At 31.8% G+C, this 57,671-nt stretch carries 64 protein-coding genes and 1 riboswitch (2 of these 65 only partly in view); of the genes, 49 read left to right on the top strand and 15 right to left on the bottom strand.

The window, feature by feature from the left end:
* The 25 genes from FVE72_RS10050 to upp all read left to right on the top strand — a co-directional run.
* A protein-coding gene (locus FVE72_RS10050) for a cysteine desulfurase family protein (RefSeq protein WP_026738223.1) crosses the window boundary here: on the top strand, nucleotides 1–87 show its final stretch. 1,056 nt of this gene lie to the left of the window's left edge; 87 of the gene's 1,143 nt are visible here — the last part of the coding sequence; its start codon lies beyond the left edge, outside the window; it ends in the stop codon at nucleotides 85–87.
* Nucleotides 84–689 (top strand): metallophosphoesterase family protein, encoded by a 606-nt coding sequence (locus FVE72_RS10045; protein WP_309299812.1) that lies wholly within the window; start codon nucleotides 84–86, stop codon nucleotides 687–689. Before FVE72_RS10050 ends, FVE72_RS10045 begins: the two co-directional genes overlap by 4 nt.
* Before the next feature lie 21 nt (nucleotides 690–710).
* Complete coding sequence (locus FVE72_RS10040) at nucleotides 711–2,570, top strand: DUF4032 domain-containing protein (protein ID WP_026738221.1); 1,860 nt, start codon at nucleotides 711–713, stop codon at nucleotides 2,568–2,570.
* A 15-nt stretch (nucleotides 2,571–2,585) separates the two neighbouring features.
* Nucleotides 2,586–3,374, top strand: a complete 789-nt coding sequence (locus FVE72_RS10035; protein ID WP_026738220.1) for a Cof-type HAD-IIB family hydrolase — start codon at nucleotides 2,586–2,588, stop codon at nucleotides 3,372–3,374.
* Nucleotides 3,375–3,407: 33 nt separating this feature from the next.
* Nucleotides 3,408–6,863, top strand: a complete 3,456-nt coding sequence (gene dnaE, locus FVE72_RS10030; RefSeq protein ID WP_026738219.1) for a DNA polymerase III subunit alpha — start codon at nucleotides 3,408–3,410, stop codon at nucleotides 6,861–6,863.
* Nucleotides 6,864–6,930: 67 nt separating this feature from the next.
* Complete coding sequence (locus FVE72_RS10025; protein WP_006806936.1) at nucleotides 6,931–7,332, top strand: biotin/lipoyl-containing protein; 402 nt, start codon at nucleotides 6,931–6,933, stop codon at nucleotides 7,330–7,332.
* Nucleotides 7,333–7,399: 67 nt separating this feature from the next.
* Nucleotides 7,400–8,755: an acetyl-CoA carboxylase biotin carboxylase subunit gene (gene accC / locus FVE72_RS10020; RefSeq protein WP_026738218.1), complete on the top strand. Its 1,356-nt coding sequence runs from the start codon at nucleotides 7,400–7,402 to the stop codon at nucleotides 8,753–8,755.
* A gap of 52 nt (nucleotides 8,756–8,807) precedes the next feature.
* Nucleotides 8,808–9,218 (top strand): Asp23/Gls24 family envelope stress response protein, encoded by a 411-nt coding sequence (locus FVE72_RS10015; RefSeq protein ID WP_006806946.1) that lies wholly within the window; start codon nucleotides 8,808–8,810, stop codon nucleotides 9,216–9,218.
* A gap of 13 nt (nucleotides 9,219–9,231) precedes the next feature.
* A complete protein-coding gene (gene amaP, locus FVE72_RS10010; RefSeq protein ID WP_006806938.1) occupies nucleotides 9,232–9,885 on the top strand; it encodes an alkaline shock response membrane anchor protein AmaP in 654 nt (217 codons plus the stop codon).
* A 37-nt stretch (nucleotides 9,886–9,922) separates the two neighbouring features.
* Nucleotides 9,923–10,330, top strand: a complete 408-nt coding sequence (nusB, locus tag FVE72_RS10005) for a transcription antitermination factor NusB (RefSeq protein WP_026738217.1) — start codon at nucleotides 9,923–9,925, stop codon at nucleotides 10,328–10,330.
* Nucleotides 10,331–10,584: 254 nt separating this feature from the next.
* Nucleotides 10,585–12,105 (top strand): YifB family Mg chelatase-like AAA ATPase, encoded by a 1,521-nt coding sequence (locus FVE72_RS10000; protein ID WP_026738216.1) that lies wholly within the window; start codon nucleotides 10,585–10,587, stop codon nucleotides 12,103–12,105.
* A gap of 183 nt (nucleotides 12,106–12,288) precedes the next feature.
* On the top strand, nucleotides 12,289–13,164 hold the full coding sequence (locus FVE72_RS09995) for an alpha/beta hydrolase fold domain-containing protein (protein WP_026738215.1): 876 nt from the start codon (nucleotides 12,289–12,291) through the stop codon (nucleotides 13,162–13,164).
* 21 nt (nucleotides 13,165–13,185) lie between these two features.
* Nucleotides 13,186–13,863 carry an N-glycosylase/DNA lyase gene (locus FVE72_RS09990; RefSeq protein WP_051411791.1) on the top strand — a complete coding sequence of 226 codons (678 nt, stop codon included), beginning with the start codon at nucleotides 13,186–13,188 and terminating at the stop codon, nucleotides 13,861–13,863.
* Between the two features lie 122 nt (nucleotides 13,864–13,985).
* Nucleotides 13,986–14,303: a thioredoxin gene (gene trxA, locus FVE72_RS09985; protein WP_026738213.1), complete on the top strand. Its 318-nt coding sequence runs from the start codon at nucleotides 13,986–13,988 to the stop codon at nucleotides 14,301–14,303.
* 154 nt (nucleotides 14,304–14,457) lie between these two features.
* On the top strand, nucleotides 14,458–16,623 hold the full coding sequence (locus tag FVE72_RS09980) for a Tex family protein (protein ID WP_026738212.1): 2,166 nt from the start codon (nucleotides 14,458–14,460) through the stop codon (nucleotides 16,621–16,623).
* Between the two features lie 74 nt (nucleotides 16,624–16,697).
* The gene (locus FVE72_RS09975; RefSeq protein ID WP_026738211.1) at nucleotides 16,698–18,272 is read left to right on the top strand and encodes an L-lactate permease; all 1,575 of its coding nucleotides are present in this window, start codon (nucleotides 16,698–16,700) and stop codon (nucleotides 18,270–18,272) included.
* A gap of 53 nt (nucleotides 18,273–18,325) precedes the next feature.
* On the top strand, nucleotides 18,326–21,124 hold the full coding sequence (gene ileS, locus FVE72_RS09970) for an isoleucine--tRNA ligase (RefSeq protein WP_026738210.1): 2,799 nt from the start codon (nucleotides 18,326–18,328) through the stop codon (nucleotides 21,122–21,124).
* A gap of 11 nt (nucleotides 21,125–21,135) precedes the next feature.
* Entirely contained in the window at nucleotides 21,136–21,615 is a 480-nt protein-coding gene (lspA, locus tag FVE72_RS09965; RefSeq protein WP_026738209.1) for a signal peptidase II, read from the top strand.
* 23 nt (nucleotides 21,616–21,638) lie between these two features.
* Complete coding sequence (gene glyQ, locus FVE72_RS09960; protein ID WP_026738208.1) at nucleotides 21,639–22,508, top strand: glycine--tRNA ligase subunit alpha; 870 nt, start codon at nucleotides 21,639–21,641, stop codon at nucleotides 22,506–22,508.
* 51 nt (nucleotides 22,509–22,559) lie between these two features.
* Nucleotides 22,560–24,593: a glycine--tRNA ligase subunit beta gene (gene glyS, locus FVE72_RS09955; RefSeq protein WP_026738207.1), complete on the top strand. Its 2,034-nt coding sequence runs from the start codon at nucleotides 22,560–22,562 to the stop codon at nucleotides 24,591–24,593.
* 303 nt (nucleotides 24,594–24,896) lie between these two features.
* Complete coding sequence (locus tag FVE72_RS09950) at nucleotides 24,897–25,985, top strand: OmpA family protein (protein ID WP_026738206.1); 1,089 nt, start codon at nucleotides 24,897–24,899, stop codon at nucleotides 25,983–25,985.
* Nucleotides 25,986–26,134: 149 nt separating this feature from the next.
* Entirely contained in the window at nucleotides 26,135–26,524 is a 390-nt protein-coding gene (locus tag FVE72_RS09945) for an adhesion protein FadA (protein ID WP_006807624.1), read from the top strand.
* Nucleotides 26,525–26,526: 2 nt separating this feature from the next.
* Entirely contained in the window at nucleotides 26,527–26,922 is a 396-nt protein-coding gene (locus FVE72_RS09940) for an adhesion protein FadA (protein WP_026738205.1), read from the top strand.
* A 187-nt stretch (nucleotides 26,923–27,109) separates the two neighbouring features.
* Nucleotides 27,110–27,349 (top strand): type B 50S ribosomal protein L31, encoded by a 240-nt coding sequence (locus tag FVE72_RS09935; protein WP_006807652.1) that lies wholly within the window; start codon nucleotides 27,110–27,112, stop codon nucleotides 27,347–27,349.
* An 86-nt stretch (nucleotides 27,350–27,435) separates the two neighbouring features.
* Nucleotides 27,436–28,059, top strand: coding sequence for a uracil phosphoribosyltransferase (upp, locus tag FVE72_RS09930; RefSeq protein WP_026738204.1), 624 nt, complete (start codon nucleotides 27,436–27,438; stop codon nucleotides 28,057–28,059).
* Nucleotides 28,060–28,166: 107 nt separating this feature from the next.
* Here the strand turns inward: upp and FVE72_RS09925 are convergent, their stop codons facing one another.
* From FVE72_RS09925 to FVE72_RS09890, 8 genes are all read right to left on the bottom strand, one after another.
* Nucleotides 28,167–29,837: a sensor histidine kinase gene (locus tag FVE72_RS09925; protein WP_026738203.1), complete on the bottom strand. Its 1,671-nt coding sequence runs from the start codon at nucleotides 29,835–29,837 to the stop codon at nucleotides 28,167–28,169.
* Nucleotides 29,838–29,865: 28 nt separating this feature from the next.
* Nucleotides 29,866–30,642: a response regulator transcription factor gene (locus FVE72_RS09920; protein WP_026738202.1), complete on the bottom strand. Its 777-nt coding sequence runs from the start codon at nucleotides 30,640–30,642 to the stop codon at nucleotides 29,866–29,868.
* Nucleotides 30,643–31,116: a redoxin family protein gene (locus FVE72_RS09915; RefSeq protein ID WP_026738201.1), complete on the bottom strand. Its 474-nt coding sequence runs from the start codon at nucleotides 31,114–31,116 to the stop codon at nucleotides 30,643–30,645.
* A gap of 32 nt (nucleotides 31,117–31,148) precedes the next feature.
* A complete protein-coding gene (locus FVE72_RS09910) occupies nucleotides 31,149–31,793 on the bottom strand; it encodes a cytochrome c biogenesis CcdA family protein (RefSeq protein WP_026738200.1) in 645 nt (214 codons plus the stop codon).
* Between the two features lie 36 nt (nucleotides 31,794–31,829).
* Complete coding sequence (gene msrB, locus FVE72_RS09905) at nucleotides 31,830–32,948, bottom strand: peptide-methionine (R)-S-oxide reductase MsrB (RefSeq protein ID WP_026738199.1); 1,119 nt, start codon at nucleotides 32,946–32,948, stop codon at nucleotides 31,830–31,832.
* A gap of 133 nt (nucleotides 32,949–33,081) precedes the next feature.
* The gene (locus FVE72_RS09900; protein ID WP_081724209.1) at nucleotides 33,082–34,086 is read right to left on the bottom strand and encodes an LLM class flavin-dependent oxidoreductase; all 1,005 of its coding nucleotides are present in this window, start codon (nucleotides 34,084–34,086) and stop codon (nucleotides 33,082–33,084) included.
* Between the two features lie 237 nt (nucleotides 34,087–34,323).
* Complete coding sequence (locus FVE72_RS09895) at nucleotides 34,324–35,496, bottom strand: MalY/PatB family protein (protein ID WP_026738197.1); 1,173 nt, start codon at nucleotides 35,494–35,496, stop codon at nucleotides 34,324–34,326.
* Between the two features lie 24 nt (nucleotides 35,497–35,520).
* Entirely contained in the window at nucleotides 35,521–36,480 is a 960-nt protein-coding gene (locus FVE72_RS09890; RefSeq protein WP_036056214.1) for a type I phosphomannose isomerase catalytic subunit, read from the bottom strand.
* 142 nt (nucleotides 36,481–36,622) lie between these two features.
* Here FVE72_RS09890 and FVE72_RS09885 point away from each other — a divergent pair, with 142 nt between their 5' ends.
* The 4 genes from FVE72_RS09885 (at nucleotide 36,623) to FVE72_RS09870 (ending at nucleotide 39,247) form a co-directional block, all read left to right on the top strand.
* Entirely contained in the window at nucleotides 36,623–37,291 is a 669-nt protein-coding gene (locus tag FVE72_RS09885) for a hypothetical protein (RefSeq protein ID WP_026738195.1), read from the top strand.
* Nucleotides 37,292–37,441: 150 nt separating this feature from the next.
* Nucleotides 37,442–38,071, top strand: coding sequence for an adenylate kinase (locus FVE72_RS09880; RefSeq protein WP_026738194.1), 630 nt, complete (start codon nucleotides 37,442–37,444; stop codon nucleotides 38,069–38,071).
* Between the two features lie 20 nt (nucleotides 38,072–38,091).
* Complete coding sequence (gene map, locus FVE72_RS09875; RefSeq protein ID WP_026738193.1) at nucleotides 38,092–38,865, top strand: type I methionyl aminopeptidase; 774 nt, start codon at nucleotides 38,092–38,094, stop codon at nucleotides 38,863–38,865.
* Between the two features lie 19 nt (nucleotides 38,866–38,884).
* Nucleotides 38,885–39,247 (top strand): DUF1304 domain-containing protein, encoded by a 363-nt coding sequence (locus FVE72_RS09870; protein WP_026738192.1) that lies wholly within the window; start codon nucleotides 38,885–38,887, stop codon nucleotides 39,245–39,247.
* 206 nt (nucleotides 39,248–39,453) lie between these two features.
* Here FVE72_RS09870 and FVE72_RS09865 read toward each other — a convergent pair whose 3' ends face one another.
* Genes FVE72_RS09865 through FVE72_RS09855 form a run of 3 tightly spaced genes read right to left on the bottom strand, consistent with a single transcriptional unit; the run spans nucleotide 39,454 to nucleotide 41,248 of the window.
* Nucleotides 39,454–39,828, bottom strand: a complete 375-nt coding sequence (locus FVE72_RS09865) for a pyridoxamine 5'-phosphate oxidase family protein (RefSeq protein ID WP_026738191.1) — start codon at nucleotides 39,826–39,828, stop codon at nucleotides 39,454–39,456.
* Between the two features lie 17 nt (nucleotides 39,829–39,845).
* Nucleotides 39,846–40,802, bottom strand: coding sequence for an alpha/beta hydrolase (locus FVE72_RS09860; protein WP_026738190.1), 957 nt, complete (start codon nucleotides 40,800–40,802; stop codon nucleotides 39,846–39,848).
* A 23-nt stretch (nucleotides 40,803–40,825) separates the two neighbouring features.
* Nucleotides 40,826–41,248 carry a pyridoxamine 5'-phosphate oxidase family protein gene (locus FVE72_RS09855; protein WP_006807642.1) on the bottom strand — a complete coding sequence of 141 codons (423 nt, stop codon included), beginning with the start codon at nucleotides 41,246–41,248 and terminating at the stop codon, nucleotides 40,826–40,828.
* Between the two features lie 97 nt (nucleotides 41,249–41,345).
* Between FVE72_RS09855 and FVE72_RS09850 the strand changes: the two genes are divergently transcribed.
* From FVE72_RS09850 to brnQ, 9 genes are all read left to right on the top strand, one after another.
* Nucleotides 41,346–42,092: a helix-turn-helix transcriptional regulator gene (locus FVE72_RS09850; protein ID WP_051411790.1), complete on the top strand. Its 747-nt coding sequence runs from the start codon at nucleotides 41,346–41,348 to the stop codon at nucleotides 42,090–42,092.
* 146 nt (nucleotides 42,093–42,238) lie between these two features.
* Nucleotides 42,239–42,457 carry a translation initiation factor IF-1 gene (gene infA, locus FVE72_RS09845; protein ID WP_006807623.1) on the top strand — a complete coding sequence of 73 codons (219 nt, stop codon included), beginning with the start codon at nucleotides 42,239–42,241 and terminating at the stop codon, nucleotides 42,455–42,457.
* Nucleotides 42,458–42,477: 20 nt separating this feature from the next.
* Nucleotides 42,478–42,591 carry a 50S ribosomal protein L36 gene (gene rpmJ, locus FVE72_RS09840; protein WP_026738189.1) on the top strand — a complete coding sequence of 38 codons (114 nt, stop codon included), beginning with the start codon at nucleotides 42,478–42,480 and terminating at the stop codon, nucleotides 42,589–42,591.
* 174 nt (nucleotides 42,592–42,765) lie between these two features.
* Nucleotides 42,766–43,131 carry a 30S ribosomal protein S13 gene (gene rpsM, locus FVE72_RS09835; protein WP_006807645.1) on the top strand — a complete coding sequence of 122 codons (366 nt, stop codon included), beginning with the start codon at nucleotides 42,766–42,768 and terminating at the stop codon, nucleotides 43,129–43,131.
* 22 nt (nucleotides 43,132–43,153) lie between these two features.
* Nucleotides 43,154–43,543 carry a 30S ribosomal protein S11 gene (gene rpsK / locus FVE72_RS09830; protein ID WP_006807672.1) on the top strand — a complete coding sequence of 130 codons (390 nt, stop codon included), beginning with the start codon at nucleotides 43,154–43,156 and terminating at the stop codon, nucleotides 43,541–43,543.
* A 28-nt stretch (nucleotides 43,544–43,571) separates the two neighbouring features.
* Entirely contained in the window at nucleotides 43,572–44,159 is a 588-nt protein-coding gene (gene rpsD, locus FVE72_RS09825; protein ID WP_006807660.1) for a 30S ribosomal protein S4, read from the top strand.
* A gap of 33 nt (nucleotides 44,160–44,192) precedes the next feature.
* Nucleotides 44,193–45,161 carry a DNA-directed RNA polymerase subunit alpha gene (locus FVE72_RS09820; protein WP_006807631.1) on the top strand — a complete coding sequence of 323 codons (969 nt, stop codon included), beginning with the start codon at nucleotides 44,193–44,195 and terminating at the stop codon, nucleotides 45,159–45,161.
* 33 nt (nucleotides 45,162–45,194) lie between these two features.
* Nucleotides 45,195–45,584 carry a 50S ribosomal protein L17 gene (gene rplQ, locus FVE72_RS09815; protein ID WP_006807638.1) on the top strand — a complete coding sequence of 130 codons (390 nt, stop codon included), beginning with the start codon at nucleotides 45,195–45,197 and terminating at the stop codon, nucleotides 45,582–45,584.
* Between the two features lie 190 nt (nucleotides 45,585–45,774).
* Nucleotides 45,775–47,088 (top strand): branched-chain amino acid transport system II carrier protein, encoded by a 1,314-nt coding sequence (gene brnQ / locus FVE72_RS09810; protein WP_026738187.1) that lies wholly within the window; start codon nucleotides 45,775–45,777, stop codon nucleotides 47,086–47,088.
* 89 nt (nucleotides 47,089–47,177) lie between these two features.
* On the opposite strand, the gene aphA (FVE72_RS09805) is transcribed toward brnQ, so the two are convergent.
* Together aphA (FVE72_RS09805) and aphA (FVE72_RS09800) are read right to left on the bottom strand one after the other, a co-directional pair.
* Entirely contained in the window at nucleotides 47,178–47,906 is a 729-nt protein-coding gene (gene aphA / locus FVE72_RS09805; protein ID WP_006807643.1) for an acid phosphatase AphA, read from the bottom strand.
* A gap of 122 nt (nucleotides 47,907–48,028) precedes the next feature.
* Nucleotides 48,029–48,757 carry an acid phosphatase AphA gene (gene aphA, locus FVE72_RS09800; protein WP_026738186.1) on the bottom strand — a complete coding sequence of 243 codons (729 nt, stop codon included), beginning with the start codon at nucleotides 48,755–48,757 and terminating at the stop codon, nucleotides 48,029–48,031.
* Nucleotides 48,758–48,914: 157 nt separating this feature from the next.
* Here aphA (FVE72_RS09800) and FVE72_RS09795 point away from each other — a divergent pair, with 157 nt between their 5' ends.
* On the top strand, nucleotides 48,915–49,235 hold the full coding sequence (locus tag FVE72_RS09795) for an MGMT family protein (protein ID WP_026738185.1): 321 nt from the start codon (nucleotides 48,915–48,917) through the stop codon (nucleotides 49,233–49,235).
* Between the two features lie 73 nt (nucleotides 49,236–49,308).
* Here the strand turns inward: FVE72_RS09795 and FVE72_RS09790 are convergent, their stop codons facing one another.
* The gene (locus FVE72_RS09790) at nucleotides 49,309–49,800 is read right to left on the bottom strand and encodes a C-GCAxxG-C-C family protein (protein WP_006807674.1); all 492 of its coding nucleotides are present in this window, start codon (nucleotides 49,798–49,800) and stop codon (nucleotides 49,309–49,311) included.
* Nucleotides 49,801–49,987: 187 nt separating this feature from the next.
* Here FVE72_RS09790 and FVE72_RS09785 point away from each other — a divergent pair, with 187 nt between their 5' ends.
* The 7 genes from FVE72_RS09785 to FVE72_RS09765 all read left to right on the top strand — a co-directional run bounded on the left by FVE72_RS09785 (nucleotide 49,988) and on the right by FVE72_RS09765 (nucleotide 54,476).
* Entirely contained in the window at nucleotides 49,988–50,899 is a 912-nt protein-coding gene (locus FVE72_RS09785) for a TDT family transporter (protein ID WP_026738184.1), read from the top strand.
* Between the two features lie 83 nt (nucleotides 50,900–50,982).
* Complete coding sequence (locus FVE72_RS11520; RefSeq protein ID WP_232049449.1) at nucleotides 50,983–51,129, top strand: hypothetical protein; 147 nt, start codon at nucleotides 50,983–50,985, stop codon at nucleotides 51,127–51,129.
* Between the two features lie 30 nt (nucleotides 51,130–51,159).
* The gene (locus tag FVE72_RS11660; RefSeq protein ID WP_373920385.1) at nucleotides 51,160–51,444 is read left to right on the top strand and encodes a hypothetical protein; all 285 of its coding nucleotides are present in this window, start codon (nucleotides 51,160–51,162) and stop codon (nucleotides 51,442–51,444) included.
* Nucleotides 51,338–52,534: a subtype B tannase gene (locus FVE72_RS09780; RefSeq protein WP_373920384.1), complete on the top strand. Its 1,197-nt coding sequence runs from the start codon at nucleotides 51,338–51,340 to the stop codon at nucleotides 52,532–52,534. The genes FVE72_RS11660 and FVE72_RS09780 overlap by 107 nt, the downstream gene beginning before the upstream one ends.
* A 191-nt stretch (nucleotides 52,535–52,725) precedes the next feature.
* Nucleotides 52,726–53,115: a hypothetical protein gene (locus FVE72_RS11230; RefSeq protein ID WP_154669375.1), complete on the top strand. Its 390-nt coding sequence runs from the start codon at nucleotides 52,726–52,728 to the stop codon at nucleotides 53,113–53,115.
* A gap of 21 nt (nucleotides 53,116–53,136) precedes the next feature.
* Nucleotides 53,137–53,892, top strand: a complete 756-nt coding sequence (locus FVE72_RS09770; protein ID WP_006807634.1) for a hypothetical protein — start codon at nucleotides 53,137–53,139, stop codon at nucleotides 53,890–53,892.
* 14 nt (nucleotides 53,893–53,906) lie between these two features.
* Nucleotides 53,907–54,476 carry a hypothetical protein gene (locus FVE72_RS09765; protein WP_026738183.1) on the top strand — a complete coding sequence of 190 codons (570 nt, stop codon included), beginning with the start codon at nucleotides 53,907–53,909 and terminating at the stop codon, nucleotides 54,474–54,476.
* A 287-nt stretch (nucleotides 54,477–54,763) separates the two neighbouring features.
* Here the strand turns inward: FVE72_RS09765 and FVE72_RS09760 are convergent, their stop codons facing one another.
* A complete protein-coding gene (locus FVE72_RS09760) occupies nucleotides 54,764–55,219 on the bottom strand; it encodes a DIP1984 family protein (RefSeq protein WP_026738182.1) in 456 nt (151 codons plus the stop codon).
* A gap of 340 nt (nucleotides 55,220–55,559) precedes the next feature.
* Here FVE72_RS09760 and FVE72_RS09755 point away from each other — a divergent pair, with 340 nt between their 5' ends.
* The 3 genes from FVE72_RS09755 to ribD all read left to right on the top strand — a co-directional run.
* On the top strand, nucleotides 55,560–56,444 hold the full coding sequence (locus tag FVE72_RS09755) for a M23 family metallopeptidase (protein WP_051411789.1): 885 nt from the start codon (nucleotides 55,560–55,562) through the stop codon (nucleotides 56,442–56,444).
* An 89-nt stretch (nucleotides 56,445–56,533) separates the two neighbouring features.
* A riboswitch (FMN riboswitch) is annotated at nucleotides 56,534–56,650 on the top strand.
* A gap of 274 nt (nucleotides 56,651–56,924) precedes the next feature.
* Nucleotides 56,925–57,389, top strand: coding sequence for a 6,7-dimethyl-8-ribityllumazine synthase (gene ribH / locus FVE72_RS09750; RefSeq protein ID WP_026738181.1), 465 nt, complete (start codon nucleotides 56,925–56,927; stop codon nucleotides 57,387–57,389).
* A gap of 31 nt (nucleotides 57,390–57,420) precedes the next feature.
* Nucleotides 57,421–57,671 carry the 5' portion of a bifunctional diaminohydroxyphosphoribosylaminopyrimidine deaminase/5-amino-6-(5-phosphoribosylamino)uracil reductase RibD gene (gene ribD, locus FVE72_RS09745; RefSeq protein ID WP_232049448.1) on the top strand. Its footprint extends 892 nt past the window's final position, so 251 of the gene's 1,143 nt are visible here — the first part of the coding sequence; its start codon is at nucleotides 57,421–57,423; its stop codon lies off the right edge, out of view.

The following is a 57,671-nucleotide window of genomic DNA, read 5'->3' as shown; positions in this document are numbered from 1 at the left end:
AGTACAGGAAAATATACAACAAAAGAAGAAATAGACTATTTTATAGATAATTTAAAAGAAATTGTAAAAATAGAAAGAGGCGAATAGTTATTAAAAGAAGGTATAAGATTCTATGTATAAGTGATATTGAAATACTCGGCAATATGGAACCAGATTTTTTGAAACAGAGGTTTAAAAGTGTGGATTTTATAATGTCTGCAGGAGATGTTTCCAACAGATATCTGGATTATCTTGTATCGGTACTGGATAAAGATATTATTTGTGTAAACGGAAATCATATTTATCATAAAGATTTTCCTATAACATTTGCCAAAGTTATAGATGGAAAATTTATAAAATATAAAGGCTTGAGAATACTCGGGCTGGATGGCTGCAAGGTTTATTCGTTTAAGGAACATCAATATACCGAAAATCAAATGAAAATAAAAATTTTCAAAAATATTTTTCATCTCTTAAAAGGAGTGGACATTGTTTTAAGTCATGCTTCGCCTGAAGGTATTCACGATGTAGATGACGGAGTGCATAACGGATTTAAGATTTTTAATAAAGTAATAAAATATTTTAAGCCGAAACTTTGGATTCACGGACACATACATTTACCGAATTTTATGGAGCATCAGGATACTCAGGTCGAGAGTACGACAGTGTCCAACACGTTCGGATACAGAATATTCTTTGTTGAAAAGTAGTATTGTAAAAGGAGTAACAGCATGGATAATTCCATTTATTTATTTGAAGCGGAAGGAGCATACAAAAAATTTCTGAAATCATCAAAAGGGTTTTTGGGATTGAAAAAAAGAGAAAATCTCAAATCTTTCGGAGAAGTTCAGAAAAATGAAAATGCTTATAACAGTGTTTATTTGGGGATAAAAGAAGTTCCTTTAAGTAAAATCGTAGGAAGCGTAGAAAAATATACGGATTTTGATAAAAATTTTGTTCCTAAAAATAATATAGTAAAACAGAGATGGATGAATATATATACAGGATATATGGCAGAAAGTATGCTGCCCCCGGTAATTTTATACAAAATAAAAGATGACTATTATGTTTATGACGGGAATCACAGAATATCCGTTGCAAAGTTTTTAAATTTTGTATCTGTGGAAGCTGAAGTGGAAGAGTTTCTTCCTTCAAAAGACGCAGCTGATGAAATAATTTATAGGGAAAGTATGGTTTTTGAAAAAGAAACGGGGATTAAAGATGTTATCTTATCCAATCCTTTAAAATACAAACATTTGAAAAATGAGATCAAAAGTTATGTAAATTTTGTTCATAAAAAGAAAAACGAAGATGCCGATTACAAAACAGCTGCAGAAAATTGGAATAAAAATATATTTATTCCTGTAAAAATATTAATTGAAAAAAATGATATACTTAAAAATTTTCCGGATAACAATATTAATGATATTTTTTTGTTTCTTCTGGATCATAAATATTTTATGAGTGAAAAAATAGGAAAAAATATCGGGTATTTTTTAAGTACAGTCGATTTTATAAATAGAGTCAAGACTAATGAAAAAAGAAATTTAACAAATGAGTGCAGATTTGAAGACAAGGAAACTTTGGCAGCTTGTGAAAAATTAAGAAAAATTGATAATGAACTTATACATTCTTCTGAAGAAACGGAAATAAACGAAAAACTGTTTAAACTCACAGGAATAGATTTTCGATATGATAGAGTTCTGCTTGAAGAAGTTGAGAAAATCGGAACACCTGAAAAATGGTATGAAGAAAATTATAAAAAAATAACGGAATATTTTTACAATAAAGCCGATAAGCTCCCTGAAAAATATAGCAGATATTTACAATATTTTGAGGAAAATAGAATATTCGGATATATTTTTGAATATAAATGCTGTAAAAATTTTTTTGAAAATGAGAATCCTGAAATATCGGTTTTAAACTATATTATAGAGGTTTTTTTGCCCATTATTTCAAGTTTTGATGATACTGTCAGTGAGAAAGAAAAAATTATCTATTTATATGAAAAGATACAAAATCAGTATTTTTACCTGTTCAGGATTGAAAAAAGGCTTGTCGAAGAAGGTAAAACAACAAAATATGAAAAAATTATAGCTGATAATCTCCTGAATATAATGTCTTTTAAAAATGAACAGGGATATTACGATATAAAAGGAATTTTGATTAATCGAAAATACGAAGAATTTTTGGACAATCTTAAAAAGCCCGAGGAATTTTTAAATATATACAAAAAATACGGAGAATCGGGAAAATACGAAACATTTACCAAGTTGTTTGAAATGCTTGATATTTTAGGAGAAAAAAAATTTTTAAAAAAAATAAAAAATGACTTGAAAAAAATGTTCTTATCGGATGATATTTTGGCGGATTATAAAATGAAAGATATTTTGACCGAATTTAACAATAATTTGGGCAAAGAAAAAGATTTTTATAATAGAGAGAAATATTCTTTTATTGATTTTTATGCGGATATACTCTCTTTTACGAAAGAAACTGCAAAAGATGAAGATAACGGAAATATAGATTTGGATATAGATATTCTCGATATGGAGATGTATTATCGGGAAAAAGAGAAAATATATATTTAGATAACAGGAGGATTAATGAAAATAAAAGCAATATTTACTGATTTGGACGGTACACTTTTAAAAAATGATCATACTGTGCCGGAAAATGTGAAAGAAAAATTTAAAGAACTCGAAGAAAAAGGAGTAAAAATATTTATTTCTACAGGGAGAAGTTTCAAATCTTCTTATCCTTTTGTAAAAGAGCTCGATATAAAAACACCTGTAATCACTTATAACGGAGGTCGTATTGCAGATCCAGTTACTGAAGAAGTGATTTATGAAAAGCCTGTAAGTAAGGAAAATGTTGAAAAAATAATAGATATATCAAGGAAAAAAGGAATACACCTGAATCTTTATAATGACGATGAATTATACATTGAGGAAGAAGATGAAGAAGGAACAGGTTATGCGAAAAGAGTTGGGATACCTTATTTTTTGATTAATTTTGACGAATTTCGGGGGAAAACTTCGACAAAAGGGCTTTTTTTGGGAGATGCCGAAATATTGACAGAACTCAAAAAAGAATTGGAAAAAGAGCTTTCCGATGTGAATTTTGTGTTTTCACAGCCTACATATTTGGAAGTGCTGAATAAAGATGTAAATAAAGGCTTGGCAGTAACCGAAATGTTGAAGAAATATGATATTTCCCCTGATGAAGCGATGGCTTTCGGAGATCAGTGGAATGACCTGGAAATGCTAAAGGCTGTAAAATACGGTTATCTTATGGGAAACGCTGTAGAGGAACTGAAAAACATATTTCCTGAGGACAGGATAACATCGTCCAATGAAGAGGACGGAATATACAATATACTGAAAGATATTTAAGAAAGCTATAAATAGTCAATTACAGGTGATATAATGGGAAATGAAATAGTACATTTAAAAGTACATACTGAATATTCTCTTCTGGAGGGAGTCGGTAAAATAGAAGAATACGTTGAAAAAGCAAAGTTTATGGGAATAAAAACTCTTGCCGTTACTGATACTTCCATGTTCGGAGTAATCGAATTTTATAAAAAGTGTATAAAATCCGGAATAAAGCCTGTAATAGGACTGGAGGTATTTCTGGACGGTATTGTATCCGAAGGGGAATATTCGCTGACACTTTTAGCAAAAAATAAAAAAGGCTACAGAAATTTGTCAAAACTGTCTTCGCTTTCATACAGCAGATTTAACAGAAGAAGAAATAAAATAAAATATGAGGAATTATTGGAATATTCTTCGGATCTTTATATTTTGTCGGGAGGAATACACAGTGAAATAATAAAAGGAATAAGTGAGTATAAGTATCCTGAAGCCAAAAAAGTCGCAGTAAAATTGGAAAAAGATTTTAAAGAAAACTTTTTTTTGGAAGTTCCAGCAGTGAAAAGACTGGAAAGTGTAAGAAAATCTCTTAAAGAAATGATAAAGGAAACTTCCGTAGGATATGTAATAACTAACGATGTTTATTATCCGAATAAGGGAGAAGCGGTGCTTCAGAAAATTATGTCGTCAATAAAAGAAGGAAATAAAATAGAAGCTGTTCAGAGTGATATATTTTATGATGACTTGTATTTGAAGTCTTTTGACGAGATAAAAGAAAGTTTTTTGCAAGACGAGGATTTTTTTAACGAGGGAATGAAAAATACTGTAATTTTGGCTGAAAACTGTAACACGGATTTTGAATTTGATGTGTTTAAATTTCCCGAATATGAATTGCCTGAAGGAATTACCGAAAGTTTCTATATAAGAAAGCTTGTGTATGAAGGAATTGCAAAAAAATATCTGAATGAAAATGTCGAAATAACAATAAAAGAGCAGGAAAACGGGGTAAAAGAAAAACTGACTGCGAAAGGTAGAAAAGATGTTTTTGAAAGAGCTGATTATGAGCTTGAAGTAATAAACAGTATGGGATATAACGGATATTTCATAATTGTGTGGGATTTTATAAAGTTTGCCAAAGAAGCGGGAGTGTACGTCGGTCCTGGAAGAGGATCTGCTGCAGGAAGCCTTGTTTCTTATGCTCTCAATATAACAGAAATAGATCCTTTGAAATACAATCTCATTTTTGAGAGATTTTTAAATCCTGAGAGAATTTCCATGCCAGATATTGATATAGATTTCGATCAGGAACAAAGAGAAATCGTAATAGATTATGTGTTGAATAAATACGGAAATAAATATGTAGCTCACATAATCACGTTCGGAACACTTAAGGCAAGAGCAGCCATAAGAGATGTAGGACGTGTGCTGAATGTAAGTCTGAAAAAAGTCGATAAAGCGGCAAAGCTGATACCTTTTAATATGGATTTGGAGAAAGCGTTAAATTCTGTCGGAAGTTTAAGGGAAATGTATAACAGCGACAACGAAATAAAAACGATGATAGATTACTCGCTGAAAATAGAAGGAAGGGTGAGACACGCATCGGTACATGCTGCGGGAGTAGTAATATCCAAAGATGTGCTTGACGAAGAAATACCTACTTATTCGGACGGGAAAACGCCTATACTTTCCACACAGTATCAAATGAAAGAACTGGAAGAATTGGGTATTCTTAAAATGGACTTTTTGGGATTGAAAAACCTCACAATTTTAAGAAAAACGATAGAAAATATAGAAAAAAACAAAGGAGAAATATTAAGAACCGAAAATATAAGCCTTGAAAATGAAAAAGCTTATAAACTTATGACAGAAGCTGATACTTTGGGAATATTTCAATGTGAATCTCCCGGAATAAGAAAACTTATGAAAAAACTTAAAATCGAAAAATTTGAGGATATAACGGCATTACTTGCTTTGTATCGACCGGGACCTTTGCAAAGCGGAATGGTTGAGGATTTTATAGCGGCTAAAAACGCTGAAGCGAAAATAAAATATCCCGATGAGTCTTTAAAGGAAATACTTGAGGAAACATACGGAGTTATACTTTATCAGGAACAGGTAATGAAAATAGTCAGTGAAATGGCTAAATATTCTTTGGGAGAAGCGGATCAGTTAAGAAGAGCTATAGGGAAAAAAATACCTGCGATAATAGAGGAAAACAGAGAAAAATTTGTAAAGAAAGCTCAGGAAAATAATGTTTCTCGTGAAAAAGCCGACAGGATATACAATCTGATAGACAAATTCGGGGGATACGGATTTAACAAATCCCACTCGGCTGCTTATGCACTCATTGTTTACTGGACTGCTTATTTTAAAGCAAATTATCCGCTTGAATTTTTTGCGGCGATAATGACTACAGAAATGTATAATATTGAAAGGCTGTCTTTATTTATAAACGAGGCAAGAGGAAAAGGTATAGAAATACTCGTTCCCGATGTAAATCTGTCCGATTATGACTTTAAAGTGGAAGAAAGCGGAATAAGATTCGGTTTGGTTGCCATAAAAGGTGTAGGCGGAAACTTTGTCCGGGAAATAATGGAAGAAAGAGAAAGCGGGATTTTTGTATCCTATGAAGATTTTGTTTACAGGATGAAACAGAGAGGACTTAATAAAAAACAACTGGAATCTCTTATTTTGTCAGGAAGTCTGGATAATCTTGACGGAAACAGAAAAGAAAAAACAGAGTCGATAAATAAAGTAATGGAATGGAGCCAGAAAAAATATGAATCCGAAGAAGATCTGCAAATGATACTTTTCGGAGGAAAAAGCAAAAAAATCGGTGATTTTCAAATGGATAAAACAGAAGAATATTCTCAAAGCATTCTACTCAAAAATGAAAGAGAATATTTGGGAATATATGTGTCGAGTCATCCTTTAGACGAGAAAAAAGATTATTTTGAGATGATAGAGCATACAAAAATCTCCGAAACAGAAGTCCGAAATAAATCAGGTAAATTTGATAAAATAAGAATAATGGGAGTTATAAAAAATCTGAATAAGATTGTAACAAAATTATCGGGAGAACCGATGGCAAAATTTGAACTGGAAGATGCTACAGGAGCAATGGAAGTTATATGTTTTCCTAAAGATTTTATAAAATTCGGATATAAAATAATCGAAGATGCTGCCGTTATGATAGAAGGACATGTCCGCAGCGAAGGAAATAAACTGTCTTTAGTAGCGGGAATGATTAACGGGCTTGACGACCTTGAGGAAAATAAATTTTTAAATTTATATATTTTGATTGACGATGAAAGCAAAGAAAAAGTGTCGGAATTAAAAAAAATTATTTTAAAAAATAAAGGAAATAATCAAATTTTTCTTGCGATGAATACGGGCGAAAGTAAAAAAGAAGTAATAAAATTAGGCAGTAAATACGATGTGAGTTTATCAAAAAAAATTATGACCGAACTTATAAAACTTGTAGGAACAAAAAAAATAAAAATTCGTTAGATTGAAAAAAAAACGTCTATGTGCTAAAATTGTAAAAAGATTTTAGACAAACTTCATAGGAGGAGAGATGGAGCTCAGAGATATAAAAGAGTTGATGAAGATATTGAAAAAAGAGGAAATGGCTGAAATGAAAGTCAAATACGGAAAAATAAAACTTGTTTTGACAAATTCCGAAGTTTCTTCAAAAGAAATACCGCAAAATGAAACTAAAAAAATTGAAGTAATTGAAAAACTAGAAAATTCAGCAAAAGAAGAAGTTATAAAATCAAAAAATGTCGGACAGATATTGTTGGAAAAACTTGAAAAAGGAATGGAAGTTTATAAAGGAATGAAACTTGCAAGAATAAGAACTATCGGGATAGACACGGATATTAAATCTCAGCATAACGGTATACTGAAAGAAATATTGATTTCCGATCAGTCCAATGTTGATTATGCGAAACCTTTATTCGTAATAGAATTATTATAAAAATTCTCGGGATGTTATATCAATCTCTGAACGGGATTTTGAAAGCAAACAAATTTTGGGAGGAGCAATGTTTAAGAAAATATTAATAGCAAATAGAGGAGAAATTGCAGTAAGAATTATAAGAGCAGCGAGAGAATTGGGGATAAAAACAGTTGCAGTGTACTCAGAAGCGGATGCCGATTCGTTACATGTAAAACTGGCAGATGAGGTAGTATGTATAGGACCTGCAAGCAGTGCGGACTCGTATTTGAAAATACCTAATATAATATCTGCAGCACAAATAACAGGAAGTGAGGCTATCCATCCCGGATACGGATTTTTAGCGGAAAATGCTTCTTTTGCAAAAATTTGTGCACAGAATAATATAGTATTTATAGGACCTAAGCCTGAGCTTATAAATATGATGGGAGATAAAGCTACTGCAAGGGAAACGGCTATAAAAAATAAAGTACCTATAACTAAAGGTTCGGACGGAATAGTTCCCGACTTGGACGAAGCTAAAAAAGTCGCCGAATGGATAACTTATCCGGTTATGATAAAAGCTACAGCCGGAGGGGGCGGAAAAGGGATGAGAATAGCTCATGACGAAAAAGAGCTCAGTGAGAACTTTATAGCTGCACAAAATGAAGCAAAAGCGGCTTTCGGGAATCCCGATGTTTATATAGAAAAATATGTTGAAGAGCCGAGACATGTGGAAATACAGGTTATAGGAGATAAGTTCGGAAATGTAGTTCATTTGGGAGAAAGAGACTGCTCGATTCAAAGAAGACACCAAAAACTCATAGAAGAAGCTCCTTCGGCAGGAATTGATGCTAAAACAAGAGAAAAAATGGGGAAATTTGCAGCAAAACTGGCTAAAGGAATAGGATATGACAGTGTAGGAACGTTGGAATTTCTTGTAGATAAAAATATGAATTTCTATTTTATGGAAATGAATACGAGAATACAGGTAGAGCATACAATAAGTGAGGAAATAACAGGAGTAGACCTGATAAAAGAGCAGATTAAAGTTGCTGCAGGAGAAAAATTAAGCTTTAGTCAAAAAGATATAGAAATAAGCGGTCACGCAATAGAATGCAGAATAAATGCCGAAGATTCGGAAAACGGATTTTTACCTTCGTCGGGAACTTTGGAAAAATATATTCCTGCGGGAGGAATAGGAGTAAGAGTGGATTCTCATTCTTATCAGGATTACGAAATCCCTCCTTATTATGATTCCATGATTGCAAAACTTGTAGTTAAAGGAAAAACAAGAGAAGAAGCTATAAAAAGAATGAAAAGGGCCTTGAAAGAATTTATAATTGAAGGAGTAGACACGACAATACCTTTTCACTTGAAAGTTCTTGATAACAAAGAATTTAATAAAGGAACAATATATACAAACTTTATAGAAACTCATTTTAAAGATTCGTTAGGAAAATAATTAACAAATTTAATTATATATCAGAATTAATGAAAAAACAGGAGGTAATAAAATGAATGAATTAGGAAATATAAGTATATCATCGGATGTAGTGGCGACTATTGCTGAATCTGTGATAACTGAAATTGACGGAATATACAGCTTGGCAGGAAATGCTCCGAAAAACGAAATAACAAAATTTTTTCAAAGTGTTTCTTCAGGTGTAAATAAAGGTATCGATGTGGAAGTAGGAGAAACAGAATGTACTTTGGATTTGTATATTATTGCAAAATTGGGGTATCAGCTTCCGGCATTGGCAGGAGAAATACAGACAAAAGTAGTAAAAGCGATAACTGAAATGACAGGACTGAAAGTACAGGAAGTTAATGTTTATATACAGAAAGTAGTCAAAGATACTAATGAAGAAGATGTTCCGAAAATATCTGCATCTGTGGAAACTGCGACAGAGGATAGCGAACAGTAAAAGGAGTTAAATTATGATAGGAATATTAGCGTTTTTAGCAAGATTATCAATAATAATCGGACTTGCAGGAGCAGCTTTTGCGGGAATATCCGACTTGATAATGAAAACCGATTATCTGGTTACAGTTGATAATACGGTAAATTTGGGAAGTGTCAGAGTTCAGATAGTATTAGTATTACTGGCTATTCTTTATTTGGTTATATTTTTACTTTCGTATATAAATAAATTTACAAAATATTCCCAAAATAAAAAAGTTAAGACGAAAACGGGAGAAATAGAAGTAAGTATAAAAACAATAAATGAAGTAGCTAAAGATTTTTTGAGTTCTCAGGAAATAATAAAAAATTCCAAAGTGAAATCGCATCCGAAAGGACGTGCTGTAGTTATAGAAGCAGTTGTCGACACTTATAATGTAAATAATTTGAGCGACAAACTTCTTAAAATACAGGAAAAACTTTCGGAATATGTTTCAAATTCTACAGGAATTACTGTGAAGAAAAGTAAAGTAAAATTGAAAAAAGTTTTAGGTGAAACGATAGTCGAAAAGAAAATAATAGAAGCACCTAAGGAAGAAATAAAAGTTGTAAAAGCCGATATTGAAAAACCGACGGAAGAAGTAAAGGAAACGGTTGTTTCAGAAGTTACAGCAGCTGAAGATAAAGAATAACTGATTGGAATAAGTCCTATTCGGAAAGGGTAATTTAATGACACGTAGGGAGATTAGAGAAGAAATATTTAAACTTCTTTTTGAAAAAGAGTTGATTGATAATGATATTGATAAGAGAATTAATGAAGTAATAGAAGAAAATAAAATAAAAAAAGAAGAACAGATAGATTTTTTAAAATCTTATGTCACGGAAATAGTCGAAAAAGAAGAAATTCTGGTGGAAGAAATAAAAAGTATACTGGAAGGCTGGACTTATGAAAGGTTGGGTACTCTTGAAAAAGCTTTGCTGAAAATAGCTTTTTATGAAATTACTATAAAAAATATCGGATACGAGATAGCGATAAATGAAGTTCTGGAAATTGCAAAAAAATATTCTTATGACGATACGAAAGAATTTCTAAACGGTATATTGGCACAGTTGGTTAAAAAGAATAGCGAAAAATGAAAAAATATCGTATAGACAGGAATAGGTTTCAGAAAAATTTGTTATGTTGGAGATAATGAAAAATGAATAAATATAAAAATGAGTCGGATTTATAATGCCGACTTATTTTTATGAGGGATGATTTAATAAGTTCATATAAAAAACAATACAAAATTTAATGCAGTGTATTTTCATAAAAAAATATCTTGCAAAAAAGTTCGAAAAATGATAAATTATATACATTAAATAAAAATTAAAATGAAAAAGGGGGAAATGTGGCTATAAGTGTTCTTAGTTGCAGTTATTTGGGGATTGAGTCTTATATTGTGGAAGCGGAAGTCGATATATCCAACGGACTTCCTATTTTTAATATTGTAGGAATGGGAGATCTGGCAATAATTGAAAGTAAAGAGAGAATAAGAAGCTGTTTTAAAAATATAGGGCTTGAATTTCCTGTGAAAAGAGTGCTGGTAAATTTGTCACCGGCTGACATAAGGAAAAAAGGAAGTCACTTTGATTTGCCTATATTTTTAGGTATACTTGCAAATACAGGAAAAATAACGAATATAGAAAATTTTAAAAATTATCTTATTTTGGGAGAAATATCTCTTAACGGAAATATAAAGCCTATAAGAGGAGCTATAAATGCTGCGATTCTGGCAAAAGAAAAAGAAATGAAAGGAGTTATAATTCCTGTAGAAAACTATAATGAGGCAAAGCTTATTTCAGGAGTGGAAATAATCCCTGTAAAAACGATAAAAGAAGCTGTTGGCTTTATTAACGGGAAAATCGGTAGAGAAGAACTGTATGAAAATGTAGAGAAGTCAGGTAAAAATAGTGCCGAAGATAAAGAAAATCAGAAAGAAATTGTGGATTTTTCCGATGTAAAGGGACAGTTTTTGGCTAAAAGAGCACTGGAAATAGCTGCTGCAGGAGGACACAATATATTTTTAATGGGAGATCCCGGTTCGGGGAAATCTATGCTTGCAAAGAGATTTATAACGATTTTGCCTGACATGATCGAAAAAGAAATAATAGAAACTACGAAAATATACAGTGTATCGGGAATGCTTTCAGCGATGGAGCCTGTCATTATGAAAAGACCATTCAGAGCTCCTCATCACTCGGCAACTCAGACTGCCCTTGTAGGCGGATCGACAAGAGTGGGAGAAATAACATTGGCTTTAAACGGAGTTTTTTTCATGGACGAGTTGGGAGAATTCGGGATAAAAACTCTTGAGGCTTTAAGACAACCTCTTGAAGACGGGAGCATTACAATATCGAGAGCAAATCTTATTGTGACTTACCCTGTGAATAATATAATGATAGCCGCATCAAATCCGACACCCGGGGGATTCTTTCCCGACGATCCTCAATGTAAAGACAGTTTGAGAGATATAAAAAATTATCAGAAAAAGTTTTCGGGACCTCTTTTGGATAGGATAGATTTATATGTGGAAATGAGAAGACTGAAAAAGGAGGAGCTGTTTAGCGATACTTTATCAGAGCCGTCAGAAAAAATAAAAGAAAGAGTTATAAAAGCAAGAAATATTCAGAAGAAAAGATTTAGCTCGGAACTCTTAAATGCTAAAATGAGCAGAAAGCAGATTTCCGAATACTGTAAAATAAATGATGCCACAAAAGAAGTATTTGAAAAGGCGGTTGATGAACTGAAACTGTCGGTGAGAATGTATGATAAAATATTAAAAATATCGAGAACTATAGCCGATTTGGAAGATTCGGAAAGTATAGAAACGGAGCATCTTTTGGAGGCTTTGAATTACAGGAAGAAATAATTTGTCTTATTTTTGAAGAGATAGAAAAAACCTATCGAACAAAATTTTATCAGCTTGAAATAACTTTATTTTACTGTAAAACATTAGACTTTAATATGAGTTTATAAATTATTGAATTGAAGTTTTTTCTGAAAAATAGTATAATAATAAAAAGAAATACTATTTTGAGGTGAAATATAAGGAATGAGTTTGTTGTCAGATATAGCAGTGCCCGTAGCAAAGCTTGTGAATGCAAAAAGAGGTAATGAAAAGGCTATGGAAAATCCGAGGAGAGATACGGATTTTTTTAACAGAAATAATTTTGATAAAAGTTTTCAGACAGATGAAGAGTTTATTGACGGATTTCAGGTGATAACTGTAAAAACTGAAAAGTCTCTAAACAGACATGTCATATTTCTTCACGGAGGAGGATATGTACTGAGAGCGGTGAGAAGCCATAAAAATATTGTGGAAAGAATGGTAAAAAAATATAATCTGAAAGTTACTTTTGTAGATTATCCTCTGGCACCTGAAGATACTGCCGATAAAGCTCATGATGTTTTGATGAAAGCATATAGAAGTGTTGCGGAGAAGAACAGAGAAGACGATTTTTATTTTTTCGGTGATTCGGCAGGCGGAGGATTGGCATTGGCATTTTTACAGGTGGCAAGAGATGAGAAAATAGTTCCGTTTCCTAAAAAAACCGTGCTGATGTCGCCGTGGCTTGATGTTTCCATGACTAATGAAGAAATAAAAGACTTTGAAGAAAAGGATCCTTTATTGCCTGTGCACAGCTTGATAAAGGCGGGAAAACAGTTTGCTGGGAATATGGATGTAAAATCGCCTCTTGTATCGCCTATTTACGGTAATATGGATAATCTGGGAGGAATAATGCTGCTTTTCGGAACTAATGAAGTTCTTTATCCTGACTGTATGAAATTAAGCGATATGCTTGATACTGCTTTCGGCACGACAGTTGAACTGTATGTAGGAGAAAATCTTTGTCATGACTGGATTCTTGCTCCTTTAAAAGAAACCGACGAGGCTCTTGATGCTATAGGGAAATTTTATTTGGAATAACTGAAATTTAAGGAGAATATTTTGACAAAAAAAGATAAATTTGAAAAAAAACTGAATAAGGAACTTCACGAAGAAATAGTGAAGATATATAAAAAGATAAAAAAGGATATTGATAAGGCGATAAAAGGATACAAAAAAGCATGGAACGGAAGTGAAAAGGAAGTTTTTGCGGAAGTGGCATTTTGTATATTGACACCTCAGTCTAAAGCGAAAAATGCCTGGCAGGCAATTACAAATCTTGTAAATAACGGATTGCTTTTTGAGGGTCAGCCTGAAGAAATTGCGGAATATTTGAATATTGTAAGGTTTAAAAATAACAAATCACGATATTTAGCCGAGCTTAGAGAGCTTATGACTGTAGACGGGAAACTTCAGCCGAAGAAAATCCTTTCGGACAAAGGGAATACCCTTGAAAAAAGAGAATGGATATTTAAAAATATAAAAGGAATGGGCATGAAGGAAGCGAATCATGTTTTACGAAATCTCGGTTTCGGAGATGAAATAGCCATATTGGACAGACATATTTTGAGAAATCTTGTTCAGTTAAATATAATTGATGAAATTCCCAAATCCATAACTGAAAAGAAATATTATGAGATAGAAGAAAAAATGAAAGAATATTCCGAATATTCAGAAATTACAATGGGAGAACTGGACCTTGTATTATGGTACAAAGAAGCAGGAGAAGTTTTTAAATAAGATTTTATTAAGAAAAATTGTGTTTAAAATTATTTTGTCTAAAAAAACGTTTGCATATACATATAAAAAGTGTTATAATAAATTCAGTAAAAAATTTATAATTTATATAGGAGGAAATAAATATGAGTAAAGTAGTACATTACGCAGGAGAAGATTTTCAGACAGAAACATTGGTGCAAAACGGAGTTACATTGGTAGACTTTTTTGCAACATGGTGTGGACCTTGCCAAATGTTGGGACCTGTATTGGATGAGTTGTCGAACAGTGCTGATTATAAAATAGTGAAAGTGGATGTAGATCAGGCAAATGAACTGGCCGCTCAATTCGGAGTAAGAAGTGTGCCTACAATGGTAATATTTAAAGATGGACAACCTGTAGAAACTCTTGTAGGATTTACGACACAGGATGAAATTGATAAAAAAGTTCAGTCACATAAATAAAAATAAAAACCTGTTCTAATCTCTGTTTGGGATTGGAGCGGGTTTTTTATTTTAAAAAAATTCTTGGAAAAACTGGTCATTTTATGTAAATTATGCTAAAATATTTAATAGTTTAAAAATTGAAAACTGAAAACAGGTATATGGAGGATAAGTTTTGGATATATTGAAAAATGTTGCAACGGAGCTTAATTTAAAAGTTTCTCAAATAGAAAATACGATGAATCTTTTTGATGAAGGAGCGACAGTTCCGTTTATCGCCCGTTACAGAAAAGAAGTTACGGGAAATCTGGATGAAGAGCAGATAAGAGAAGTAATTGAAAAAGTTACATATTACAGAAATTTGGAAAAAAGAAAAGAAGAAGTCTTAAGATTGATAGAAGAACAGGGGAAATTAACCGAAGAATTGAAAACGAGTATAGTCAATGCCGTGAAGTTACAGGAAGTCGAGGATTTATATCTTCCTTATAAAAAGAAGAAAAAAACAAAAGCGGATATTGCGAAAGATCAGGGATTGGAGCCTTTGTCCATATTTGCACTGCTTCCTGACACGACTTTCGATTCACTTAAAGTGGAGGCTGAAAAATATATTACAGAAGAAGTTCCGAGTGTGGAAGCTGCCATTGAGGGAGTTCATCTGATAATTGCACAGAATATATCCGAAGATCCGAAAATAAGGGAATTTTTGAGAGAAAGAATAGCTAAATACGGAATTTTGACTTCAAAAGTTATAGAAAAAAACAAAGCCGAAGATGTAAAAGGTGTTTATCAGGATTATTACGATCATTCGGAACTTATAGAAAAAATGGCATCAAACAGGGTTTTGGCATCAAATAGAGGAGAAAAAGAGAAAATCTTAAAAGTCGATATTGATATAGATGAAAAAACCGAAGAATTTATAATGAATTTTATTTTAAAATCTTTCGGGAATAAAAATTTGACTGATTTTTATAAAGAAATTATAAGAGATTCGTTGGACAGGCTTGCTTATCCGTCTATTAAAAATGAAGTGAGAAATATTTATACGGAAAAGGCTGAAGAAGAAGCGATAAATATATTCTCTGAAAATTTGGAAAAATTACTGTTGCAGCCTCCTTTAGCGAAAAAAACATTGATGGGACTGGATCCGGGATACAGAACAGGCTGTAAAATGGTCATAATAAATAAAGACGGATTTTACGAAACAAATGATGTACTTTATTTAGTCGAAGAAATGCACAATTCCAGACAGTTGAGAGAAGCAAAAGAAAAAATATTGAACTATATTGATAAATATGATGTGGATATAATAGCCATAGGAAACGGAACAGCTTCCAGAGAAACAGAAAGTTTTGTAGCGAAAATAATAAAAGAAGCAGAGAAGAAAGTTTCCTATCTGATAGTAAGTGAAGCAGGAGCTTCGGTTTACTCAGCATCAAAACTTGCCATAGAAGAATTTCCGGATTTGGACGTTACAGCAAGGGGGGCTATCTCCATTGCAAGAAGAATACAGGATCCTATGGCGGAACTTGTAAAAATAGATCCGAAGTCCATAGGTGTGGGAATGTATCAGCATGATGTAAATCAAAAAAAACTGAACGAAACATTGGAACAGACAATAGAACACGTGGTTAATAACGTGGGAGTTAATATAAATACGGCTTCGTGGGCCTTACTAAGTTTTGTGTCGGGAATTAAGAAAAATGTAGCTAAAAATCTGGTAGATTATAGACATGAAAATGGTGATTTTAAAGACAGAAAACAGCTTAAAAAAGTGAAAGGATTGGGAGATAAGGCTTTTGAGCAAATGGCAGGGTTTATAGTAGTACCTGACAGTGACAATCCTCTTGATAATACGATCATTCACCCTGAATCTTATCATATTGCCGAAACTGTCCTGAAAGAAGCAGGTTGTAAAGTTTCGGATTTGAAAGAAAACCTGAATGAAGTAAGACAAAAGCTGAAAACGATAAATCTGGATAAAATTATAAAAGAAAATGATTTCGGAACTCAAACTGCAAAAGATGTGTATGATGCTCTGTTAAAAGACAGAAGAGATCCGAGAGATGAATTTGAAAAACCTTTATTGAGATCGGATATACTTAATATGGACGATTTGAAAGAAGGAATGATACTTGAGGGAACGGTAAGAAACGTAGCGAAATTCGGAGTTTTTGTGGATATAGGGCTTAAAAATGACGCACTAATACATATATCCCAGTTATCTGATAAGTTTGTAGCGGATCCTACGAAAATAATGTCTGTAGGGAAAATAATAAAAGCAAAAATTTTATCCGTTGATAAGGAAAGAGCAAGAGTATCGTTGACAATAAAAGGGATATAAAAAAAATAGTGCAGGAAAGAAGTAACGCGGGGTTTAAAGGAATAAAAAATATGTAGAGAAAGAAGGTAAAAAAGATGAGTTTATTTTTAATAGGATTGGTACCTATAGTATTGTTTCTGGTTTTACTTGCAGTTTTAAAAAAATCTGCAATGTTCAGTGCTTATGCGAGTTTGGTGACGGCGATTGTTCTGACATTTCTCGTGCCGGCATGGAGAATGCCGATACAGGGGATATTGGCATCGATAATAGAAGGATTTGCGGTGGCGTGGATGCCGATAGGATTTGTAGTAATAGCAGCCTTGTTTGCTTATGATTTGTCTGTAAAAACAGGAAAAATAGAAACTGTAAAAAAAATGTTAGGAAATATTACGACTGATAAAAGAGCACAGGCTTTGGTACTGGCTTGGGGATTCGGAGGATTTATAGAAGGTATTGCGGGATATGGAACGGCAGTTGCAATTCCTGCTGCAATAATGGTATCTTTAGGATTTAACCCTTTAAATGCTGCGTTGATATGTCTTATAGCCAACTCCACTCCGACAGCTTTCGGAACGGTAGGGTTGCCTGTTACAACGATGGTTTCCAAATTGGGTCTTGATAAAGCGGGTAACTTTACTCCTTTGTTTACATCATTGTTATTATTGATATTGACTTGCATTATTCCGTTTATTATAGTGAAAATGGCAAATAAAGAAATAGAAAACGGGAAAAATCCGGCTTTCGGAAAAGGAATTATTTTTGTAATTCTTGCTTCGATTTTGGGATATTTGATACAACCTTTTATAGCTTTCAATATGGGAGCTGAATTGACTACGATATTATCAAGCCTTGTTGCTATGATATTAATGATAATATCTATAAAAATATTTATTAAAAATGATGAAGAATTTGTAAAAGCCGATGTTACAGGAAAAGATGCTCTTCTGGCATGGCTGCCTTATATTCTGATGATAGTGCTAATAGTAGGGACAAGTCCTGTTGTTGCACATATTCATGAGTTGCTTGAGCCTACTACTACAAAATTTAACTTTGCATTGGGAAATCAGGTTGCGTGGTTTAGAGACGGAGGAGATCCGAGTGTAACGTTCAAATGGTTACTTGCCCCTGCTGCACCTTTATTTTTAGCAACAGTTTTGGCGGGATTTGTCCAAAGAGCGAAAATAAAAGATATGGGCTCGGTATTATGGCATACGACTGTTCATAAAATACCTTCTCTGACTGTAATAATGGGGATAGTGGCACTGTCGGTAGTTATGAAACACAGCGGAATGATACAAAGTATAGCTGACGGATTTGTAAACCTTACAGGAAAAGGATTTCCTCTAATTTCTCCGTTTTTGGGAACGATAGGAACATTCGTTACGGGAAGTGATTTGTCGTCAAATCTGCTCTTCGGAGATTTGCAGCACAGTGTGGCTGAAGGGCTGAAACCGGGAAGCGATATGCTGAAATCGTTATTTATCGCATCAAACACTGCAGGAGCTACAGGAGGAAAAATGATTTCTCCTCAAAATATAGCGATAGCAGCTTCTACAGTGGGACTTGTAGGACAGGAAGGAGATATGCTTAAATTCACTATCAAATATTCCGTAGTATATGCGATAATCTTGGGAATACTCGTATTTGCAGGAAGCGGAATGATAGCATAAAATAATATTAAAATATAAAAAAATACTATAAAGAAAAAGATTTTGGAGGAAAAATGTCGGAAGAAAAGAATGTTGAAAAACCGGATTATGCGGGAACGCTTAATCTGCCGAAAACAAGTTTCAAAATGAAAGCGAATCTTGCTCAAAAAGAGCCGCTTACATTGAGAGATTGGAAAAAAACAAATATTTATGAAAAATCATTAAAAGATGAAGGACAATATTTTGTACTGCATGATGGACCGCCTTATGCAAACGGCGATATCCATATCGGACATGCGTTGAATAAAGTTTTGAAAGATATAATTTTAAAATATAAAAGACTTAGAGGATACAATGCTCCTTATATTCCGGGTTGGGATACTCACGGATTGCCTATCGAGTGGAAAATCATGGAAGAATATGGAGAAAAAGCAAGAAATATGACTCCCCTTCAAATAAGACAGGAATGTAAAAAATACGCTTTAAAATGGGTGGAAAAACAGAAAGCCGAGTTTATAAGACTTGGAATATTAGGAAACTGGGACGATCCTTATATTACTTTAAAGCCTGAATATGAAGCGGAACAACTGAAAGTGTTTAAAGAAATATACGAAAACGGATATGTTTACAAAGGGCTAAAGCCTGTGTACTGGTCGCCTACTACGGAAACGGCACTTGCTGAAGCGGAAATCGAATATAAAGATGTAGTTTCTCCTTCGATTTATGTAAAAATGGAGGCTTCCAAAGATTTACTTGATAAATTGGGGACAGATGAAGCGAGTATCGTAATATGGACAACAACTCCGTGGACATTGCCTGCCAACTTGGGGATTGCTTTAAATAAAGATTTTGATTACGGATTATATAAAACTGAAAAAGGAAATCTGGTTTTAGCAAAAGAATTGGCTGAAAAAGCATTCGGTGAAATGAAACTGAGTTATGAACTGATAAAAGAGTTTAAAGGAAATGAACTTGAAAGAACTCATTACAAACATCCGTTTTTGGACAGAGAAGGTCTCGTAATAATGGGAGAACATGTAACTCTTGATGCAGGAACGGGAGCTGTACATACTGCACCGGGACACGGGGTAGATGACTATGTTGTAGGTCAGTCATACGGAATAGGCATTTTATCGCCTGTGGACGATCAGGGGCATATGACAAAAGAAGCCGGGAAATATGAAGGGTTATTTTATAAAAAAGCAAGTAAAGTAATAGTGGAAGATATAGAAGCTTCGGGACATTTAATGGCTTACAGCGAATTTACCCACTCTTATCCTCATGATTGGAGAAGTAAAAAGCCTGTTATTTACAGAGCGACTGAACAGTGGTTTATAAGCGTGGACGAAAGCGATGTCAGACAAAATGCATTGAAAGCATTGAAAGACGTAGAGTTTGTGCCTGAATGGGGAAAAAACAGAATCAATGCCATGCTTGAAACAAGACCGGACTGGACTATTTCAAGACAGAGAGTCTGGGGGGTACCTATACCTTTATTTTACAATGCTGAAACTAATGAAGTAATATACGAGCCTGAAATAATGGATAAAGTAATCGAAGCTGTGAAAAAAGAAGGAACAGACATCTGGTGGAAATATGAAGCTGAAGAGATTATCGGAGAGGAACTGCTTGAAAAATATAATCTGAAAGGTGTAAAATTAAGAAAAGAAAGAAGTATAATGGATGTCTGGTTCGATTCGGGAGCTTCTCACAGGGGAGTTTTGGTGCCGAGAGGATTGCCGAGACCTGCGGATCTTTATCTTGAAGGAAGCGATCAGCACAGAGGATGGTTCCAGTCATCTTTACTTACATCGATAGCGAGTACAAAAGATGCTCCTTATAAAAGAATATTGACACACGGATTCGTTATGGACGGGCAGGGAAGAAAAATGTCCAAATCATTGGGAAATACTATCGTTCCTAAAGATATAATCGAAAAATACGGTGCAGATATATTAAGACTTTGGGTATCTTCGGTAGATTACAGAGAAGATGTGAGAATTTCCGAAAATATATTGCAGCAGATGTCGGACGCTTATAGAAGAATAAGAAATACTGCGAGATTTTTAATGGGAAATCTGAATGACTTTGACTATGAAAATAAAAAAGTAAACTACGAGGATATGTATGAAATCGACAAATGGGCATTACATAAACTTGAAGAATTGAAAGAAAAAACTACTGAATATTACGATAAATACGAATTTTACAGTTTGTTCCAGGAAATAACATATTTCTGCTCTATAGATATGTCGGCATTTTATCTGGATATAGTAAAAGACAGACTTTACTGTGAAGAAAAAGATTCGATTGAAAGAAGAAGTGCACAGACTGTGTTGACGGAAGTGTTGAAAGTATTGGTAAGAGTGATTTCTCCTGTGCTTTCATTTACTGCGGAAGAAATTTGGGAAAGAATACCTGAAAGCCTTAAAAAAGAAGAAAGTGTTCATTTATCCGAATGGGTGGAATTGGAGCCTAAGTATAAAAATAACGAGCTTGCAAAAAAATGGGATAAAATTCAGAATTTGAGAAAAGAAGTAAATAAAAAACTTGAAGCTGCAAGACAGGAAGGATTAATAGGGCATTCTCTAGATGGGAGAGTTTTACTGAATGTTACTAATGAAGATTACTCGTTCTTAAAAGATTACACTGAAGATGAAATATCCGACTTATTCATAGTATCACAAACAAAATTTGTAAATGATGAATTGGGAGAAAGTGAAATCAAAGGGATTTCCATAGGTGTAATAAAAGCACTAGGGAAAAAATGTGAAAGATGCTGGAAATATCATGAAGAAGTAGGAAACGACCCTGAATATCCGGATGTATGTCCGAGATGTGCAAAAGTTCTTAAATTCGTGGGGAACAAATAAAGGAAGGAAATATGCTTTATATTATAATTATCATTGTTTTAACGGGAATAGATCAGTTTACAAAATATGAAATGTTCAGAATAGCTCAGGGACAGCAGGGCTATTCGATTCCCGTTATAAAAAATTTCTTTAATTTTACTTATGTGGAAAATCATGGAGGAATATTCGGTCTTTTTCAAGGGAAAATAAATTTGTTCACTATTGCAAGTATAATTTTAATAGCTTATGTAGTATTTACAGAGTTTAAAAATTTTAAAAATTATACAAAATGGACAAGAACAGGTATTTCCATAATAGCTGCAGGTGCTTTGGGAAATATGGCTGACAGAATATTCAGAGGGTTTGTTATAGATATGATTGATTTTAGAGGGATCTGGAGTTTTGTATTCAATGTTGCGGATATGTATGTTCATATCGGAATATATATTATTGTGATTGACTATCTTTTGAGAAAGAGAAAAAGAAAAAACGGTTTGCAAAAAATTAAATAAAATTGGAAAGGAGATGTGTGAATATGACTTTTCAGGAAATAATATTAACTCTCCAGAAATTCTGGGGAGAAAAAGGATGTATAATCAGCAATCCTTATGATGTGGAAACAGGTGCAGGAACTTTTAATCCGGACACATTCTTAATGTCTTTGGGACCTGAGCCTTGGAATGTAGCTTATGTTGAGCCTTCGAGAAGACCTAAGGACGGAAGGTACGGAGAAAATCCCAACAGAGTTTATCAGCATCATCAGTTTCAGGTAATAATGAAGCCCTCGCCTGAAAACATACAGGAACTTTATCTGGAAAGCATGGTGGCTTTAGGGATAGATCCTAAAAAACACGATATAAGATTTGTAGAGGATAACTGGGAAAGTCCTACACTCGGAGCGTGGGGATTAGGCTGGGAAGTATGGCTTGACGGAATGGAAATAACACAGTTTACTTATTTTCAGCAGGTAGGAGGGTTGGAAGTCGAAATAACTCCGGCAGAACTTACTTACGGACTGGAAAGGATAGCACTTTATTTGCAGGATAAAGAAAATGTTTATGATTTGGAATGGACAAAAGGCGTAAAATACGGAGAAAGACGTTTTCAGTATGAATATGAAATGTCCAAATACAGTTTTGAAGTAGCCGATGTATCAATGAACTTTCAGTTATTTGATATGTATGAAAAGGAAGCGTTGAACTGTCTGGAACATAAACTTGTATTGCCTGCTTACGACTATGTTTTGAAATGTTCTCACACATTTAATAATCTCGATGCAAGAGGTGCTATCAGTACGACTGAAAGAATGTCGTATATTTTGAGAGTAAGAGATTTGGCAAAAAAATGTGCTGAACAGTTTGTAGAAGTGAGAAAAGGATTGGGATTCCCGTTATTGAAGAAGTAATGGGAAATATTCCAGAAATATAATTATTTTAATAAAGAAAGGAGTAAAAAAATGGATTTTCTTTTTGAAATAGGATTGGAAGAGCTTCCTTCAAGATACGTTGATGAAGCCGAGTCGAATTTAAAGAAATTGACTGAAAATGAGTTGAAAGACGAGAGGATAAATTTTTCCGAAGTCGAATCTTTCAGCACACCGAGAAGAATTGCGGTTATAGTAAAAGATATATCCGAAAAACAGGAAGATTTGGATAAAAAAAGTGTCGGACCGTCTGTGGATATTGCATTTAAAGACGGAGAGCTTACTAAAGCGGGAGAAGGATTTGTAAAATCTCAAGGTGCCGAAAAAGAAGATATTAAAATAATAGAAAATGAAAAAGGAAAATATATTTCTGTTGAGAAATTCATTAAAGGAAAAGAAACTAAGGAAATATTGCCTGATATTTTGAGTAATATAGTTAAAAAAATAGAATTTGAAAAATCAATGAAATGGGGAGAAAAATCATTCAGATTTGCTCGACCGATAAAATGGTTTGTAACATTACTCGGAAATGAAATTTTGGATTTTGAATTTGAAGGAATAAAAGGTTCAAATAAATCAAGGGGAATGAGATATTTTGCATCTCAGGATGTATTGATTTCAAATCCTTCTGAATATGAAAAAGTATTAAAAGAAAATTTTGTAATTGCGAAAAAAGATAAAAGAAAAGAAGAAATTTTAAAAAGCATAAAAGAAAATTGCGAAAATGACGGTGAAAAGGCCATAATAAACAATTATCTTCTTGAAGAAGTAATAAATCTTGTGGAATATCCTTACGCTATAAAAGGAGAGTACAATAAGGATTACTTGAAACTTCCTGAGGATATTACAACAATTACTATGGAAACCCACCAAAGATATTTTCCTGTAAGAGATAAAGACGGGAAGCTGACTAATAAGTTTATACTAATAAGAAACGCTCCTGAATATTCTGAAACAGTGAAAAAAGGTAATGAGAAAGTTATCGAGCCGAGACTTGCCGATGCGAAGTTTTTCTTTGACGAAGATCTGAAACATAAGTTTTCGGATAATATTGAAAAGCTTAAAGAAGTAACATTCCAGAAAGATATGGGAACTATATACGACAAAATAAAAAGAAGTCAAAAAATTGCCGAATATCTTATAAATGAAACAGGACTGCAGTCTGAAAAAGAAAACATTCTGAGAACTGTGGAACTTGCTAAAGCCGATTTAGTTACAAATGTAATAGCGGAAAAAGAATTTACAAAGTTACAGGGATTTATGGGTTCTGTTTACGCTGAAAAACAGGGAGAAAATAAAAATGTTGCTCTGGGGATTTTTGAGCATTATTTGCCGAGATATCAGGGAGACAGTCTGCCGACAACGATAGAAGGTGCTTTAGCAGGGATTGCCGATAAAATAGATACTGTAGCAGGATGTTTTTCTGTAGGCTTAAAACCGACGAGTTCCAAAGATCCTTATGCTTTAAGACGTGCTGTTCAGGGAATAATATATGTTACTCTGAATTCAAAATTGAGATATGATTATAAAAAACTTATAGAAAAAGCGTACGAAATATTTGCTGCTGATAAAAAAGTGTTAGAGAAAAATGTTGTTGAAGATGTTACGGAATTTTTCAAACAGAGAATAATCAATGTTTTATCGGAAAAATACAGTAAAGAACTGATTAATTATGAGGTTAATCTTGAGAGTAATGTTGTAAATTTAGATGAAAAACTGGAAGTGCTGTTAAAATTATCAAAAACCGAAAAATTTGAAAAACTTATTAATCTTTTGAAAAGAATAAAAAACATTTTAAAAGAGGAAAAAGGAAATGCAGTTTCGATAAATGAGAATTTATTCAGTACTGAAGAAGAAAAGAAACTTTATTCTTTTGCAGAGGAACTTGAAAATATTGAAAATAAAGGATTTTCCATATGTACAGAAACACTTATAGAAAATGAAGAAATTATAAATAATTTCTTCGATAAAGTAAAAATAAATGATGAAAATCCGGAAATTAAAAATAACAGAATTTCTTTATTGAAAAAGTTGGAAAAAATTTCCGATAAAATAATAAATTTATAAAATTTAACCAAAAAATAATTTTTATTTTTATAAAATTAATTTTATAAAAAAGAGAAAAATATAAAAAAAACCGATTTTTCAAGTTTAGTATGAAATGAATTAAATTCAGAAATGATAGTTGCTGAAATAAGATTTTATTTGAGAAAAAAGTTGCTGAATTAAAGAAAATAAAAATAAAAAAAGTAAAAAATAAAAAATAAAAAAAAAAGGTTGATTTTTTTGACGAGTTATAGTATAATCTTAGAAGAAGATTAGGGAGAGTATTTAGAAATCAAACGATTGAAATATTAAGGAGGAAATTAAATGAAAAAGTTAGTTATTTTAGGAACAGCTTTATTGGCTTTAAATGCTGTAGCATCTGAGTTCCAAATAAAAGGTGGATATGACTTTAACAGAAAATTTAAAGGAGGAGCATCTACTGAAGATTTAAAACTTAAAGCAGGACCTGCATTAGGGTTGGAATATATCTTTGATAATCAGGGAGAATTTGAATGGGGATTAGGAGCAGAATATAAATTGTCTCCAAAATCAGGTAAATTAGTAGCAAGACATGATAAAAATGATAAATTGGCAAGAGTAGCTCCTGTTTACGCGTTAGGTAAATTCAACTTGATTACAACAGATTCAGGAAATGATGTTTTATATGTATTAGGAAGAGCGGGATATGCATTTGCTAATGAATCAAAAGAATTAGGAAGAGAAGGAGTTAATGTTTCTGGTGGATTATATACTGCAGCAGGAATAGGAACTGAATTCGGACCTGTTTCATTGGAAGCTATATATGAAAGAGCAAATATAAAATCTAATGTTGTAGGATCTTCTGATAAAGAAAGAGGTAGAATAGATTCATTCGGGTTAAGATTAGGATATAGATTCGGAAAATTACAAAATGACAGATCACCTAAAGTAGTTACTCAAAGAGTAGTTGAAGAAGTAGTTGTTCAACCTAAACAACCTGAAGTAAGAGAAATAAATACAAGAACAGCAGTATTCCCATTCAATTGTTCAGTTGATGAGAAAAAATGTGTAATTAAAGGATTTAAAGTTGACGGAAGAGTACCTAACCAAGCAGAAGCTAAAGACTTAGGAACTATTGCAAATGTAATTAATCAATTTGCTGACGGTGGAACAATTGATTTTGTTGGACATACAGATTCTACAGGTTCTGATGCTTATAACCAAAAATTATCAGTAGCAAGAGCACAAAATGTTGCAAGATTGTTAAGAGAATACGGATTGAAAAATTCAATTTCTTACGGAACAATAACAGGTAAAGGTGAGTCACAACCTGCAGATACTAACAAAACAGTTCAAGGAAGATACAATAACAGAAGAGTTGAATTATTCTTCCAAAACGTTGACTTCCAAAACGTAAGATTAATTAATCAATAATCAAAATAAAGTCAAATAATTATAATAAAAAGAGCTACTTAGTCTAGCTCTTTTTCTTAAAAAAGATTGACAAGACAAGGTAAATAATATATAATATGTAAAAGATTTGTTTTGAAATACAATTAATTAAATATCTTTAGGAGGATGTTATGAAAAAATTAGGAATTTTATTCGTATTGTTAAGTGCAGTTTCATTTGCAGCAGAACGTCAAGTAGCAACAGTAGATGCCAAATTTAACAAATTGGAAGCAGAATATAATCAACTTGTTAATATGGAAAATCAACAATATTCAAAATTGAGAGCAAATGCTGAAAACGCTTCACAACAATTACAAGAAAAACAAGCTTTAAAAGCAGCTATTGAAGAAAAAATGTCTAAATTGGAACAAACAAGAAACACAAAATACTTCAAAGGTGAATATGAAAATCTTGTAAAAGAATATAAAAATGTAGTAAAAGCATTGGATGCTGATATAGCAGGATTATCTAAAGTAGTAGATAACTTCAATAAAGTAGAAGAATTAAAAGGAGGAAATTAAAAATGAAAAAGAAATTAGCAATTTTAGCAGGAGTATTAGTATTAAGCAGTATGTCTTTCGGTGCAGCTGCACCGGCAAAAAAAGCTTCTTTGGAAGATAGCTTGAACAATTTGGAAAAACAATTACAAAGATTGGACCAAATGGAACAACAAAAATTTAACGAACAGGCAGCTTTAGCTCAAGCAGCTCAACAAAGATTGGATAAATACTTGGCAATGCAAGCAACTATCGATCAAAGAATAGCTGATATCGAAGCAAATGCTGATAAAAGTATTTTCGGAAAAGAATTCAAACAAAAAATGTCTGAATTCAAATCATTAAGATCTGAATTGGATAAAGAAATCAAAAAAGAACAAAAAGTATTGGAAGATTTCGAATTATTAAAATCTTTAAGATAAGTAATTGATAAGTAATATTGCTTAAAGAACTATTTAATTAATAAAAATGGGCTGAGGATGCATTTTGTATCTGAAGCTTATTTTTTTGTAATAAAAAATTACTTGAAAATAAAGTGAAAATGTGATATTATTATTTGAAATAGCGAAAATGATGTCGTGTAAATTAATAGATAGAAAGGAGTCAAGCATGAGAAAAGATATACATCCTGACTATAGATTGGTTGTATTTGAAGATACAAGTAATGGAGATAGATTTTTAGGAAAATCTACAAAAAGTTCAAAAGAAACAGTTACTTTTGAAGGTCAAGAATACCCTGTAATTAAAGTTGCTACAAGTTCAACTTCGCATCCTTTTTATACAGGTAAATCTAAATTTGTCGATGAAACAGGAAGAGTTGATAAATTTAAGAAAAAATATAATTTATAATATAAACAGAGTTACTATTTTAAATAGTAGTTTCTCTGTTTTTTTTTAGGAATTTATAAAAAAATAATAGAATGGAGTGATTTTTGATGGCAGTTTATGAATTAAAACACCCTTTAATTGAGCACAAGCTGACAAACCTGAGAAATAAGAATACGGATACGAAGCTTTTTAGAGAAAGTTTAAATGAAATAGCCGGACTTATGGTGTACGAAGCTACAAAACATTTGAATCTGAAGGAAATTGAAATTGAGACACCGATACAGAAAACTAAAACGAAAGTTTTGGAAGAGCCTGTTACTCTAGTGCCTATTTTAAGGGCAGGATTAGGAATGGTGGAAGGAATACTGCAGTTACTTCCCAATGCTAAAGTGGGACATCTGGGAGTGTATAGAAATGAAGAAACTCTTGAGCCGGTATATTATTATGCAAAAATGCCTGTTAATGTAGCTGAAAGTCAGGTATTTATCACAGATCCGATGTTGGCTACAGGAGGATCAATGATTTACACTATTGATTATTTAAAAGAAAAAGGAGTAAAGAATATAACAATGCTGTGCATTATTGGAGCTCCTGAAGGAATAAAAAAGGTTATAGAAAAACATCCGGATGTAGATCTATATATAGCAGCTATAGATAAAGGATTAAATGATAAGGCGTATATTTATCCGGGATTGGGAGATGCAGGAGATAGAATTTTTGGTACAAAATAGTTTTCATGAGGGCTCATTGCTGCCCTCATACTCCCACTGCCTACGTTCTTCGTGACTTTACCGATTACGAAAATGTGGGAAGGGGATTTATTTTGTTGGAATATTTTCTATTTCAATCTCGGGAGTTTTAATATAACGCAAGATCCTTCTGATATTTCTTTTATTTCGATTCCGTATTCATTTCCGTAATAAAATTTTATTCTTTTATCGACATTTTTTATACCGACACCGCCGATTTTACTTTTTTTAAACTTTTCTGATTTTTTAAAGCCGATTCCATTGTCTTTTACAGCTATGTATATATCGTTATTGTTTTCATAGACATTAATATCTATTATCCCTGTTCCCTGAATATTTTTAATACCGTGATATATAGAGTTTTCTACAATAGGCTGAATGATTATTTTCGGAACTTCGGAAGACAACAGGTTTGAATCTATATTAAAGTTATATGTAAGTTTATCTTCATATCTCTGTTTCTGAATAAACAAATATTCTTTCACATGAGTAATCTCATCTTTTAGAGATATTTTTTCATTTCCGTTACTTAAAGAAAGTCTGAAGAAATTTGCAAGAGATTTAGTAATAGTTATAACTTGTTCACTATCCCCAAATTCAGTCATCCAGATAATCGTGTCCAGTGTATTATATAAAAAATGAGGATTAATCTGGCTGTGCAGAGCTTTTATTTCGTACTCTCTTAAATATTTTATTCTGCTTATCATATTATTAAAATGTTTTACAAGAACTTCTATTTCATAGCTCGTATTTTTTTCAGTATTAAATTCACTAAGAGAATTTTCGAATTTCTGTATATGATTTTCAAGTTTTCTTAGGGGATTAATAAATTTTCTGATTATCAGAAATGTTACAACAGTAGTAAATCCAAGAGAAATCAAAAATATAGCTATAATAACATCAAAAAAGCTCTTTTTGAGTAAAACAAGATCGTTCATTTCGGAAAAACTTATAAGTTGCCAATCTGTGTTTCCTATGTTGACTTTTGTTAAAGCAATATTCTTATTTTTGTAATATTCTTTATTTTGTGACAGGAATTTGTCCAGACATTTTTTATTTATAAAACAATTTACGTCTTTATAGTAGATAATGTTGTTTTTATTGTCAATTATAAGGTTATCGTTCTGCTCTCCCATTGAAATATCTTTTAAATATTCATTGAGAGCCTGATATTTTATATCAAAAACTATGACTCCCAGATTTTCTCCGTTTTTGTCTTTTATATCCTTGCTTATAGATAAAACCCAACTTGTTATATCCATTGAAGTCTGTTTTTTTCTTATGGGATTTAAAACAGGTTTGTCTGTATTGTTAATAGCACTTATATACCAGTTTTCTTTCATCATATCTGCCGAAATATCCATATTGACATTTTTTTCGTTGGAAATAATATTCCCGTTTTTTCCGATAACAGTTATACTTTTTATATTACCTTTATTTTCGGTGATAATCATTTGAATCAGTTTTTCAACATTAACCTTTGAGTTTTCACTGTTATTTATTAGAGTATTTTCAATATCAGTATTAACAGATAAGAGATTTATAAGGTTTTTCAGCTTATCTACATATAAAGAAACATATTCGGCACTTTTTTCGGCATTTTTTCGGGTAGCTTCGATTTCTTTTTTCATTATAATATATTTGGAACTGTAATAAAATATGCTGCTCAAAAAAAGTATAAATAAAAAATTACCTGTCAAATAGTAAATTATTATTTTGAATGTCATTGATTTTCTGATGGATTTTTTGAATAATTTCATAATTCTCCCTATAATATTTAAATAAATCTTATTTTGTTATATTTTTTTTAAATTCTTTCGGCGTAACTCCGAAAGTTTTTTTAAATTTGGAATTAAAGTAATACACATTATCAAATCCGATTTGATCACTTATCTCGTAATTTTTTAAGTCAGTTGTAAGTAAGAGTAACTTAGCTTTTTCCATTCTGACGTTATTCAAATAATCCTGAAAAGGAATTCCGAACAGATTTTTGAAAAGAGAACTTAAATACCCTGAAGATAAATTCATAGCATCTGCAAGAGAATTTAAATTAAAAGAAACATCATTATAATTTTCTTCAAATTTTTTCAGAATAATATCTTTATATTTACTGTTTGAAACCTGATTATTCGGATTTTCACTGTGGTTGATCTTATTTATAATTTTTTCGGCTTCAATATGCTTTTTTTCCTGATTCAGTTCATATATAAGTTTTGTTATAATTTCATTTATATCTTTTTTTGAAACAGGTTTTAAAATATAGTCCTCAACACCTGTTTTTAATGCTTTTTGAGCATATTCAAAATAGTCATATCCTGTAATAATCGCAATTTTAGTTTCTTTTTTTTTATTTTTAAATTCTTCGGCAAGTGTAAGTCCGTCTTTAAAAGGCATATTTATATCAAGCAGTACAAGATCGGGCAAAACTTCAGAAAACACTTTAGAGGCGGAGTTTCCGTCTTCCGCCTCGTATACATTACTTATCCCGTATTTGTTAAAATCAATAAATGTTTTTATTCCCCTTCTTATTATAGGTTCATCGTCAACTATTAAAATAGAATACATTTAATTTACAGCTCCTTTTATCTGTCCTATATTTAAGTGTCCCGGTAATACTTTGGAAATATTTCCGTTAGCATCAAGAATTATATTTGAAGGGTAACCTCTAACTTGAGCCTTTTTAAGAACTTCTCCTTTTTCATCTATCAATACTGTAATATTTTTGTAATTTAATCCTTTATACCATTGTATAAATTTATCTTTCGGTTTTTCTCCTCTTTGTCCCGGAGAAACTATTGTCACAACTTCAAAATTTTTATTTTTTTCTCCGCTTAAAGTATTTATTTCCTGTAATCCAGAAAGACATATAGGGCACCATGAAGCCCACATTTTTATGTAAACTTTTTTTCCTTTATATTTACTAAGTGAAACAGTATTGTTGTTTAAATCTTTTAATTGAATTCCGTTCAATGAAGCACCTCCGGCAGCTAAAATATTGTAGCCCAATATCATTAATAGTAATGCAGTAATCTTTTTCATAAAATTTTGTTCCTTTCTATAATTATATCATATTATAAATAAAATCTGTTAGATATAAGTAAAATTCCCATTAAAATAATAAGTATTCCGCCAATGATTTTAAATTTATCTAAGTGTTTATTTAAAGATTTCGTTCTTTTTAATAATTCTTTGGAAAAAAATGAAAATAGTATAAATGGTGTTGCAAGACCGATAACATAAATAAACATCATCATTCCTCCGTATATTGCCGAACCTTTATCTCCCGAAAGAGCAAGTACTGAGGCTAAGATAGGTCCTACACATGGAGTCCAACCTAAACTGAAAGTCAATCCTAATATTAATGCTTCCAATGATGAACTCTTTCCTTCAGTATTAATTTCTACTAACTTTGTTTTTTCCAATTGTTTAAATTTGAATATTCCTGTTTGATGTAATCCTAAGATTATAACAATTATTCCCGCTACAATTCTTATAGTATCATTGAAAAAAATATTTCCGAGAAAACCGAAACTGAATCCTAAACTTACAAATGTGAGAGACAGTCCTAATATAAATAAAAATGTATTTATCACTGTCCTTTTTCCTTTACTTAAAATTCCCAAATATATGGGAACAATAGGAAAGATACAAGGCGAGAAGAATGAAGCAAGTCCCGCCAGAAACACACTTCCTATTAATAATTGTTGTCCAAACATATTTTTTAAAGCTCCTTGTATAAAATAATCTGTTTTTTATTTAACTAAGTTAATCAAATATCCGTAACCTTCTTTTTCCATATTTTTTAAAGGTATGAATTTTATGGATGCACTGTTTATACAGTATCTCAGCCCGCCTTTGTCCTTAGGTCCGTCGTTGAAGACGTGTCCCAAGTGTGCTTTTCCGCTTCTGCTTAAAACTTCGGTTCTTACCATATTGAAACTTGTGTCTTCGGCATAAGTGACAACTTCTTTCACGATAGGCTTTGTAAAGCTCGGCCATCCGCAACCTGAGTCATATTTATCCTTCGAGGAAAATAGCGGTTCGCCTGTAGTTATGTCCACGTATAATCCGGCTTCATGATTATCCCAGTATTCGTTGCTGAAAGAGTGTTCGGTATTTTTCTTTTGAGTAACACTGTATTGTAACGGAGTTAATTTTGCCTGTAATTCTTTATCGCTCGGCTTCGGATAGTCATTAGGATCTATAATAATTTTATTTGCCTGTTCCAAGTCTATATGACAGTATCCGTTAGGATTTTTTTTCAAATAGTCCTGATGATATTCTTCGGCTAATATATAATTTCTTAAAGGCTCCACTTCAACCTGAATTTTATCTGAATATTTACGTTGCTGTTCCTGAATTTCTTTTACAATGGCTGCTTTATCCTTAACATTTGTGTAATAAATACCTGTTCTGTATTGTCTTCCTCTGTCATTTCCCTGTTTATTTATGCTTGTAGGATCTATAACCTGAAAATAATATTTCAATAATTTTTCAAGAGAAATTTTATTCGCATCATATTTTACGTGTACAGTTTCGGCATGGTCTGTACCATGTATCATTTGATAATTAGTTTCAGTAGTTTTTCCGTTGGCATAGCCGGAAGTGGCATCTTTTACACCGTATATTCTTTCCATGTAAGCTTCTATTCCCCAGAAGCAGCCTCCTGCGAGATATATTTCTCTAATATCTTCTTTTGCATCGTTATTTGTCATTTTTTTGTCGTCCATCATCATTCCGTCCTTTTTATTCATATTTTTTGTTTCCGTATTTTTCACGGATTTTGATACAGTGCTGTTTTTCATTACCATAGCTGCAGAAAAAAGTGTCGCAGATACGGCAAACAGCAATAGTAAACTTCGATGTTTCATAATTTCCTCCTGTGAATTTGAATTTCTTTTTCCTTACCCTGTGAAGAAATTATATATCATAAAAAACAAAAATATAATAAATTATTATAATTTATTTTTATAATTTTATCATATTTATAAAAAAATTATTTTTCTATTTTTCTTTTACAACTTGAGCCAAAATTTCATAAGAAGTTCTGAGTTGCTCAATTTCGGACATATAGCTGACTGCCATTATTTCGTCAGGGTTATATTTTCTTTTTATTTCATCCCATTTTTTCTTCATGGTTCCTTTTGTTCCCATAAGGTTTATACCCATTTTTGACTGTAAAATAATCTTTTCGGCTGAAGTCAGTTTATCGGAAAAGTTTTCGTCGGGCAAAGGATAAAGACCTTTTTCTCCTCTTATTATTTTGAGCATTCCTTGCTGAGTTGCCGTGTAAAGTCTTTCGGCTTCTTCATCGGAATCTGCTCCGTGTACAAGAAGTCCCAAAATCACATAAGGTTCTTTTAAATATTTTGACGGCACGAAAGTATTTCTGTATATCTGAATAGCTTCTTCCGCAGCATCGGGAGAAAAATGCCCTGCAAATGAATAAGGCAATCCGAGTTCTCCTGCTACGTGAGCTGAATTTACAGAGCTTCCGAGAATATAAATCGGCACATTTGTATTTATCCCGGGATAAGCGGATACTATGCTTTGCTCTGCTTCAGCTCCCATAAATCTTTGTAAATCTCCAATAGCTTCTATAAACTTAGCAGTCCGTACGTATTGAACTCTGTAAATGAGTGCAGCAGTATCGGAATCGGTTCCGGGAGCTCTTCCCAATCCCAAATCCACTCTGTCAGAATAAAGAGTCGCTAAAGTACCGTATGTTTCAGCTACTTGTAAAGGTGTGTGATTAGGCAGCATAACGCCTCCTGCCCCTACTCTTATTTTTTCCGAATTTGCGAGTAAATGTTGGATAATAATTGCAGTTGCGGAACTTAGAACGCCTTTAAAATTATGATGTTCCGCTACCCAATAACGATAATATCCCAATTTTTCGACGATTTTTATCAAATCTACGGCTCTCTGTATAGCCTGAATATCAGTATCTCCCTCAAATTTAGGAATAAGATTAAGTACAGACAGTTTTATATTTTTGTTTTCAGACATTTTATTCCTCCTTAAAATATAATTTTATATACAAATATAATATCTTTTTTGTTTTATTTTGTCAATAAAGAACGAATTGTTTTAAACTTTTAATTACAGAAATACGTAATTGGAAAATAATGTTCTTTATGTAAAATATATTAAAAATTACCCGCAATTATACTCAACTTCGTTATATAAATTACGGGTAAAAAGTATCAGGTTAATATAGACAGGATAAAAGTCGAATAACAGTTATTATAATTCTTCTATAGCTTTTTTCAACTGATCCAGTGCTTTTTCCAGAACGGATCTCGGACATGCGGCATTCAGTCGCATAAATCCTTCCAGGTCTTTTTGGAAAGCTCTTCCCGAATTAAGTCCGAGTTTAGCTTTTTTCAGCATAAATTCTTCAAGATCTTCCTGTTTTAATCCTAAATTTCTGCAATCGAGCCATATTAAATAAGTAGCCTGAGGAATATTCGGTTTTATTTGAGGAATATTTTTCTCAAAATAATCATGAGCAAACATGATATTGTCTTCAAGGTATTTTTTCAGCTGTTCAAGATATTCTTCTCCTTCGTTGTATGCAGCAATAGTAGCTACAAGATTGAAAGGATTGTTTCTGTGGACTTCAAGGTCTTTCCAAAATCTATCGAATTTATTTTTCTCCTGTAGATTATTAAAGATTACAGTTGCACATTGTAATCCCGCGAGATTAAAGGCTTTTCCTGTAGCTGTGCATGTAATAGTGTTTCCTGCAATTTCCCTTGAAACACTTGCAAAAGGAATGTGTTTATTGTCCCACAAAGTAAGATCCGCATGAATTTCGTCGGAAATAACGGGAACATTGTATTTAACACATAAATCTCCCATAGCTTTCAATTCGTCGTAGCTCCATACACGACCGATGGGATTTTGGGGATTGCAGCAAATGAAAAGTTTAGGCTGTTCTTTCAGTTTGTTTTCAAAGTCTTTCAAATCCAAAGAATATTCGCCGTCTTTTTCAATAAACTTATTTTCGATGACAACTCTTTCATTATCGTGATTAATATCGTAAAATTCCGAATAAACGGGAGTTTGAATAAGTATTTTGTCACCTTTTTCGGAAAACTGTTTAACGAGAGCTGCAAGAGCAGGAACGACACCTATGCTGAAACTCAGAAGTTCTTTATCTACATTCCAGTTATGATGTCTTTTTTGCCAGTTTATAAATGCTTCAAAATATTCATCAGGTCTGTAAACATAGCCGAAAAGTCCATGTTCGGCTTTTTCTTTCAGAGCTTTTACTACGGGTTCTGCGGTTCTGAAATCCATGTCGGCAATCCACAGAGGAATAACATCTTCTGTGCCGAATTTTTTCATAAGTTCGTTATACTTTGTAGAATGATTGTTTTTTCTGTCGATTATTTCATCAAAATTATATTTCATGGCTTTTTCCTTTCATATTTCAATTTATTCGATAATGGTTCTTAATATTTCAAAGTTTCCTTTTAATGTTACATTCATACGAGGAGGAACAAGTACCGATTCTCCTTTTTGAATTTTCAATGAGTAATCTTTCTGCGTTATCGTACCTTTTCCTTCTAAAATAGAGTAAATAATCATACTTTCATCATTTTTGTCATCAAAAGTATTGCTTATTTTTATTTTATCAATAGAATAATATTTTTTTCTGATTAAATTTTTCCTTGTTTCATTTTCTTTGAAGTCGGTATTTACAATATCTACTTTTTTATCAAAATCTATAGTATCTGCAGACTCTTTAATGTGCAGTTTTCTTTTTACACCGTTTTCTGTTCTGTCAAAATCATAAATTCTGTAAGTAATATCCGAATTTTCCTGTATTTCTGCAAAAAGCACACTTCCTTTCAGTGAAGCGTGTACCGTTCCCGGCACAATATCAATGAAATCTCCTTTTTTAACTGTCTTTTCTTCAAATAATCCTTCAAAATCATTATTTTCGGCTTTTGTTAAAAACTGTTCTTTCGTAATTCCCGGTTTCATTCCCATTATAAGAACAGCATCGGGACTTGCTTCCATAATATACCACGATTCACTTTTTCCCAATTCGTTATGATTTTTCAAAGCCGTTTCATCATCGGGATGAACCTGTATGGACAGTCTGTCATTTACATCAAGATATTTAATAAGTAAAGGAAATCTGTCTTTGTATTCATTGTAAACTTTATTTCCTACAAGTTTTTCTTTATACTCATCGTAAACTTCCTGTAAAGTTTTACCTGCAAGTTCTCCGTTTTCAACGATACTCATTCCGTTGGGATGAGCGGATATTTCCCAGGATTCTCCTATTTTTCTGTTTTCGGGAAGTTTCATATCCAGTTTTGTTTCAAATTCACGTCCTCCCCAGACTTTTTCGATAAATACTTTTTTAAATTTTAACGGATACAGCATAATTAACTTTCTCCTTTTACATTTGATTATATTAAAATAATAACACTTTCAGGATAAAAAGACAATAGTTTGGAGAAATTTCAGATTGTAAAAATTTTGAAATATGGTAAAATAAATATTATTGTAGAAAAGGGGATAAATAATGTACGAATATGATGAAGAAAAGCTGAAAAAAGAAAGAATGAAAAAAAGAATAGAAAAAATTTTAAGTATAGTTTTATTTTGTGTTCCGTTGCTGATTAGAAATTTTTTAATAACTTTGCCTATTCAGCTTTCTATACTGGGATACTGGTTATATAAAGCATTTGTAGAAATTAGATTAAAAAGAATGGCGAAGAAAAATATTGAAAAAAAAGAGGAAAGCTGGATTAAAAAAAGTTTCATAGCAGAAAAAATAATATCTACATTATTTGTAATATTGGCGACATATTTTGTATTTTTATCCTTAGAAATTCCGAGAAAAATAAGAGCAGTTACTGAAACGGAAAAAATAATAAAGAATACTGAAATTTTTTATGTTAAGGGGGAAAAAATCGATAATAGCAAAGAAATAAAAAAATGGTTATTAAAGGAAATAAATATATGGAAAGCCATAGAAAATAAAAAAGTAGGGAAATTAAGTGGAAATTGGGAAGAAGATTACACTTTAGTAAATCAGGATAATCAAAGAATAGGTATAAATGCAGTTAGCTGCTCATATATGTTAATAAAACTTGATAACGGAGTTCCTCCTATGGTTATACCCTTAAAATTATATGGAAAACCCGAGGAAAAGAAGTTGTGTAAAGTAATAACAGGAATGAAAGAATAATTTTTAAAGAAGAAAATAAAGTAAATCGAAAGAAATGTTTCAATGAAAAGATTTAGAATATTCAAATTTATTTGGAAATGTGATAAAATAAATTTAAAACATATATAGAAAGGAGTACACGATTTATCTGGATTCGTGTAAATTAAAATTATGAATATAGTATTATTTGGAGCTCCGGGAGCGGGAAAAGGTACTCAGGCGAAAGAATTGATAAAAAAATATGAAATACCTCAAATTTCTACAGGAGATATTTTAAGAGAAGCTATTGCAAAGAAAACTCCGTTAGGATTGGAAGCTAAAAAACTTATGGACGGTGGAAATCTTGTGTCCGATGATATAGTAAACGGGCTTGTAGAAGCGAGATTACAGGAAGCGGACTGTAAAAAAGGATTTATACTTGACGGTTTTCCACGAACTGTGGCTCAAGCGGAGGCATTGGACAAAATACTTGAAAAATTTAATAAGAAGATAGAAAAAGTAATAGCTCTTGATGTGAGTGATGACGAGATTATAGAAAGAATCACAGGAAGAAGAGTTTCCAAAAAAACAGGAAAAATCTATCATATTAAATACAATCCGCCTGTTGATGAAAAAGAAGAAGATTTGGAACAGAGAGCAGACGATAATAAAGAAACTGTAATGAAAAGACTTGAAGTTTACAATAAACAGACAGCTCCCGTACTTGAATATTATAAAAAGCAAAATAAAGTATATTCTGTAGACGGAGCGAAAAAACTGGAAGAAATTACAAAAGACATAATTGACATATTGGAAAAATAAAATAGAAAGAAGCAAATAAAATGATAATTTATAAAACATTGGACGAAATAAAAAAAATAAAAAAGGCAAATGAAATAATCGCAAGACTTTTTGAAGATATATTGCCGAAATATATAAAAGCCGGAATAAGCACACATGAATTGGATCAAATATCCGAAGATTATATAAAATCTCAGGGAGCAATACCGGGGACGAAAGATTATGATATAGGCAGACCTTATCCGCCTTATCCTGCATCTACATGTATTTCCGTAAATGACACTGTTGTACACGGTATTCCTGATAAAAAGATAATTTTGAAAGAGGGAGACATTGTAAGTGTAGACACTGTTACGGTGCTGGACGGATATTTCGGAGATGCAGCGATTACTTATGCTGTGGGGGAAATAGACGAGGAGTCGAAAAAATTACTTGAAGTTACTGAAAAATCAAGAGATTTGGGTATAACTTATGCCAAAGAAGGAAACAGAATAGGAGATGTGAGTCACGCAATTCAGGAATATGTGGAAAGCTTCGGCTTTTCTTTAGTCAGAGATTTTGCGGGACATGGTGTAGGGAAAGAAATGCACGAAGATCCTATGGTTCCCAATTACGGTAAGCCGGGAACGGGAGCAAAAATAGAAGACGGAATGGTTATCGCAATAGAGCCTATGGTAAATGTAGGAAAGTATCCTGTCAAAATAATGAAAGATATGTGGACTGTAAAAACTAAAGATGGCTCACGTTCGGCACATTTTGAACACAGTGTGGCGATAGTTGACGGGAAACCTCTTATATTAAGTGTGAAAGATTAGGAACATAAGGAGGAGAAAATTGAGCGGTTTAACAAAGATTCTTGTATTATTAGTAGCTTTTGAGCATTTGTATATAATGGTGCTTGAAATGTATTTTAATGAAAGTCGGTCGGCACAAAAAAGTTTTAATTTGGAAGTCGACTTTTTGAAAGACGAAAGAGTTAAAAAAATGATGATGAATCAAGGGCTTTATAACGGGTTTTTAGCAATGGGACTCGTTTGGAGCCTTTTGGAAACAGGTATATTTCAAATTGAAATAGTCCTGTTTTTTCTGCTATGTGTTATATGTGCAGCAATATACGGAGCGATAACAGTTTCCCCGAAAATATTTTTGCTGCAGGGATTGCCGGGAGTAGTGGCAATAGTTTCGTTGTTTATTTGAAAATTTTCTTTACTTTTTTAAAAAATAGCAAAAAATATCCGACTAAAATTTTACTAAATTGAAATAAATCACTTTAATATAAAAGTAAAAGACTCACTATGCTCAAACAGCTGTTTTTATAAAGTTTCGATTTGTATTTCTTGAAGTAAAATTTTAGTCAGATACAGTAAAGACAATAGAAATTCAGTTTTAGTGTGAAATTTTCTTTACAACAACTGCTTAGCAGAAGTTACAGTTATTTCAAAAACTCTTGTTAAAAAAGGAAATTTCCCAATCATAAAATCAAAATCCTCACCCAAAGTTAAAAATTTTCCTGTTCCTTCAAGTGCAAATCCTGTTCCCTGATAATTGTTATTTCCCATAACTTCCTTACTGCCTAAAGTGACTTTAACTTTATTATTTACATTAATGTCTTTTTCAGCCCTTGTAAATCCTGCGACAGGAATAAGTATTCTATTTCCGTCTTTTATTTGAAGATAGGAATTCCAAGTGTTAGTAATGTTCGGCTCTTCATTTCCCCAGGTTACTATTGAAACAACACCGTCATGTTTCAGAACTTCAAAAAATTTTTCATTAAACATGCCAGACCTCCTGTATTTTATTTATTTTTTAAATTTTTATCAAAAAAGTTTATTATAATTTCAATTATTTCAGGTTGTGTCCAATATTCATCTCCGTGACCTGCATTTTTCACAACATATTTTGTAACAGGAACTCCTTTTTCCTTTAATGCTTTATACAGAATTTCAGTTTGACTCGGAGAAACCAGATTATCTTTATCTCCATACATAAGCAGAAACGGAGGAGTATTTTTAGAAATATAATTTATAGGGTTGGCAGCCTTTGCTTTTTCAGGTCGGCTGTTGACCGAACCGCCGACATTATAAAGAGGGAGCCCGTTAATTAACAATGCTTCAGGAATAGCAGGAGAGTTATGGGCTTCTTTTACTTTTTCAGAAAAATCCGCACCGATTTTAGTCAAATCGGAAGCTCCGTAAAGATCTGCAACTGCAAGAATATTGCTGTTTTCATTCAGATTATCTCCTTTATCAAACTGTTTCATAGTATTTGTAGTTCCTGTAAGTGCTGCCAAATATCCACCTGCAGAATCTCCCATTACAGCAACTCTGGTTTTATCTATTCCGTATTTATCGGCATTGGCTTTTAAGTATCTTATTGCAGATTTTACATCTTCTAAAGGTTCGGGAAAAACTCCGTTGGGAGCAGCTCTGTATTCTATACTTGCAACTATATATCCTGCTTCGGCTATTGCCAATCTTTGCTGAATATAGTTCTCTTTAGGAGCCCCTATAAAACCTCCTCCTGTTATAAAAACGACTAAAGGTAAAGGTTTAGTCTGTTTTGCTCTCGGTTTCAGTATATCCATTTCAAGTTTGAAAGTCCCGATTCCTGTAGAGTTTGTACCTTGAGAATAAGTTATTCCCGACAGCATTTTTATGGACGGTTTTGTCAGTTTTACTTCGAGAGTTTTATTGTCTTCTGCACTTATTATTGTGATAATAGCAGTAAATAATAATATTAATATTTTTTTCATAATTCCTCCTGTGGCTTAAATATTTATATAATTTCTATATTTTCAACATGTTTTTGGTCTAAAGTGACAGTTACTTTTGAAAAAGATATTTCATATAAGTCCATAAAAGCTTCTCCCTGCTCAATATTCATTTTTATTGAAGGTATTTTTTCAATAAAAGTCTCTTTTAAATCCTGAACGGATTTCTTGCTTTTTGTAACAATTCCTTTAGCTTTAACATGCTGCAAACTGTTTTTAGGAACAGTAGTAAAAGCTACTTTGTTATTTTCTTCAAATTCCGATGTTTTTTGACTGTTTTTTAGAGTCAGAAAATATAAAAGGTTATCCTTCTCGTCATAATAAAATCTTACAATTCTCACGTTAGGCTGATTATCCGAGCTCGAAGAAGCCAGTGCAATGTCATTACTTACTTTCATTAATTCCCTAAATTTATCTTTTACATCCATTTTTAAATTCATCTCCTTTAAAATTATTTTCTGAAAATATTATACTATAAAACAGTCTCAAAATATGGTACTATTAAAATAAAAATTTAGGAGAAAAATGAATAAGTCCGAAAGAATAAATGATATGATAATGTACCTTAATGATAAAGAGTTTTTTAACTTAAAAGATATTATGCAGAAATACAGTATCTCAAGAAATACAGCATTAAGGGATATCCGTTCACTTGAAGAGATAGGTATGCCTGTTTATTCTACTACAGGAAGAAACGGTAAATACGGGATTCTTAAAAATAAGCTGCTTTCTCCGGTTATGTTCAATATTGATGAAATGTATGCACTGTATTTTACAATGATTACATTGAAAGGTTATAAAACGACACCTTTTCATTTGGATATTGAAAAACTGAAAGAAAAATTTAAAGCCTGTCTACCCCGAAAACAGATAGAAGAAATAAGTAAAATGGAAACGGTTCTCAGTTTTGAATCTTCTGTTCATTATAAAGAAAGTCCTTATCTGAAGGATATATTGAAGTTTGCCATAAAAGAAAAAGTGTGTAAAATTTTATATAAAGAAGAAAAGGCTGAAAAAGCATATTTTATTCAGTTTTTTAAAATAACTTCCGCATACGGTCAATGGTTTACAATAGGATATGATTTTAAAAACAGTGAAATTAAAAATTTTCAGTGTGATAAAATAATAAAATTAAGTGAAAATGATAAGTTTAAGTCAGTGTCTTTGAAAAAATTGTCCTCTTTAAATCCTAAAGTATATAAAATTTTTGATTATAGTATGGCAGATTTTGAAATAGAGATAGAAAAAAATAAAACAATAGACAAATTATAAAAAATAAAGTATAATACCAACGAAAATCCAAAAGGGTATTTTAAAAAACAAAAAAATAATTAATCAAATTATATAAAAATCAGTTCAAAAATACTGGACATTTTTTTTATTTTTTGATATAATTGAAAGGATCCGAGGTGATTTTTATGGCAAAACAAGATGTTCTGGAATTGGAAGGCGAAATTTTAGAAGCCTTGCCTAATGCGATGTTTCAAGTAAGACTTGAAAACGGGCATGAAGTTTTAGGGCATATCTCAGGTAAAATGAGAATGAACTATATAAAAATCTTGCCAGGCGACAAAGTAACGGTTGAAGTATCTCCGTATGATTTGTCAAGAGGCAGAATTGTATATAGGAAAAAATAGTTTAGGAAGGAGGGTTTTTAATGAAAGTGAAAGCTTCAATAAAACCTATTTGTGACAAATGTAAAGTTATCAAACGTCACGGAAAAGTAAGAATAATATGCGAAAACCCTAAACATAAGCAAATACAAGGATAAGATAACAAAAAAGCAATCTTGAAAAAATTTTTATTTAATTATATACGAAATAACAGATATAAATAATAAAAATTGTAAAGATATGTTTGGCTGTAGGGCTTATTCCTTATATTTTATTATGTGAGGGCATATTGAAGAAGGTTTAAAAAATATCAAAAACAAGGAGGAAAAGATTTGGCTAGAATAGCGGGAGTTGACATTCCAAGAAATAAAAGAGTGGAAATTTCATTAACTTATATTTTTGGAATCGGTAGAAGTACTTCAAACGAGATTTTAGAAAAAGCAGGTGTTGACAAAGACATCAAAGTAAAAGATTTAACTGAAGAACAAGTAGGTAAAATCAGAACTATAGTTGAAGAATACAAAATCGAAGGGGAACTTAGAAAAGAAATCAGACTTAATATTAAAAGATTACTTGATATTAAGAGTTACAGAGGATTAAGACACAGAAACGGGTTGCCTGTAAGAGGACAAAAAACTAAAACAAATGCGAGAACTAGAAAAGGGCCTGTAAAAATGGCGATAGCTAAGAAAAAATAATAAGTTAAGGAGGAAACCATAAGTGGCTAAAAAACCAGCAGTTTCAAAAAAGAAAAAATTAAAAAATATTCCTAACGGGATAGCATATATACATTCTACTTTCAACAATACTGTTGTAACTATTACAGATTCTGAAGGTAAGGTCGTAATCTGGAAATCGGGAGGAACTTCAGGGTTCAAAGGAACTAAAAAAGGAACTCCGTTTGCAGCACAAATAGCAGCTGAACAGGCAGCACAAGTGGCTATTGAAAACGGAATGAAACAAATAGAAATTAAAATAAAAGGACCGGGATCGGGAAGAGAAGCTTCTATAAGATCGATACAGGCTACCGGCTTGGAAGTAACAAGAATAGTTGATATAACTCCGGTACCTCATAACGGTGCAAGACCGCCGAAAAAGAGAAGACCGTAAATTTATTAAATAAGGAGGAAATAGATAAATGGCAAGAGATAGACAGCCGGTGTTAAAAAAATGTAGAAATCTTGGTTTGGATCCAAGTGTTTTAGGCGTAAATAAAAAGTCAAACAGAAATATAAGACCGAATGCAAATAGAAAATTAACTGAATACGGAACACAAATGAGAGAAAAACAAAAAGCCAGATTTGTGTACGGAGTAATGGAAAAACAATTCTATAAATTATATGAAGAAGCAACTAGAAAAGAAGGAGTAACAGGGGAATTATTACTTCAATATTTAGAAAGAAGATTAGATAATGTTGTTTACAGATTAGGATTCGGTGCAACAAGAAGACAGGCTAGACAAATAGTAAGTCATGGTCATATATTAATAAATGGGAAAAGAGTGAACATCGCATCATACAGAGTAAAACAGGGAGATGTAATTTCTATAAAAGAAAATTCAAGAGAGTTGGCTTTAATTAAGGAATCAGTAGGGCAAAAAACTGTTCCGGGATGGTTGGAACTTGACGAAGCTGCATTGACAGCTAAAGTATTGGAAAATCCTGGAAGAGACTCAGTTGACTTTGAAATTAATGAAGCAATGATTATCGAGTTTTACTCCAGATAATAATAATCTAATAATCCAAGGAGTTGATTTAGCTTGTTAAATATTGAAAAAATAGCTAAAAATATAAAATTGACAGAAGAGAAAGAGAGCAGATATACAGCTAAATATACGTTAGAGCCTTTGTACAGAGGATACGGAAACACTATTGGAAATGCATTAAGAAGAATATTGTTATCGTCAATACCGGGATCGGCTATAAAAGGTCTTAGAATAGACGGTGTATTAAATGAATTTTCTACAATACCCGGAGTAAAAGAAGCTGTTACGGACATAATATTAAATGTAAAAGAAATAGTTGTCGAGTTGGATGAACCGGGAGAGAAAAAAATGGTATTATCCGTAAAGGGACCTAAAGTAATAACTGCAGCGGACATTAAGCCTGATCCTGGAATTAAAATTATTAATCCTGAACAGGTCATTGCAACTGTAACAACTGATAAAGAAATTAATATGGAATTTTTAGTTGATTCGGGAGAAGGATTTGTAGTTTCCGATGAGATAGATACTGAAGGTTGGCCTATAGGATATTTGGCAGTAGATGCAATTTATACACCTATTAAAAGGGTTACATACAGTGTAGAAGATACAATGGTAGGAAGAGTAACAAACTATGATAAACTTATATTGGAAATTTCTACTGACGGAAGTATTGAAATACATGATGCTTTATCTTATGCTGTCGAATTGTTAATATTGCATGTAAAACCTTTTACAAATATAGGAAACAGCATGAGTAAATTCAGAGGAAATGAAGATGAAAATTCTTCATTAAATTCTGAAACTGAAAGCAATATAGAAGATATGAAAATTGAGGAACTTGATTTTACTGTAAGATCTTACAACTGCTTGAAAAAAGCAGGAGTAAATACAATATCTGATTTAACTTCAATGACATATGTAGAATTATTGAAAATTAAAAATTTAGGGAGAAAATCTCTAAATGAAATAATCGATAAAATGAAAGAGCTTGGTTACGATTTAAGTGAAGAAGCCGGAAATTAATAAAAAAATTGTATCAAGGAGGGAAGAAAGTAAATGAATCATAATAAATCATATAGAAAATTAGGTAGAAGAAGTGATCATAGATTGGCTATGCTTAAAAATATGACGATTTCTTTGGTAAAGGCTGAAAGAATTGAAACAACTGTTACCAGAGCAAAAGAATTAAGAAAATTCGTTGAAAAAGTTATAACATTAGGGAAAAAGTATAATAATTTTGACTTGGAAAACAAAGAAGAAAGAGTAAAAGCTATCCATTTGAGAAGACAGGCATTTTCATTTTTAAGAAATGAAGAAGCAGTTGCTAAAGTTTTCAAAGAAATAGCACCTAAGTATATGGATAGAAACGGTGGTTATACAAGAATAATTAAAACCGATGTAAGAAGAGGAGATTCTGCTGAATTGGCAATAATCGAATTAGTGTAATTAAATAAAAGCTTTTTAAAGATAAAATAGCAAATTACAGATTGTATATTTGAATACTTTATAAATAAAGTTGTTTTTGAGTAAGTAAAATGCTTGGTCGGAACAACTTTATTTTCATATAAAAACTGATTTGTATTCATTTCAAAAAACGATAATAAACTTTTAAAAAAACAATAAGGAAGTAAATAATATGGAGAAATTAAAGAAAAAAGAATTGGTTATGATAGGAATAATGATATTTTCTTTATTTTTTGGAGCAGGTAATCTTATATTTCCTCCAATTATAGGAAAACAGTCAGGAACAAACATGTTTACAGTAATGCTGTTTTTCAGTATAACGGCGATAATTTTTCCTGTTTTGGGAATAATAGCGGTCGCTAAATCCGACGGGCTTAAAAAACTTTCAAATAGAGTGGATCCCGTATTTTCTATAATTTTTACTACAGCTGTATATTTGGCAATAGGACCTGCACTTGCTATGCCCAGAGCCGGAACTGTGCCTTTTGAAATAGCTATAAGTCCTTACTTGCCTGAAGGAATGGGAGTAAAGCCTGTGCTGTTTATTTATACAACAGTATTTTTTGGAATTGTATACTGGCTGAGTTTAAGTCCTCATAAGTTGCTTGACAGAATAAGCAAAATAACTTCTCCTGCGTTTTTGGTATTAGTTTTTATGCTTTTTATAGGTACTTTTATCAAACCTATGGGAGGATATATACAGCCTGAAGAATTATATGCCAAAAATTTCGGATTACAGGGATTTTTGGACGGGTATCTGACTCTTGACGCTTTAGCAGGTCTTAATTACGGTCTTGTAGTGGTGTATGTAATAAAATCAAAAATCGGCAGTGAAGATAAAAAATTGACAAAAACAGTTGCAATAACGGGAATAATAGCAGGAGTTATGCTTTTTGCAGTGTATATGATGCTTGCCCATGTGGGTGCCGCAAGTGCATCAATGTTTCCTCAAACAAAAAACGGAGCTGAGATATTGACTCGAGCTATAAGATATTCATACGGTAATTTTGGAGCAGTATTACTTGCGTTTATGTTTATAATAGCCTGTCTTAATATCGGAGTGGGTTTGACAATATCTTTAAGTCAGTATTTTAACTCATTGATAAAAAAAGTGCCTTATAAAGTATGGGCAACAATTTGGGTCTTTTGGAGTTATGTTCTCGCAAATCTGGGATTTCAGAAAATAATGGAATACAGTATTCCCGTGCTATTAGCGATTTATCCGGCTTCATTGGTATTAATTATACTGGCATTATTAGATAAACAGATAAAAAGTAACAAAATAATTTATAGAGCTACAGTGTATCCTACAGTAATAATAAGTATAATAAATACTTTGGAAAAAATTAATATAAAAATACCGATCCTGACGGAATTTACTCAGAAGTTACCCTTACAAAGTGCTGACTTGGGATGGGTTTCAGTTGCTTTAATTTTCTTTATTATAAGTTTCGGACTTGTAAAATTGCGAAAAGTCGAAAATTAATAAATATAATTTTTAAAATAAAAAAGAGCTTGAAAAAATGGACTTAAATTGTCAAAATTTTTTAAAAGCTCTTTATTTTTTGTTTTATATTACCATGCAGAGTTAATTAATACTTCTTCTCCGTATCCTCCGTTAAGTTTTTGAGGGTTAGTCGAATTGTAAGCTCTTTGAACACGGATTCCTCTAATTCCCAATTCTCTTGCAGCTAAAATATCATCGTCACTGTCTCCGTAGTGAATAGATACATTATGTTTTTTGATGTAGAATGATTTATCGTATTTGAATCCTCCTGTAGGAGTATCGGCTGTATATTCTACATAAACTTCTTTCGGCAAATCAAAATATCTTTGTAATGTTTTTGAAAGTTTTGTGGAAGTATAATTTTTATCTTTAGAATGTTTAGTTCTTCCTGTTATAAAGAATACATTATCTCCTCTTTCCAAGTGCATTTTTATAAGATCTTTTGCAGACTGCTTAGGGATAGAATGTTCATCACCGTTTTCAGCAACATAATCCCAGAATTTTTGATTGTAAAGGTAGCTTATTGCCCCTCTTTTATCTCCCGGAATTTGGAAATAATGTTGCCCGTAAATGAAGTAACCGCTTGAGTGTAGTAATGTATCATCAATATCAAAACTTACATTAATAGGCCCTTTTCCTTCCAAACTTTTTTTAATATCTTCTACAGATATAAAGTGAACAGCTTTCTGAACTTTGTCAGTTGAGTAAAATCCTTCATGAGTATAAGGTACTTTAGGACCTGCTGCAAATAATGTGCTTGATGACAAAATTGCCAAAGCTAATAATAATTTTTTCATAAATCCTCCTAAAAAATTTGTATATAATATATTATAACCCGATTTTTAAAAATTACTATTATTTTAAAATTAATTTATAATTAATTTTATCGAAATGATATAAAAATTTTGTTATTTATAAATTACCATGCAGAGTTAATTAACACTTCTTCTCCATATCCTCCGTTAAGATTCTGTCTATTTGTGGAATTATAGGCTCTCTCTACACGTATACCTCTGATTCCTACTTCTCTTGCAGCTAAAATATCGTCATCACTGTCTCCGTAGTGAATAGATATATTATGTTTTTTGATATAGAATGATTTATCGTATTTGAACCCTCCTGTAGGAGTAGCAGCAGTATATTCTACGTAAACTTCTTTCGGCAAATCGAAAAATCTCTGTAATGTTTTTGAAAGTTTTGTGGAAGTATAATTTTTGTCTTTGGAATGTTTGGTTCTTCCTGTTATAAAGAAAACGTGATCTCCTCTTTCCAAGTGCATTTTTATAAGATCTTTTGCAGATTGTTTCGGAATAGAATGTTCATCGCCGTTTTCAGCAACATAATCCCAGAATTTCTGATTTTTTAAATAACTTCTTTCTCCTCTTTCGTCACCCGGAATCTGAAAATGATATTGACCGTATATGAAATAACCGCTTGAATGAACAAGAGTGTCGTCTATATCGAAACTTACATTAATAGGTCCTTTTCCTTCCAGACTCTTTTTAATATCTTCTACAGATATAAAATGAACGGCTTTCTGAACATTCTCGGTTGAGTAAAATCCTTCATGAGTATAAGGTACTTTAGGTCCTGCAGCAAATAATGTACTTGATGATAAAATCGCCAAAACTAATAATAATTTTTTCATAGATCCTCCTAATAAATTTTGTATATAATATATTATAGCCTGATTTTGATATTTTTCATTAATTATAAACTGTTTAAAAATTAAATTTAATTAAGAAATTTACAAAATAATAGTCGTATTATATAATAAGATTACAATTATGAAAGGATATGTGCATATGAAAAACAAGAAAGATAATATATTTGAAGAAATATATAAAATTGTAAGAAAAATACCTTGCGGGAAAGTTGCTACATATGGTCAGATTGCGATTATGATAGGAAATCCGAGACTTTCAAGAGTGGTAGGATATGCAATGAGCAGTTGCCCTTATAAAGATGTGCCTTGTCATAGAGTAGTAAACAGATTCGGAGAGTTGGCAAAAACGTTCGGAGAAAACGGAAGTGAAGAGCAGAAAATCCGTTTGGAAAATGAAGAAGTCTATGTGGAAGAAAGCGGATGTGTAGATTTGAAGGAATATATATGGAATGGAAAATAGCAGAAAATAAAAACACGATAAAAAGACTGCTTTTAGATAAATTTATTATCTCTAAACAGTCTTTTTGTTTAAATTAATGTTTAGTTTCAATCTGATTATCATTAATAAGCTGTTCTGCTATCCATTCTGCGACTTTTCCTGTAATTTCCACACAATGACGTTTTCTTTCAGGACTTTTGAAATCGTCTCCCCGCCATTTTCTTGTCATAACACGACAGCAGCATGAACCGTATTCCTTTATGATATAGTCATGAAGGCTTTTGGACATTTCAAACATTTTCTCCTGCATCGCTTCCCCTTGAGTTCTGCCGTAGACAATACCTAAAGCCATTTGTCCTCCCGATACGGCACCGCATAAACAGCCTGCTTTACCCATTCCTATAGGAAATCCGCTTGCCATTTTAACTACTTCAGGCGGATAAGGCTGACCTAAATAATTGTTTAAAACAGTTATAACAGCTTCACTGCAGAAAAAAGTACCGTTTTCATAAAGTTCTTCGGCTTCTTCTTTGACTTTTGCAATAATTTCTTCTTTTGTATAATTTTTAGTATCAATTTTTCCCATTGTTTTTCCCTCCTGTTTTCAGTTTTTTCTCCAAAAAATAGTTACTCTAATAAATTTTATCCTGAATCGGAAAAAAATCAATATAAGAAAAAAGAATACAGTATTTAAAAATAAGATATATTAAAATCGTCAAAAATAATGTATAAATATTGTATGTAAAAATCAAAACGATTAAAGGAGAATTAAAATGAAAAAATTTTTGGAAAAATATCCTGTACCTATTTCAGGATTGGCACTGGGAATGGCAGCTTTAGGAAACTTGTTAAAGAGTTATGGAGAAACTCCCAGAAATTTATTAGGGATTATAGCATTTATTATAATTTTGTTGCTTACGATAAAAATATTATCGAATCTTGAAGGATTTAAAAAAGTTATGGAAAATCCTGTTATATCAGGAAGTTTTGCTACGTATTCCATGGCTATAATTATTTTATCAGCATATTTGCCGAATAAAGCTGTCGGGATTGTTTTCTGGTATATCGGAATTTTGATACATGTATTACTGATTGTCCAGTTCAGTGTAAAATATATACCGAAACGTAATATAGAAACAGTTTTTACAACATGGTTTATTGTTTATGTAGGGATCGTAACAGTGAGTGTAACTGCACCTTGGTATAAAATGCCTGTGTTCGGAAAAGCAGCTTTCTGGTTCGGATTTGTAACATATATAGTGTTATTGCCGATAGTATTATACAGAGTATTGAAAGTAAAGAAAATATCTGAACCTGCAACACCTACTTTTGCAGTTTTTGCAGCACCTGCGGCACTTTTACTTGCAGGATATATAAGCAATTTCCCTGAAAAAAACTTTATTATCTTTAATTTGCTGATTTTCTTGACAACTTTATTTTACGTGATGGTACTTATTTCTATGCCGAAATTATTAAAATTGAAATTTTATCCGAGTTTCTCGGCATTTACATTCCCTCTCGTAATAAGCGGATTGGCCTTAAAACTTATGACAGGTGTATTCAAGAAGGTCGGACTAAATGTTTCTGTACTTGCCAAAGTTGTCAATCTGACTGAAATAATAGCATTAGTTGCCGTAATTTATGTCTTTGTAAAGTATTTGCAGTTTATTTTTCAAAAAGAATAAACGGAAAAATAAGAAAGAAAATATCTAAATTTAAAGGTTTCAATGATAAAATATATTTATAAAATAGAGATGGGAGACTAATTATGAAAAGAAAAAAATTGAAATTAATGTTGTTTTTGTTCGGAATATTTTCGTTAGTTGCGACAGGAGCTGTAACAAAAGAGGTAAATACAGATAAAACTGATAAAAATACACCTGTTTCTGCAAATAAACAGGAAATAAAGATATAGCCGAGTAATAAAACTGAAAAAGGTTATGATTTGAATTTTAATACTCAAAATTATACAAAAAAGACAGCAGAAGTAAACGGGAAAACAATAGAATACAGAGCATATGAAAATATAGTTTATGTAAAAAATCCTGTGGATGTAAATTATCAGACTATAAATATTTATATACCCGAGGAGTATTTTAACAACAAATCTGTAGGAAAATATAATGCGAAAAATGCACCGATATTTTTTCCGAACAGTGTCGGCGGATATATGCCGGGAGCTGCGGGAACTGTTGGGATGGATAAAAGAAGCGGTAAAGAAAATGCTTAGGGGGTATGTAATTGCAGCACCGGGAGCAAGAGGAAGAACGCTGAAAGACGAGCAGGGAAATTATACAGGAAAAGCACCTGCAGCTATTATTGACTTGAAAGCGGCAGTCCGTTATCTGCATTATAATGATAAGACTATGCCCGGTAATGCCGACAGAATTATTTCCAATGGGACAAGTGCGGGAGGAGCATTATCGGCACTGTTAGGAGCTACAGGAAACAGTAAGGATTATGAGCCTTATTTAAAGGAGTTGGGAGCGGCTGAAGCAAAAGACGATATTTTTGCCGTATCGGCTTATTGTCCGATAACCAATCTCGATAATGCCAATGAAGCATATGAATGGATATTTAACGGTGTAAACGATTATAAGAAAATAAATATAACTATGCTGGACTATAATGTTCAGAGAAAAGAAGTCGAAGGAAAACTGACCGAAGACGAAATAAAAAGATCGGCAGACCTTAAAGCCCTATTTCCTCAGTATTTAAATAGTTTAAAGTTAAAAGACAAAAGCGGAAAATTGTTGACACTTGACAAGAATGGGAACGGAAGTTTCAAAGAACAGATAAAGAAATATTATATTGATTCTGCAAATAAAGCCTTAAAGGCAGGAACAGATTTGTCAACATTTAAGTTTCTTACAATAAAAAATAACAAAGTAGTCGATTTGAATTTTGACGAATATGTGAAATATATGGGAAGAATGAAAACTCCGGGAGCATTTGATAATGTTGATTTGTCTACAGGAGAAAATAATCTTTTCGGAGATAAGACTGTGGATAATAAGCATTTTACCAAATATATGTTGGAACACAGCACGACAAACGGTCAAATGGCTGAAAAAAATATAATAAAGATGATGAATCCTATGTATTATATAGGCACAAAAGGTGCAACTGTTTCCAAATACTGGAGAATAAGACACGGTGCGATTGATAGAGATACTTCTTTAGCTATTCCGGCTATATTGGCATTAAAACTTGAGAATACAGGTAAAAACGTGGATTTTGCATCTCCTTGGGCTACAGGACATTCAGGAGACTATGATTTGGATGAGTTGTTTACTTGGGTAGACGGGATTGTTAGATAGGTATAAGAATATAAGATAAGTAATTTATAAAATAAAATATTTTATTTTAAAAAATGCAAAAAATTAATTGCATTTTTTTTTTTTTTGATAAAATATTAATGTAAATAAATATAGAATAAAGAAAAAAATTGTAAATAAATAAAAAGAAAATATAGAAAGGAGGAAAAATGAAGAAATTAATAATATTAATAATGTTAGTAATTGCAGTTCCAAGTTTATCATGTGAAGTAACTATAAATATGAATACTAAAAATGTAATAGCTTTTGAACCGTACTTAACTATTTTTATGTTTAGCGGAAGAACAAGCTCCAACATAGTTAAAACTGATTGTAATATTGAAAAAAGATGGTACATAGGAGTAAATATAAATTTTAATGTAATTAGAAAGAATAATATATCATGGAGTTTAAATAATAAGAATGGCGGTTATTTTAGAAACGGTAACAGTGAATTTTCAGCAATTTTTAATTCTGATCCTTTTGGAAATACACTTTTTTTAAGAAAAGGAAGTCCGTATGTTACTTTTAAAGGAATAAGTAAAGTCAGATATACTCAAGATAAGCATCTTATGTTAGATTAATAATAAAAATAAGGAGAGATTATGGAAGAAAAACAAAAAAATCCGTGGTATAAAAGTACACCCGGATTAGTATTAATTGTGTTATTTTGGTATGTTTTAGTACCTGTTGTAATTTATCAAAGTAAAATGGAAAAAAAGAAAAAAATTATGTACGGAAGTATTTATATATTTGCTATGATATTATTTTACGGTTCAATTTTTCTTAGTGAAAATAAATCAAGTGTTTCAAAGAGAGAAGAAACAAAAAATAATGAAATAGCAAAATCAGAAGAGCTACAAAAATTATCTCAAGAAAAAGCCAAACTTGAAGAAGAAAAAAGAAATTTGGAAATACGAAAAAATGTTGAGACTGAAAAGAATAGAATAATTAATGAAATTGTAAGAACATGGGATAAAGCAGATAAAGTATTAGCAGAATATTTAGAAAGTACAAAGACAAATGTAGATCCTTATGATTTTTATTATAAAGGAAAGGAAAGTCTTACTATTACACAGGAAACACTTTCAGAATTTCAAAATTTGAATTGTAATATAACAGGAGATGAAAATTTTGATAATAAATGTAAAAAAACAATTACAAGTGGAATAAAAGTTTTAAAGACAAGAATAGTATATTTTCAAAAAGCTACAGATGCAATGTATAAAATACTAACAGATAGCACGCCTGATAAAGAAGAGATAAATCAAATATCATCATCTGCCAACGATACACTTGATGAAGCTGTGAAGTTATTTCAAAATTTTAAGTTTGAAATACACGATTTAAAAAATTATTAAAGAAAGGAAATGAAATGTCTAAAAATAAGATTTGGCGTATAAATATGAAAAAACAACAGGAAATATTATTTAATGAAAATAACAGAAATCCCGAAGTAATTTTAAATGATGATATTCTTAATAATTATATTGGATTAGGATGGAGTTCAAAAGAGGGTTTTGATAAAGATATACAGGAGAAAGATTTCGAAGTAGAAGAGATAGTAAATAAAATAAGAGCAGAACTTAATAAAGAAGTAGATTTAGAAAAAAGAAATGATGATTTGAAACATTTTAATACAGATATTCAGAGTATATTTATTGAAGGAATGAAAATAGAAGATTTTGTTTGGATAAAGTTTGGCAAGATATATAGACTTGGAAAAATTACAGGCGAATGTAGATATAATTTGGGAAGCAAGTATATACCTGGAAAATATCAAATAGGTTTTTATAGGAAAGTTGAAATATTAAATAGAGATTTTGATGAATTAGAGATTCCAAAAAAAGTTATTGCAAGTTTTAAAGTTCGGCGTGCTGTGCAGAGAATAGAAGATGAAACGGACGGCAGTATTATTAAACATTGTGAAAGCTGCTATAATTAAACAGTGTTGCAAATAAAAACTAAATTTTAAGAAGAGAATTTAATAATACAAAAAGATTTATTTCAAAACAAAAACTTGAGATAAATCTTTTTTTCCCGAAACCCGCCCTCGATATTATTAAAACAGTACGTGGTAGTAACATTACTCTATAACTGTACTCGTGTAACAATACTGAGGATAACAATAAAAAAGATTGTAACTCCTCCGAATTACCCGATATTCCGTGACAGGGAAAAAGTTGTACTCGCTTTTAATAAATCTACACCTAAATATTCTATAAAGAAAAATTATTCTATTAAATCGGTAAGCCAGTTTGCCTGCTGCAACGCTGTATCCGTTTCTCTGATTTTCTTGGATAAATTATCGACTTCCTTTTGTAAAGAGGGTACATCTACGGTACTTAATATTTTAATTTCTTTACTTGAATAGAGTTCTACTTTTTGGCTTGCCTGTTGTAAAAAAGTCCTCATAATATTGGCTTTTAGAGTTAAAGTATCTCTTTCCGCTATTAAATCGACTAAAGTTACGCCGTTTGAAGTAGCAGTACAGTTTGTTTTATTGATTTTCTTTATAAGAGAAGTCAGCTCGTCAATGCAACTGTTGAGTTCAGAAATCAGTGTTACGGGATTTTCTGTAGGAGTGTCATTTTCCTGAACTTTTGCATTGTTATTGAGTCTGATACGCAACTGTTCTATTCTTTTCTGCAAATCCGCTCTTAAAATGAGAGCTTCAGCTAATTTCATATGAAACCTCCGTTTTTATTTTATTATAATTGATTGGGGAGGGAATGTCAAATTTTTAGAGGACAAAACAGTTAATATAGTAATTAAAAAAAATGAAAATTTGGGTTGCAAAAAATAAAATATAGGTTTGAGAGTAGTGTAAATTCAGATAGTATTCAAACTTATAAAATTATAGTTAGCTCTACATTTTTGTTTGAGAGTAGTGTAAATATAGTAAATAATTTCTAAACAAAGATAAGCAAATGGTAATAAAAAATCCTTTAAAAAAAACTCTTTACAAATTCCCCAAAATAATATATAATTAATTTAAAATTAATCATTTGTAAAGGTGAAATAAAATATGGGGTTGATCAAGAAAATAGAGGGGTATAAAGAAAATTTCTGTAAGAAGTCAAAATTTTCAGAAAAATTTAAGAATATTGAAAATAAAAACACGATTGTATTTATCGGCTTAATTGCCGTGTTTCTTATGGTTTTTATATTTCAAACAAGTCACACAGAGAATATTTATGCAACTTCAAAAAAGCAGAATGTATATAAAACGGAAAGTAATAATACAAGAGAAAATGTGAAAAATTCACTTCATGAGGAAACGGAAAAATTAAAAGATAATAAAATTCAAGAAGAAACAGAACAGAAAGATTTAAAGATTTCTATTGGAGAGAAAATCGAGAGAGAAGCAAAGAGAAATATTATCTCGATCAGAAACGAGAGTGCTGCGAGAAAAGCATACGCAAAGAATGAAAATAGAAATTCGGCAATATATTACACAAAATATAATACAAGGATTGATAACTATGAAAGAGAAGATATTAAAAGTCAGGGAATATCAGAAAAGTTTTATTGGCCTGTAGGCTCTCAAAATATAACAAGTAAATACGGAGAAAGAATACATCCTATTTTGAAAGAGAGAAAATTTCACAGAGGAATAGATATCGGAGAAAAATTCGGAGCTGAAGTGAGGTCGGCTGTAAAAGGTATCGTCACTTATTCAGGAGAAAAAGGAAATTACGGAAAAATGGTAGAAGTTACTTCGGAAAAAGGTATTGTAACGAGATATGCTCACTTAAGTAAAATATCGGTGGAAAAGGGAGAAATAGTTTCACAAGGGTATATACTCGGAAACGTAGGAAGCACAGGAATGTCTACAGGACCGCATTTGCATTTTGAGATAATGATTGACGGAAAGCCTTTAGATCCTATGGAATTTGAATATTATCAATGATTTTTTACTCCTAAAAATTTTACTCCGTCCCTGTATATACATTTTTTTGACAAAATCCGAAAAATATTATAGAATATTGTCATAAAACAATTAAACTTCAGGGCAGGGTGAAATTCCCGACCGGCGGTATAGTCCGCGAGCTTTTATGAGCATGAACCGGTTAAATTCCGGTACCGATAGTAAAGTCTAGATGGAAGAAGTTAGAATATAAATAATAGTTATTTTTGTTAGAAATAATCGTGCTTATAAATAACCCATTTTTGAGTTGAAATTTTTATTAAAAGCAGGAATTATTAAAAATATCCGAATTATATATAATTAATCAGGCAGTTTGTTATTTAAAAAATTTCCTGATTAAATTGGTTAAAGTAATTCTGAATAAAAAACTGTTATTATATTATTAAAAGTCCCGGGATTTTAATTAATCCTGTTTTTTATTACCTGAAAATTGTTTTAAATAAAATTATTTTGGGAGGAAAAATGAAAAAATTTGAAGGGAAGTTTAATGGAAAAGATTTAAAAATCGGTATTGTAGCAGGAAGGTTTAACGAATTTATTACTTCAAAATTAGTCGAAGGTGCAACGGATGTACTTAAGAGAAATGAAGTTCTTGAAGAAAGTATCGAAATTGCTTGGGTACCGGGAGCATTTGAAATACCTCTTATAGTCAAAAAGATGATAAATGCAAAAAAATATGATGCAATAATAACTCTCGGAGCGGTAATAAAAGGATCTACACCTCATTTTGATTATGTTTGTGCAGAGGTATCCAAAGGTGTTGCTCAATTATCTTTACAATACGATATTCCTGTTATATTCGGAGTATTGACTACGAATAATATAGAGGAAGCAATAGAAAGAGCAGGAACAAAGGCAGGAAATAAAGGTTCGGAAGCGGCATTTGCAGCGATTGAAATGGCAAATCTGATGAAAGAAATAGTATAAAAATTAAAATTATAGAAAGATAGAAAAGATTATGAATAAAAAAATTAATGAAAAGGACTATAATGTTAACAATGAAGATGTCAAATATATGAAAATAGCTTTGGAACTTGCAAAAAAAGGATTGGGGAGGGTAAATCCCAATCCTCTGGTAGGAGCTGTTATAGTGAAAGACGGCAAAATTATAGGAGAGGGCTATCATAAAATGTTCGGAGAAGCTCACGCAGAAGTTCATGCCATTGAAAATGCAGGAGAAGAGACAGAAAGTGCTACTATCTATGTAAC

The organism is Pseudoleptotrichia goodfellowii (genome assembly GCF_007990505.1).
Classification (GTDB): domain Bacteria; phylum Fusobacteriota; class Fusobacteriia; order Fusobacteriales; family Leptotrichiaceae; genus Pseudoleptotrichia; species Pseudoleptotrichia goodfellowii.
This window is presented reverse-complemented; position numbering and strand designations above follow the sequence as displayed.

Coding starts and splice junctions, on each gene's coding strand:
- FVE72_RS10040 (WP_026738221.1), top strand. CDS start 711: ATGGATAATTCCATTTATTTATTTGAAGCGGAAGGAGCATACAAAAAA.
- FVE72_RS10035 (WP_026738220.1), top strand. CDS start 2,586: ATGAAAATAAAAGCAATATTTACTGATTTGGACGGTACACTTTTAAAA.
- dnaE (WP_026738219.1), top strand. CDS start 3,408: ATGGGAAATGAAATAGTACATTTAAAAGTACATACTGAATATTCTCTT.
- FVE72_RS10025 (WP_006806936.1), top strand. CDS start 6,931: ATGGAGCTCAGAGATATAAAAGAGTTGATGAAGATATTGAAAAAAGAG.
- accC (WP_026738218.1), top strand. CDS start 7,400: ATGTTTAAGAAAATATTAATAGCAAATAGAGGAGAAATTGCAGTAAGA.
- FVE72_RS10015 (WP_006806946.1), top strand. CDS start 8,808: ATGAATGAATTAGGAAATATAAGTATATCATCGGATGTAGTGGCGACT.
- amaP (WP_006806938.1), top strand. CDS start 9,232: ATGATAGGAATATTAGCGTTTTTAGCAAGATTATCAATAATAATCGGA.
- nusB (WP_026738217.1), top strand. CDS start 9,923: ATGACACGTAGGGAGATTAGAGAAGAAATATTTAAACTTCTTTTTGAA.
- FVE72_RS09995 (WP_026738215.1), top strand. CDS start 12,289: ATGAGTTTGTTGTCAGATATAGCAGTGCCCGTAGCAAAGCTTGTGAAT.
- trxA (WP_026738213.1), top strand. CDS start 13,986: ATGAGTAAAGTAGTACATTACGCAGGAGAAGATTTTCAGACAGAAACA.
- FVE72_RS09975 (WP_026738211.1), top strand. CDS start 16,698: ATGAGTTTATTTTTAATAGGATTGGTACCTATAGTATTGTTTCTGGTT.
- ileS (WP_026738210.1), top strand. CDS start 18,326: ATGTCGGAAGAAAAGAATGTTGAAAAACCGGATTATGCGGGAACGCTT.
- lspA (WP_026738209.1), top strand. CDS start 21,136: ATGCTTTATATTATAATTATCATTGTTTTAACGGGAATAGATCAGTTT.
- glyQ (WP_026738208.1), top strand. CDS start 21,639: ATGACTTTTCAGGAAATAATATTAACTCTCCAGAAATTCTGGGGAGAA.
- glyS (WP_026738207.1), top strand. CDS start 22,560: ATGGATTTTCTTTTTGAAATAGGATTGGAAGAGCTTCCTTCAAGATAC.
- FVE72_RS09950 (WP_026738206.1), top strand. CDS start 24,897: ATGAAAAAGTTAGTTATTTTAGGAACAGCTTTATTGGCTTTAAATGCT.
- FVE72_RS09945 (WP_006807624.1), top strand. CDS start 26,135: ATGAAAAAATTAGGAATTTTATTCGTATTGTTAAGTGCAGTTTCATTT.
- FVE72_RS09940 (WP_026738205.1), top strand. CDS start 26,527: ATGAAAAAGAAATTAGCAATTTTAGCAGGAGTATTAGTATTAAGCAGT.
- FVE72_RS09935 (WP_006807652.1), top strand. CDS start 27,110: ATGAGAAAAGATATACATCCTGACTATAGATTGGTTGTATTTGAAGAT.
- upp (WP_026738204.1), top strand. CDS start 27,436: ATGGCAGTTTATGAATTAAAACACCCTTTAATTGAGCACAAGCTGACA.
- FVE72_RS09925 (WP_026738203.1), bottom strand. CDS start 29,837: ATGAAATTATTCAAAAAATCCATCAGAAAATCAATGACATTCAAAATA.
- FVE72_RS09920 (WP_026738202.1), bottom strand. CDS start 30,642: ATGTATTCTATTTTAATAGTTGACGATGAACCTATAATAAGAAGGGGA.
- FVE72_RS09915 (WP_026738201.1), bottom strand. CDS start 31,116: ATGAAAAAGATTACTGCATTACTATTAATGATATTGGGCTACAATATT.
- FVE72_RS09910 (WP_026738200.1), bottom strand. CDS start 31,793: ATGTTTGGACAACAATTATTAATAGGAAGTGTGTTTCTGGCGGGACTT.
- msrB (WP_026738199.1), bottom strand. CDS start 32,948: ATGAAACATCGAAGTTTACTATTGCTGTTTGCCGTATCTGCGACACTT.
- FVE72_RS09900 (WP_081724209.1), bottom strand. CDS start 34,086: ATGTCTGAAAACAAAAATATAAAACTGTCTGTACTTAATCTTATTCCT.
- FVE72_RS09895 (WP_026738197.1), bottom strand. CDS start 35,496: ATGAAATATAATTTTGATGAAATAATCGACAGAAAAAACAATCATTCT.
- FVE72_RS09890 (WP_036056214.1), bottom strand. CDS start 36,480: ATGCTGTATCCGTTAAAATTTAAAAAAGTATTTATCGAAAAAGTCTGG.
- FVE72_RS09885 (WP_026738195.1), top strand. CDS start 36,623: ATGTACGAATATGATGAAGAAAAGCTGAAAAAAGAAAGAATGAAAAAA.
- FVE72_RS09880 (WP_026738194.1), top strand. CDS start 37,442: ATGAATATAGTATTATTTGGAGCTCCGGGAGCGGGAAAAGGTACTCAG.
- map (WP_026738193.1), top strand. CDS start 38,092: ATGATAATTTATAAAACATTGGACGAAATAAAAAAAATAAAAAAGGCA.
- FVE72_RS09865 (WP_026738191.1), bottom strand. CDS start 39,828: ATGTTTAATGAAAAATTTTTTGAAGTTCTGAAACATGACGGTGTTGTT.
- FVE72_RS09860 (WP_026738190.1), bottom strand. CDS start 40,802: ATGAAAAAAATATTAATATTATTATTTACTGCTATTATCACAATAATA.
- FVE72_RS09855 (WP_006807642.1), bottom strand. CDS start 41,248: ATGGATGTAAAAGATAAATTTAGGGAATTAATGAAAGTAAGTAATGAC.
- FVE72_RS09850 (WP_051411790.1), top strand. CDS start 41,346: ATGAATAAGTCCGAAAGAATAAATGATATGATAATGTACCTTAATGAT.
- infA (WP_006807623.1), top strand. CDS start 42,239: ATGGCAAAACAAGATGTTCTGGAATTGGAAGGCGAAATTTTAGAAGCC.
- rpmJ (WP_026738189.1), top strand. CDS start 42,478: ATGAAAGTGAAAGCTTCAATAAAACCTATTTGTGACAAATGTAAAGTT.
- rpsD (WP_006807660.1), top strand. CDS start 43,572: ATGGCAAGAGATAGACAGCCGGTGTTAAAAAAATGTAGAAATCTTGGT.
- rplQ (WP_006807638.1), top strand. CDS start 45,195: ATGAATCATAATAAATCATATAGAAAATTAGGTAGAAGAAGTGATCAT.
- brnQ (WP_026738187.1), top strand. CDS start 45,775: ATGGAGAAATTAAAGAAAAAAGAATTGGTTATGATAGGAATAATGATA.
- aphA (WP_006807643.1), bottom strand. CDS start 47,906: ATGAAAAAATTATTATTAGCTTTGGCAATTTTGTCATCAAGCACATTA.
- aphA (WP_026738186.1), bottom strand. CDS start 48,757: ATGAAAAAATTATTATTAGTTTTGGCGATTTTATCATCAAGTACATTA.
- FVE72_RS09795 (WP_026738185.1), top strand. CDS start 48,915: ATGAAAAACAAGAAAGATAATATATTTGAAGAAATATATAAAATTGTA.
- FVE72_RS09790 (WP_006807674.1), bottom strand. CDS start 49,800: ATGGGAAAAATTGATACTAAAAATTATACAAAAGAAGAAATTATTGCA.
- FVE72_RS09785 (WP_026738184.1), top strand. CDS start 49,988: ATGAAAAAATTTTTGGAAAAATATCCTGTACCTATTTCAGGATTGGCA.
- FVE72_RS11520 (WP_232049449.1), top strand. CDS start 50,983: ATGAAAAGAAAAAAATTGAAATTAATGTTGTTTTTGTTCGGAATATTT.
- FVE72_RS09780 (WP_373920384.1), top strand. CDS start 51,338: ATGCGAAAAATGCACCGATATTTTTTCCGAACAGTGTCGGCGGATATA.
- FVE72_RS11230 (WP_154669375.1), top strand. CDS start 52,726: ATGTTAGTAATTGCAGTTCCAAGTTTATCATGTGAAGTAACTATAAAT.
- FVE72_RS09770 (WP_006807634.1), top strand. CDS start 53,137: ATGGAAGAAAAACAAAAAAATCCGTGGTATAAAAGTACACCCGGATTA.
- FVE72_RS09765 (WP_026738183.1), top strand. CDS start 53,907: ATGTCTAAAAATAAGATTTGGCGTATAAATATGAAAAAACAACAGGAA.
- FVE72_RS09760 (WP_026738182.1), bottom strand. CDS start 55,219: ATGAAATTAGCTGAAGCTCTCATTTTAAGAGCGGATTTGCAGAAAAGA.
- FVE72_RS09755 (WP_051411789.1), top strand. CDS start 55,560: ATGGGGTTGATCAAGAAAATAGAGGGGTATAAAGAAAATTTCTGTAAG.
- ribH (WP_026738181.1), top strand. CDS start 56,925: ATGAAAAAATTTGAAGGGAAGTTTAATGGAAAAGATTTAAAAATCGGT.